A 57671-nucleotide genomic window follows, 5' to 3' on the forward strand; every position below is an offset into this window, starting at 1 on the left:
TGTAGGGAAGCAGGCCCGGATTGCCCTGGCTGCCCGTGCCGCCGCCGATACGGAACAACTGGTCGACGGTCTGCCCGCCCTGCATCGAGGCATAATCGGGGCGGGTAATGGTGTGGCTGTAGCTCGCGCGCAGTTTCACATTGTCGATCGGCTCAAAGTCGAAGTCGATCGCCGGCAACCAGTTTTCATACTCGCCGTTGAACGTGGTGAAGTCGCTGCCGGTGCCGTAAACAAGGTTGAACTCGTTGGCGGATACCCACTGCGTGCCCGTGGGAATGGGCACCAGTGCCGAAGATTTGATTTTCGTTTTTTCGTAGCGGATGCCCGCCCGGAAATGCGCGTCGCGGTTCATCAGGTCGAACTTGAAATTGCCCTGCAGGTAGGGCGCAACGGTTCGCTCGCGAATGCGCCGGTCGACTGTGAAGTCGGACAGGCAGTTGCCGTCGCCACCGCAAATGCCGTTCAGATCGTCGAGGAAGCCGACCATCCGCTCGAAATTGAAGGTGTAGAATTGCTGGATCATGGACGGGTCGTTGGCACCGGACACGCCCTTGAACTTGTCAGGGATGGTTTGCAGCGTGAAAAAGTCGTCCGGCAGTTGTTCTTTCGTCGTCGATCCGCCCCAGGTATCATTCTGGATGAAGCCATAGGCCGAACGCACCTTGTTCTCGATGTAGGTGACTCCGAAATCGAGGCTGTCGAGGAACGGCGTGTCGAAGTCGTAGCTGCCGCGCAGCTTCGCCTCGTTGATCCGGTCCCTGAAAAAGGCGTTGCGGAAGGCGTTGCCTGTCGCCTGGATGTTCGACGCATTGAGGGCGTCGATGCCAGGCTGCATCTGCACAGAAATGACCGGCAGATCCTTGGTGTAATCCACCCGCTGGTTCAGCACGCCGAACACGGCCGTACCGACCGATGTGCTGGTGCCATAGGGGTTGTTGGCACCGGACTGCGCGGTCGAGTGATGCGCGTCCACTTCCAGCCGCAGGCCGCCCGGACCGTCCCACGCGATGTTGCCGCCGAGTGATTTGTTGACCGAACGGTTTTCAGTCAGCGACCCGGAGTAGGAGAGATCCTTGCCTTCGCTGGCCAGGAAGCGTTCGGAATAAAATTCCGGCCCAGCGACAGGACCATCCGTCCATGCGCTCGACACGTCGTTGAAGTTGAACCAGATGCCGACGTTTGAATTGCGGATTTGTACCGTATTGCTGGAATAAGTGTAGTCGAACGTGGCCGTGAGATTGTCGGCCGGGCGAACCTGCAGGACGACCTGCCCGTTCAGGCGCTCACGCTCGATGTCATTGAGGTCGTAGCTGGCGTTCTGCTGCACCTGATAGACGTCGGTCGGGCCGGGGCGGTTCTGGATATTGGCGAACCGGGGGTCACCGGCCTGGGGCAGCGAGCCCCAGTTGTTTTCCGATCCCAGATATCCGTCGCGCCAGCCCACATTCGCCTGGTTGTTGCTCGCTCTGCGCTTCTGCCATGATCCGCTGACGGCGATGCCGAACAGCCCGTCGGCAAAGGTTTCCGAAACGATGCCGGATACTTCCGGGGTTACGGCATTGTTTTCATTGCGCGAACTGTCGTATACCCCCTTCACGGCGAAACTGCCGCGCAGACCGGGGCGATCGAGCGGACGCGGTGTCTTGATGTTGATGGTCGATCCGATCCCGCCCGTGGGCAGGGACGCACGACCGGACTTGTAGACTTCAACCCCGGCAATGCCTTCGGACGCCAGATTGGCGAAGTCGAAGGAGCGGCCGGACGGGGCGCTGGCGCCGTCGCCCAGCGAGGATGTCGGCATCTGGCGGCCGTTCAGCAGTACGAGATTGAACTCCGGGCCGAACCCGCGGACCGTGACAGTCGATCCTTCACCGTTCGAACGGTCGATCGACACGCCGGTAATGCGCTGAAGCGACTCGGCGAGGTTTGTGTCGGGAAACTTGCCGATGTCTTCGGCGGATATGGCATCGACGACGCCCTGTGCGTCGCGCTTGATGTCCATTGCGGCGCCAAGGCTGGCGCGGATGCCGGTTACGATGATGTCGTTTTCGGCAACGTCGCTTTCGGCGGTCTCGACAGGGGCGTCCTGCGCCATCGCGGGCTGAATGCTGACCGCAAGCGCCAGCAGGGAGGCGCCGGAAACAGAGGCCGCCAAGCTCCGCCTGATCGAAATCGTCATGATATCCTCCCCTTGCCCCATGGCTTCTGATGTACCGTTGTGAACGTTCTCTTAAATGGGAACGTTCACTCCATCAAGTGCTATTTTTGGCGGAAGCGTCGATCCGCCAGCCAATGGCGTGTGTATTGTCTTCGTTCAACCACGATAGGTTCTGCCGTATGTCGCGCAGCCCACCCGTTTTCGCGATGCTGCTGGGCGGGATGCGATCACGGCCGATCAGAAGCGCATCTATATCCTGATATATGCCGCCATGAGTAGCCCAGATTGTTCGATCATTCCCCTCGCTGCGCTCCCTGCGCCGGTCAGCGCCATCGCAACGTGCATTGCGGCCTCTGCAAGGCGCAGCAGATGCGCGATGCCTGCTTCCCCGCCGCCCGCGTGCTGGTCTTTAATGAAAGTCGCGTGATTTGGGCAATATCCGCACATCGCGCGGATGGCGGGCCTGGACGGGGCGGATCACTTCATCAGCGCGTGACTGCGGCACAAGCGCATCGCCCAGCCTCTCGCATTCCGCCATGCCGTCATCACCCAGCCGGTCCAGCAAATCCGTGCGGTCATGGATATGCGTCGCCATCAGATGCACGACCCCTTCGGGACTGCGCTGTATATGGCCTTCGACCAGCATCAGGCGGGCCGTCATCACCTGGCGACGGAAGGTTTCGAACAGCCTGGCCCACAGGACGACATTGGTAATGCCGGTTTCATCCTCCAGCGTCACGAAAATGGCATTGCCCTTTCCGGGGCGCTGACGGACGAGAACGATGCCGGCCGTGCGCACTTTCCTGCCCGCGGGCGATGCCAGTGTCTCCGCGCAGCTTTTCACGCCTTCGGCGCGCAGAACATCGCGCAGGAATGTGATCGGATGGTCCTTCAAAGACAGACGGAGCGTCTGATAATCTATCGTCACCTCTTCCGCCGCCGCCATTCTGGGCAGTGCCATGTCGGGTTCCGTGCCCAGTTCGCGCGCACGGGCGGCGGCAAACAGTGGCAATGCGTCATCGGGCGTTCGCCGCACTTCCCACAAGGCGGCCCGGCGGTCGAGCGCCAGCGATCCGAAGGCATCGGCATTGGCAAGAATACGCAGGGCATGCTGTGGCAATGCGGCGCGACGGGCCAGCGCCTCGACCGTCGCGAAAGGGCCGTCCATTCGCGCCGAGACCAGCGTTTGCGCCCATGTCGTTCGGAACCCGTCCAGTTGCCGGAAACCCAGGCGCAGCGCCACGGCGCCGGTGGTGTCGCGTTCCAGGCTGTTGTCCCAATGGCTGGCGTTGATGTCGACAGGGCGGACTGCGACATCATGGTCGCGGGCATCCCGAACGATCTGGGCCGGGGCATAAAAGCCCATTGGCTGCGCATTGAGCAGCGCGCAGGCGAATATCGCCGGATGATGGCATTTGATCCATGACGACACATAGACCAGCCGGGCAAAGGACAGCGCATGGCTTTCGGGAAAGCCATAGCTGCCGAAGCCTTCGATCTGCTTGAAACAGCGTTCGGCGAATGCCTTGTCATAGCCGCGCGCCGTCATGCCCTCGACCAGCTTGTCGCGAAAGGCGTGGATGGTGCCGACATTGCGGAACGTCGCCATCGCGCGGCGCAACTGGTTCGCCTCCGACGGGGTGAACCCGGCGGCGGTAATGGCAAGTTTCATCGCCTGTTCCTGAAACAGCGGCACCCCATAAGTCGCGCCGAGCAATGCCCGCAATTCATCGGGATCATGAGGCGGCGCGGGCGAGGGATAGTCGATTGTCTCGATACCCGAACGCCGGCGCAGATAGGGATGCACCATGTCGCCTTCGATCGGGCCGGGCCGCACGATTGCCACCTGCACGGTCAGATCGTACAGCGACCGGGGCTTGAGGCGGGGCAGCATGTTGATCTGCGCACGGCTTTCGACCTGAAACACACCGATGCTGTCGCCTTTGCACAGCATGTCATAGACCGCCTTGTCGTCGGCTTTAAGATCGACATCGAGACCATGATCGCCCAGCCCCTGATCGCGCATCAGATCGAAGGCCTTGCGGATGCAGGTCAGCATGCCCAGCGCCAGCACGTCGACCTTCATCAGGCCCAGCGCATCGATGTCATCCTTGTCCCATTCGATGAAGGTGCGGTCCTGCATCGCGGCATTATGGATCGGCACGGTCTCGTCGAGCCGGTCCTGCGTCAGCACGAACCCGCCGACATGCTGCGACAGGTGCCGGGGAAAGTGCAAAAGCTGATCGATCAGGTCTTTCATCATGGCAATTCTGGGATTGTCAGGATCAAAGCCCGCCTCGTTGTATCGCCGTGCTTCCATCGCACTGGAAAAGCTGCCCCAGACGGTACTGCCCAGTCGCGCCGTCACATCTTCGGAAAAACCCAGCACCTTGCCTACTTCGCGCACGGCGCTGCGCGGGCGATAATGGATCACGGTCGCGGCAATCCCCGCGCGATCCCGCCCGTATCGCCGGTAGACATATTGCATCACTTCCTCGCGCCGCTCATGCTCGAAATCCACATCGATATCGGGTGGCTCACGGCGTTCTTCGGAAACGAAGCGGGAAAACAGCAGGTCATGCTCGACCGGATCGACGGACGTGACGCCCAGCAGAAAGCAGACGATCGAATTGGCCGCAGAACCCCGGCCCTGGCAAAGGATCGGCGGGTCCTGCTTGCGGGCGAAATCCACCAGATCGTGGACAGTGAGGAAATAGCATGCGTAGTTCTGCTTCGCGATCAGCGTAAACTCTTCATCCAGCAGGGCGCGAACCCTGGCGGGCAGAACGGCGCCGTAACGGGCATGCGCCGCGGTCGTGACCAGATGCTCCAGCCAGCCTTGCGGCTGCCAGCCCGGCGGCACCGGCTCATGCGGATATTCGTACCGCAGATCATCGAGGGTGAAGCCAATCTGATCCAGGAAAGCCACCGTTTCGGATACCGCCTCGGGGCAATCGCGAAACAGGCGGGTCATCTCGGCCGGAGGCTTCAGATGCCGTTCCCCATTCGCCTCCAGCCTGCGTCCTGCCGCAAGCAGAGTCGTCTTTTCGCTTATGCAGGTGATGACATCGTGAAGCGGGCGCTGATCCGCGGTGGCGTAAAGGGCGTCATTCGTCGCCAGCAGGGGAAGATCGGTCGATCGTGCGAGTGTCATCATCCGGGCCAGGCGACGGCGATCGTCACCCTTGCGGGGCATACGCACACCGATCCAGACCTTGCCGGGCGCAACGGCGCGCAGATCGTGGAGCAGCGCCGCGTCGCCTTCTCCCGCCATCACGATCAGCAGCATATCCTCCAGATGCTCCAGCAGATCATCCCGCCACAGGGTGCATTCCCCTTTGCGGCTGCGCAGATTGCCGACGGTCAGCAATCGCGTGAGCCGCCCCCAGCCATGACGGGTGGCGGGATAGGCGATGATGTCCGCTGTGCCGTCGGCAAAGACCAACCGCGCGCCGACGATCAGCCGGAAGGCAGGCGTTGGCAAGCCTTCCTCCACGCATCGTTCCCGCGCCGCACGCAGCGCCACATGCGCGCGCACCACGCCTGACACCGTATTGCGATCGGCAATGCCGATGCCTGCCATGCCCGTTGCCATGGCCTGCCCGACCATCTCGGCGGGATGGGATGCGCCGCGCAGAAAGGAATAATTGGTCGCGGCAACCAGTTCGGCGAACCGATGGGCGCCATCGGAAGCAGGCAAAGTCTCCCCGCTCATGCAAACAGTCCATGGATATACCAGCGCGGATCAGGCTTTTCGCGATCGTAAAGGCCGTGGCGGAACAGCCAGAAACGCCGCCCGCGCGCATCCTCCACCCGATAATAATCGCGGGTCAGTCCCTGTTTGCCGGGCTGTCGCCACCATTGCGCGGCGATCCTTTCGGGCCCTTCGAAACGGATGATGTCATGCTGGGCGCGCCGCCAGCGGAAACGGCGTGGCGGGCCGTCGGGCACCTCGGCCATCACATGGATCGGCTGCGGCGGATCGAACAGGTGAATGGGCCGCAACGGGGGCTGGCCAGGTTCCGGAGCTATCCAGGGTTCAGGCGCGGGGACATCGATCGCCGGCAGCGCCAGAACGCCCTGTTCGGGTATGTGCGTATCCTGCCATACAAGTCGGCGGATGCGCCCGCGCCCCAGCCTCGTGCTGAGCCGGTCGATCAGCGCCGCCATGGCCTCCTCATGAATTGCGCCGCCTTCAAGCTCCAATTGGGTTGCGCCAAGCGGCTCCGTATGCGGCACCGACAGGCGGATCATGTCGAATCCGAAGCCGGGATCGACAGGATCGGCCAGGGCGGACATCCGTTCCCGGAACAGACGGATCAGCAGATCGGCGTCGCGCACCGGCAATCCGCATTCGATGGCGATGTCATAGACACGGCCATCGGTGCGGAACAGCCGGGCGGTAAAATGGCGTCCGCCCTTGCGCCGTTCCTCAAGCGCCGCAGCCGCCTGCTGTGCCAGTTCTCCGATGATCCCCAACGCATGTTCGGTCTGTGTCACCGGGTCGGCAAAGCGCCGCTCGAAGAGCAGGGCAGGGGGCGGGCGCCGCGGGGTGATGCGGCGGTCCGTCCGCCCCAATATGGCCGCCAGCGTGTCGACCGCTTCCGCACCGAAGCGCGCGGCAAGCGGAGCCACCGGTCGTGCAGCCAGATCCCCAATCGTCTTCAGCCCCGCGCGACGCAGCGCAATTTCGGTTTCGCTTTCGAGACGCAGAGCGGCAATCGGCAGGCGGCGCAGCGCCTCCGCTTCGCTGGGCGCGGGGACGGTCTGGAAACGGGCCAGTGCCTGCGCGCCAAGCGCCGTATCCGCGCAGGCATGGCGCATGTGGCTGACCCATGGCCGCATATGCTGTTCCACATCGCGCACCAGTTGCCGTTCGCCGCCGAAGAGATGCGTGCAACCGGTGATGTCGAACGTCAGGCCATCGGGCGGGTCGAGCGCAACCATGGGCGTGAAACGATCGCCCCTGTCCGCGATCCGTTCCAGCCAGCGCAGATCGGCCTGCGGATCGGCATCGAACACCGCAAGTTCGGGGATGCGCGCGCGCGCATCGGCCAGCGCCAGACCCGGCGTCAGCCCCAGCGCATGGGCACGGGGATCCAGCGCGGCAAGACGCATCGCACCGCGCACCTTTTCGACCAGAGCAAAGGGCGCATCATCCGGTACGGCGCAGCGGGACGACGCTTCCCGCATCAGCCGGTCCGTTGGCAGAAAAGGGAACCACAGCGCCAGGTAGCGCCGCTGGCCGTGCCCCGTCGCCTCTGAACATTGTTCGGTCACGATCCCACTCCACATGCCAGATACCGCCCGCTGGCCGCCCACGTTGTCGCAAAAGCTCTACCTCCCATGCCGGATGGCCCGGCGCATTGGCCTCCAATGGTGTCGAAGCCGCCGCGGCGACGCGCCAGCGCGTCTGCGCGGCACTGGGGGCAGGCTGGGCCGCAATCCGCAACAGGATTGCCGTAACTCCCGACGTTTCCGCTGCCAGCGCCAGCCGTCGGCTGGCGGTCAGGTCGAGCAGGCGGGGTTGCCGCCACAGTTCGATCACCGCCACGCCGATTTCCGGGCAGCGCACGACATCGCCAGCGGCTTGCAGCACGGACAGGGGATCAGACAGCACGCCCAGAATCAGGCGGGCGGGGTCCAGACCAGCCTCGACAAGGCCTGCGCCATGCAGAACGCCTTCATGACGCTGCGCTGCCTCTTCGCGCAACCAGACGATGTTGCCTTTCAGCCGTCCTGCCAAGGCCGCCACGAAGCCCGACGCACTGCCTGCATCCGCACTTTCGATCGCAAACACTTCGTGGACATGGCCACGGGCGAGGCCACCGCCCAATGCGCTGTCGATAGCATCGTGACCAAGGCTGGCCGGCGCACATATACCTGACGGCCTCGGCCGCTCCAGCCTGGCGATCTTGTGCTTCAAAAAGCTTACGGGGCGGCGAGACTCATGCATATGTTCACTCTATGTTCTAATCCTCCCAGATCGCGAATGAGTCAAGCGGGTACAAAGTTCCTTCCTTGTTACGGCGAGCCGCTACTGCTGCGGGACCCAACGCCGCAAAGGACGCCGATGCCGCCATGTCAGTGCCCATCGGTCGTCACGATGCCACGATCGACGATGATCCGTCTCCATTATTGACAATGGGGATGACAGTGGCGATCAGTCGATAGGCCGGGTCGCATATGCTACGTCGCAACGGTCGCCCACCAATGACTGGAACCGCATCAGTGTTGCTGCACATGTCCCGCCGCTGTTCGAAGACAGCCAATGCGACTGGACGCCCCCTTTCGGACGTGGCGCGATGAGCTATGTGCTGCACGGCTATTTCCGATCGTCTGCGGCCTTTCGCGTCCGCATCGCGCTCGCGCTGAAAGGGATCGATGCCCAACAGATCTATCATCATCTGCGGCATGGCGAGCAGCGAAGCCCCGATTATCTGGCGCTCAATCCGCAAGGCCTTGTTCCGGCGCTAGAGGCGGACGGCACAGTGTTGACACAGTCGCTCGCGATCATCGAATATCTCGACGAAACGGTGCCGGGTGCCGCGCTGTTGCCGCCCGATCCGACGGCACGGGCGCGCGTCCGTGCGATCGCCCAGATCGTGGCCTGCGATATCCACCCCATCGACAATCTGCGGGTGCTGAATTATCTGCGGCACGACCTTGCACAGGATGAAGCCACTGTCGCCCGCTGGTACAATCACTGGATCGCTTCCGGCTTTGAAGCCATCGAACAGCGGCTGGCAGAACCGCAGACGGGGCGGTTCGTTCATGGCGACAGTCCGACACTCGCGGACATTTGCCTGGTGCCGCAAGTGTTCAACGCGGCCAATTTCAAGCTGGACCTGTCCCCATTCCCCCGCATCCGCGCGATATTCGACCATGCGATGGCCTTGCCTGCCTTCGCCAATTCCGCGCCGCAGCAACAGCCGGATGCCGAATGATCCAATGCGTCCATTGCCGCTGATGCGTTGTCCGAAAAGGTCATGCGGCGATTGCACGACGCATGCCGCCGCAGCCCGTTCGCTTCGCCTCTGAAGCAAACAGGCCCGATTTCGCCTGATCGGAAAAGCAGCCCGCCGACTGCCAAGCCAGGTGCGGCAAAATACTGTTTGCGACCCGACAAAAAACCTATCTTGGCGCTTCCTCACTATTCTCTATTGCAATAGTAGATAATATTGGACGCAGTGAGGCTCAGGTGACGGCATATTGGAATACGGACAAGCTCGTGCTGCAACTCAGCGCCCAGCGGCAGGCATGGCGGTCGGCGCAGCGGCATCACATGGAATATGGCGCTGTGGGCTTCCCGTCCCGTCCGAAGCTCGCAAAGATCACCGACGCATTGTGCGGCGCGCTGTTTCCGATGCGCCTTGGGCCGGATTTCGTGCGGGCGCACAATGAGAATGCGTTCGTGGCGGAGACACTCGATACCGTGTTGAGCCGTCTTTATGGCCAGATACGGATCGAACTGGCCTATTCGCGCGATGGTGCGACGCCCGAGGATGTCGATGCGGAAGCGGGGCAAATCATCGGGCGATTTGCTGCGGAGCTGCCGCAACTGAGGGCGACACTCGATACCGATGTGGAGGCCGCCTTCGCCGCCGACCCCGCCGCACGCAGCGTGGACGAAATACTGATCTGCTATCCCAGCATGCAGGCGATCATCCACCATCGCATCGCACATCATCTTTATCGGCTGGGCGTACCGGTTGTGGCGCGGATCATTTCCGAAGTGGCGCACAGTCGGACCGGCATCGACATCCATCCCGGTGCCGTGATCGGCGAGCGTTTCTTTATTGATCACGGCAATGGCGTGGTGATCGGTGAAACCGCGATAATCGGCAAAGGCGTGCGGCTCTATCAGGGGGTCACGCTGGGCGCTCGTTCAATCCCCTATACCGAGCAGGGCGTTGTCGAACGAGGCGTACCCCGCCATCCGATCATAGAGGATGATGTGGTGATCTATGCCGGTGCGACGGTGCTGGGGCGGATTATCGTGGGCCGAGGATCGGTGATCGCGGGCAATGTGTGGCTGACGAAAAGCGTACCGGCGACCAGCCATGTGCAACAGGCCAACATCGTGCACGATGTGAAGGAACGCGCCGCCGTGAGCGCGCCGCACCGGCTGGGGGAAACGGTATGACGACAGGTGCGCGACCGCCAATCGTTCGCAAATTGGGCCTTCAGGTCGCGCTGGCGATGCTCGCAGGGCTGCTGCTGGGGCTGGCCGCGCGGCAGATCGGTCCGATCGGACAAAATGGCGATCCCAACATATTGACGCAGATCCTTGGCATCCTCGGCAATATTTTCGTCCAGTTGCTCAAGCTGATCGTGCCGTCGCTGGTGGTCACGGCGATTATCGCCAGCATCGCGAACATTCGGGCTCTCGCCAATCCGGGACGGCTGGTGGGGCAGACGCTGCTGTGGTTCGCGATCACGGCGGCGCTTTCTGTGGCGATCGGGCTGGCGCTGGGGCTGCTGCTTCAGCCGGGACTGCACAGCGGCGTGACGGCGGAGGTCGCTTCCGCGCCCAAATCGGTAGGCGGCTGGTTGGACTTCCTGAAAGGCCTGGTGCCGGGCAACACACTTGGTCTGACCGCCAGCACAAAGATCGGTGAGGACGGGGCGACGACCAGCCTGTCGTTCAACGTGCTGCAACTGGTAGTGCTGGCGATCCTGATCGGCGCGGCTGCGGTGCGGACGGGCGAGAAGGCGGAGCCGTTCCTGGCGTGGAATGCCGCATTCCTGGCGATCGTACGGACGCTGCTGCGCTGGATCATCCGTCTCACGCCGCTAGGCACGATCGGGCTGTTCGGCACGGCGGTGGCGACATATGGCTGGAGTGCGCTGGCAAGTCTCGGCTGGTTCGCAGGCGCTGTCTATCTGGGTCTCGCCCTCGTGCTGTTGGGCCTCTATCCTGTGCTGCTTGCGCTCAACGGGCTTGATCCGCGCGTATTCTTTCGCAAGGCGTGGCCTGCGATCCAGTTGGGTTTTGTCACCCGTTCGTCGATCGGGACTCTGCCGGTGACGGAACTGGCGACCGAAACACTCGGCGTGAAGCGCGAATATGCCGCATTTGTGGCGCCGCTTGCCGCGACCACGAAGATGGATGGGTGCGCGTCCATCTATCCTGCCATTGCTGCGCTATTCATCGCCCAATTCTACGGGCTGCCGCTTGGCATCGGCGATTATGCGCTGATTGCATTTGTGTCCGTGCTGGGATCGGCAGCGACCGCTGGACTGACAGGTGCGATCGTGATGCTGACGTTGACGCTCACGACGCTGGGCCTGCCGCTTGAAGGCGTAGGTCTGCTGCTGGCGATAGACCCCATTCTCGACATGGGGCGGACAGCTACCAATGTCGCGGGGCAGGTGCTGGTCGGCACGATCGTCGCCAAGCGCGAAGGGTTGCTGGATGCAGACCGCTACGCCGCCGACGTCGCGCCGACCGCCCTGGCGCTATAGGGACAGGTCGACGCGCACCGGCGTCACCGAACGGAGGGGAGCAATTCCGAACGGCGTATCGGTCGGCGCAACCTGTCCCGCGCCAGGGATCGCATGAGCAAGGAGGCGGTCCAGCAGGGCAGCGCCTTCGCTCCATCGACCCAGATCGGCTAGGCCGCTGGCAGAACCGATAGCCCCGCCGTCCGCACAGTCGCTGCCCCAGAAACGGGCAAGGGCCTGCGCCCCGGCAAAGTCCATTCGCGGATCGTTGCGACTGGCAACGACAATCGAGGGAAATGGCAGCAAGGCTTTTGGCGTCGGGCCGAAGCCGACAAGGCGCAGGTCGTCACTGGCCGTATCGACATTGGGCGGCGCGACCAGCAGCGCACCGGCGACCGGATGGCCGTATGAGGGCTTCTCGAAACTCGCCCACCAGGCGACGGCATGGCAGGCTAGGCCGCGGGCTACAAGAATGACCGGGCGGTCCGCCTGCTTGACGGCATGATCGATGGCCGTGATCCAGCTGTTGCGATGGGGCCGGTCCCAAACGCCAAGATGCACCCGCTGGCAATCAGGCCGTTCCTCTTCCCAGCGGCTGAGCCAATGGCTCGAGTCGGGTTGCTCCATACCCGCAAGGGTCAGGATCAATCGGGGGGCTTCGGTCGAAAGAGACATGGGCATTCTCCTGTCAGCTTTGAATTATGCCTCCCATATATTTCTATGGATATGATAGACAATGCTTTGGCGTTCAGATGTGCCGGATATGCGCCCAATCATGACGATGGAGCCACGGCCGCCAGCCTTGTGGAAGGCTATCGTCTACTTGCCCGGATTGCCCGCAACATCCTTCCAGACGGGACGATCCATCTGAAACGTATCCCCTGATCGCAGGTAGACGCCCGCACCATGTACGCGCGCGATCAGGTGCATCGCGCCCGTGTCGATATGGCAGCGTTGTTCATCAAGCACATAGGCATCGGCGACATGCGCCATCACCACTTCGGCAACCATAAGGGTCTGTGCGGCGCTCAGGGTCAGCCGGTGCAGGAGGCGGCATTCGAAGCTGGCGGGTGCCGTGACAATGCGGGGCGGGGCAACACGGTCGGACGCCACCACCTCAAGCTTTGCCAGCGTGATTTCATCGACGTCCGGCGGTGCGTCGATGCAGGTCAGGTTCATGGCCTGCGCGTCGGCTTCGCAGACCAGATTGACGACGAACTCGCCGGTTTCCAGTATGTTGGCGTCGCTGTCCTTCAATGTGCCGTCGGGTCGCGCCATCAGCCCCAGCACGATCGTCGCCGGATCAGGCCCGAAGAAGTTGAAGAAGCTGTACGGCGCGGCGTTGCGCCCGCCCGCTGCCGACTGGCTCGTCACCCAGGCTATGGGACGCGGCGTGATGGCGCTCGCCAGTATCTTGTAGCGATCGGCCGGTTTCATGGCTGGAATGTCGAATCGCATCGCGTCATTGCCCCCGGACAGGCGGGCGGGGCGCTTCATCCACCGCGAGCGAGAAGATGTCGGGTCGGGCATAATGGCCGACCACATCGAAATCATATTTGCCCCGCAGCACGGCGTCGGGATCGAGATCGGCATAGAGGATCGTTTCACCGCTGAAATCCGGTCCGGCCAGCACCTGGCCCAATGGATCGACGATGCAACTGCCGCCCCGCATCAGGACCAGATCGGGGTCGTTGCCCAGCGCGCAGTCATAATCGGGCGGATAGGCGCCGCGTGTGATATGCTGGCAAGCCGACAATACGAAACAGCGCCCTTCCAGCGCGATATGCTGCATCGACGGTAGCCAGGTATCGCGGTCGTCGGCGGTCGGCGCGCAATAGAGCGTGACGCCTTTGGCATACATCGCCATCCGCAGCATCGGCATATAGTTTTCCCAGCAGATGACCGCGCCGATCCGGCCGATTTCCGTGTCGATGACCGATAATGTCGATCCATCGCCAAAGCCCCAGATGAGCCGCTCGGCGCCGGTCGGCATCAGCTTGCGATGTTTGGCGACCAGCCCCTTCGCGCCATCGAAGAACAGCGCCGTGCAGTAGAGCGTGCCGCCATCCCGTTCGATACAGCCGATCACAACTAAGATGTCCGACTCCGCTACAGCCTCCGCGACCGTCGCGACCTCAGGGCCGTCGAGCGTAATCGCGGCACGATGATAGGCGGCGAAGTCAGCGCGTCCTTGCGGTTTGCGCATTCCGACCGGCGCACCGAATGATGCGCCTTTGGGATAGAAGCCCAGAAATGCCTCGGGAAATACCGCCAGTCGCGCCCCCCCCGATGCGGCCTCCCGTATCAGCTTTGCGGCCTTGTCCGCGCAGCCCTGCGGATCGAAGGGAAGCGACGCTGCCTGCACCACGGCCACTCTGCAATGTTCCATCATCTGTCGCCTCACGTTGACACTTATCGCAATTTACTTTAAGTCTATAATAATTGGAAGTCGAGGAACGAATATGGCCGCTCGCAGCTATGATGCCTATCGGGAAGATCGGGTCGGGCGTGCCAATGTTGGTGATACCGCGCCATTGCGCGCTTATTACGCCGATCTCGAGCGCATGCACGCCGGAGCACTCTGGACCGTCGCAAACAAGATCGAGCCTTGGGAACCGAAAACCGAATCCGTGCCGGTCGTGTGGCGCTATGCGGACTTGCGGGAACCGGTGCTGCGCTCGCTCGATCTCGTGACGCCGGAGCAAGCCGGGCGTCGGGTTGTGTTTCTGGAAAATCCTGGCCGTACCGAAATGTCGGCGGCGGTCGGCTGGCTCTACTCGGGCTTGCAGGTGATGAACCCGGGGGAACTTGCCTCCAGCCACCGTCATTCCGCCTCCGCCCTGCGTTTCATCATGGAGGGGGAGGGCGCCTTCACAAATGTCGATGGGCACCGGATGACGTTGGGTGCGAATGATTTCGTGCTGACGCCCAACGGGACCTGGCATGAGCATGGCGTAGCCGATGACGGCACGGCGTGCATCTGGCAGGACGGTCTCGACATTCCGCTGATGAATGCCCTGGAGGCAGGCTTTTACGAAGTGCATCCCGACCTTCAGCAGGCGGTGACCTATCCTGTCGATGATATGACGAAGGCATGGGGTAATCCTGGTCTGCGTCCGGCAGGCGCAGCATGGGACAAGCGATATTCGCCGCTGTTCAAATATGAATGGGCACCGACTTATGAGGCGCTGCATCGCTTCGCCAGCGTGACGGACGGCTCGCCGTTCGACGGGATTCATATGGACTATGTGAACCCCGCGACAGGTGGCCCGGTGATGCCGACCATCGGTGCCAGCATGCAGATGCTGCGCCCCGGGGAACATACGAGGGCGCATCGCCAGGTTGGCAGCTTCCTCTACCAGTGCGCCAAGGGCCATGGATATTCGATTATCAACGGACGCCGCTACGACTGGCGCGAACGCGACATCTTCTGTGTTCCCAACTGGATGTGGCACGAACATGTCAACGGATCGGCGGGCGACGATGCCTGCCTGTTCGCCTTTCACGATCTGCCGGTGATGAAGGCGCTCGGCCTGTATCGGGAACAGGCCTTCGGTGACAACGGCGGATATCAGCCCCTTCTCGAACAATAAGGAATAGTCGGCTTATGCGTCTTGTAACCTATCGCGCCCATGGCGAAAGCGCCGCCCGCCTCGGAGCGATCCAGGGTGATCTGGTGGTCGATCTGGAGCATCTGGGTGCGGCTTCGGGTGTCGCGTTGCCGTCCAGCATGCTGGCGTTCATCGACCTGGGGCCAACGGCTGTGACGGCGGCGGTGGCGCTGCTGACATCGATGGGCAACGATTGGCCGGTCGGCGTGGCGACCCCGCTCGCCAATGTGCGGTTGCTCGCGCCGATCCCGCGCCCGCGCAAGAATATCTTCGGGATCGGCCTCAACTATATCGATCATGTGGCTGAATCCGCTGCTGCGCTGGACACGTCGCCCGACCTGCCCAAACAGCCGGTCATCTTTTCAAAGCCGCCGACGAGCATATGCGGACCGGGCGATCCGGTCCTGCACGATGCGACGATCACACAGCAACTCGACTGGGAAGTCGAATTGGCAGCTATCATCGGTACGACGGCGAAGCGGGTGTCGCGCGCGGACGCGCTGAAGCATGTTTTCGGTTACAGCGTCCTGATCGATATGAGCGCGCGCGATTGCCGCCGCGCGGGTCAGTGGATCTACTCCAAGGGGCAGGACAGCTACGCGCCCATGGGTCCGTGCATCGTCACCACCGACGAAATCCCCGATCCGCAGACGCTGGACCTGTGGCTGACGGTCAACGGGGTGGAAAAGCAGCGCAGCAACACCAGCCATATGCTGTTCAAGGTCGATGAACTGATTGCCGACATCAGCCGCGGGATCACGTTGGAACCGGGTGACATCATCGCCACCGGCACCCCCGAAGGCGTCGGCGCGGGGCGCACACCACAGGAGTTTCTGTGGCCGGGCGATGTCATCGCATGTGGCGTGGAAGGTATCGGCGAGCTGCGCCACCCCATCGTGGCGGTGTAAATTACCTCAGGCGACGGACTGGATCGCGATCATGTCGGTCGCGGCCAGTCGGTCACGGATGGCGGCGGGCCAGGGCGTCGATTTGCCTGTGTCCAGATTCATGCACACCAGCACGGCGGAGGCGCGCACCCGATCCTCGCCGTTGCACTCTATGGCGTAGCGCAGAGCGCAGGAGCTTTCCCCGAGCCGCTCGACCGTGATCGTGATTGTCAGCATGTCGCCCAATCGACTCGGTGCGACGAACTGGCTGTCGATCTTGACCGTTGGTACGCCCAGTCCCCGTTCAAGATGCAATTCCGCAAAGCCTATGCCCGTTCGGGCGGCAAACCAATCCTCGACCGCGGCGTTCAGCATTTCAAAATAGCGCGGATAGAACACTATGCCTGCGGCATCGACATGCGCAAAACGCACCGGCAAGCGCAGCGAGAAGCTCATCGGTCCCTGCTTTCTGCGGCGATGGATGTCTTGACGACCGAAAGAAGATCATAGAGCGCCCGCTGCTGATCGCCGGAGACGCCCTTGAACATGTCCGCTATCCAGCCGTGATGTGCCGCTGCCAGCTCCGCGAAATGCGCAGCACCTGTGGTCGTCAGCTGCACGATCAGGGACCGGCGATCGTCGGGGTCCTGTTGCAGGGTGACATGACCGTCTCCCTGCAATTGCCGCACGAGTGCCGTGACATTGCCGTTCGACACCAGCAGCATCTGTGAGAGTTCGCCCATGGTGATGCCGTCGGGTCGGCGGTCCAGCGCCGCCAGTACATCGAAACGCGGCAAAGTGGTGCCATAATGCTCGATGAAACGGCGGCGGAGACGCTTTTCGACGATCATCGAACAGCTGAGCATCCGCAACCAGGTACGCACGCTCATGGGGCCGGATTCGCCGCCGCCATATTTCTCGGTCAGGGGCACATGTGCTTCCCCGGCGTCCGCAATGTCGTTCATCGGAAATCCCGTTTCCCTCATCCGTGCAGGATGTCGCTGGCCCGTCGCAGCATCCGTGTCAATTGCGCCTGTCCCGTTGCATAGGCGGAAGGCACGCTGATTCCGCCATGGCCGCTCTGCGCCGCAGCGCGCAATACCCACATCGGATCGACCAGATGCGGACGGCCAATCGCGACCAGATCTGCGCGGCCCGCCGCCAATATGCTGTTCGCCTGATCGGCGTCGGTGATATTGCCGACTGCGATCGTCGGGCATCCCGCTTCGTTACGAATGCGATCGGACAACGGCGTCTGGAACATGCGCCCATAGACCGGCCGGGCGTCGGGCGACGTTTCCCCCGCCGAAACGTCGATGATATCCACGCCTTCGGCTTTCAGCGCACGTGCGATGTCCACTGCATCGGCGGGGGTGACGCCGGTGTCTCCGGCCCAGTCGGTGGCGGAGATACGGACCGCCATGGGCTTGCCTTCGGGCCATGCAGCCCGAACCGCGCGGATTACCTCCAGCGGCCATTGCAGGCGGCAGGTCAACGAGCCGCCGTAGCCATCCGTTCTGTCATTCATCAGCGGCGTGATGAACGATGACAGCAGGAAACCATGTCCCGCCTGGATTTCGATCATGTCGAACCCGGCAGCATCGGCGCGCAAGGCCGCAGCGACAAAATCGTCACGCACCCTGTTCATTTCCGCCTCCGTCATGGCGCGCGGTATAGCCCCGCCGCTACGCCAGGGCCTTGCGGACGCAGACAGGAGCGACCATCCTTCGTCTTTCAGCGGCACGTCATAGCCTTGCCCGTCCACCGGCACTCGGGTGCTGCCCCGTGCGCCGGCATGGCCGATCTGGGCACAGATGCGCGCGTCGCTATGCCGATGGACAAAGTCGATCACGCGCCGCCAGGCCATTGTCTGATGGTCGTTCCATAGGCCGGGACAGGCCGGTGTCGCCCGCCCTTCCGGCGCGACCGCCACCATTTCCGTGATGATCAGGCCTGCGCCGCCCAGCGCACGGGTGCCATAATGTACCAGATGGAAATCGGTCGGAATTCCTGCGTGATCCGCCGCATAAGTCAGAACCGGTGACAACACTATGCGGTTGGGCATCGTCAGGCTGCGTAGCCGGTATGGCGTGAACATCGGCGGCGGCGCACTATCGTTCGCCGCGACACCGGGCAGCGCTCGCGCCTCGAACCAGCGTTCGACCTGGGCCAGCCATTTGGGGTCGCGCAGTCGCAGGTTTTCGTGGCTCACCCGCTGCGAGCGGGTCAGCAAAGCATAAGCGAACTGCATCGGCTCGAAAGCCAGATAACGATCGAGCGTTTCGAACCATTCGGTTGAATTGCGCGCGGCATTCTGAATCTTCAGTACGGCGACCTGCCGCTCCGCCTGATAATCCGCCAGGGCGACGGACAGCGCACCGGGGGCATCAATGTCCGGCCGGTCCAGCACCCTCGCCAACGTCATTGCGTCTTCCAGCGCCAGTTTGGTCCCCGAACCGATCGAGAAATGCGCAGTGTGGGCCGCATCGCCCAGCAGCACGACATTGTCGAACGACCACTGGTGGCAGAGCACCCGGCGGAAATTGATCCATGCCGCCGATCCGCGCAGATGCGCAGCGTTTGTGATGAGCGGATGGCCGTCCAGATGGCGCGCGAAGATGCGTTCGCATGTCGCGATTGCCTCGTCCTGGCCCATGCTGTCGAAACCAAGACCGCGCCAGGTCGCTTCGGAACATTCGACGATGAAGGTGGAATGCGTCGCGTCGAAGCGATAGGCATGCGCCCATATCCATCCTGCGTCGGTCTTTTCGAAGATGAAGGCGAATGCGTCGAACAGGCGCGTCGTGCCGAGCCACATGAACTTGTTGGCCCGCGTCTGAATATCCACATCGAAGCGCGCCTCGTTACATGTTCGGATGCGGCTGTTCACGCCATCGGCCGCGATAATCAGGTCATAATCGGCATAATGTGTTACATCGTCCGAAAACTCTGTCTCGAACAGCAGCTCGACGCCCAGATCGCGGGCACGATCCTGAAGGATATTGAGCAGCCGTTTGCGCCCGATGCCGATGAAGCCGTGTCCGCTCGATCGAACATGATTGTCGCCGACCACGACGTCGATATCATCCCAATGTGCAAAGCTGTCGGTTATGGTCGTGGCGCTGACCGGATCGTTCATGGCTAGATTGGCGAGCGTCTGGTCGGAAAAGACAACACCCCAGCCGAAGGTGTCGCCCGCCCGGTTGCGTTCCACCACCCGTACCTGCCAGTCCGGCCGCCGCAGCTTGACCGAAATCGCGAAGTACAGACCAGCCGGCCCGCCACCCAGGCTTATGATACGCATGATCGATCCCTCTTCATCGAATATATTTTAAACTTAAAGCAAAAAGATGAAGATCGCAACCTGTGAAAGGCGCGTCAGAAGGGACGATGCTTACGCCATGTCCTTCTTGTCCAGCGATGCGCCTACCTCAATCAGGCGGTTGATGAAGCGCCGCACGGGCGCGAGCATCACACCGCGCCGGCGATAGGTGACGCCGACCATCACCTTGTCCCAGATCGGCTGGTCCAGCGGCAGCGGCTGGAGATGCGCATATTCGTGATCGAGACGGATCAGGGCGCGCGGGAGATAGCTTAGATATTCGCCTTCCTGCAACATGGTCGCCATGAACGTGGACGATGGTGTGCGGATAACGCAGGACGGCGGGGGCAGGCCCGCGTCGCGCATGACGCGGGTCAGGCGATTGCGCTCGCCTTCGGTCCCGTCGGGCAGCACCCACCGATAGCGGCCCAATTCGGCGATTTCCACCCGGTCGCGGTTTGCCAGCGGATGGTTGCCGTTGGCAACGACGACGATTTCGTCCAGCAGAACGTTTTCCTGCCGAAAATCCTCGTCCCCGCGAAGGCCGTCGGTTGATCCTACCACGATGTCGATTTCGCCACGGCGCAGGCTGGCCAGCAATTCGTCGCGCAGCCCCTGCCGAAAGACCACACTTGCCGATTCATCGGACTGGACGAAGGCGCGCACGGCCTGGGGCAGGAGATATTGCATCATGGTCGCGCCCGCGCCTACGCGGACGATCCCCCGGCCGCTGCCTTTCAGTTCGTTGAGTTCCTCGATCGCACGGTCGATCTCGCTGGTGATCAGCATGGCATATTCCATGAACACCTTGCCAAACTGCGTCGGCACGACGCCACCGGGATGCCGTTCGAGCAGCATGACGCCCAGCGACTGTTCAAGATTGCGGATGCTCTTTGACAAAGCCGGCTGCGTGATATGCATTTTCTCGGCCGCCTGACCAAAGCTGGCGCACCGGACGATCTCGAGAAAATGCTTGATCTGACGTAATTCCATTCCCCGCTCTCCCGCTGCGGCATCCTATACTGCGGCTGGACTATCGCCAAGCAGCGCGGATTTGAGGAACGCACCGGCCTGCGCGATCGCCCATTGCCCTTCATCGACCGAAGCGGCGAAGAGCGGCCAGACGTGGATCATCCCGACCCATTCCTGGAACAGGGCATTGCCGCCTTCCGTCCATATACGTTGCGCCAGCCGCCATGCGTCGTCGAACAGCACCTCGTCCGCGCCGACCTGGATCAGAACCCGCGGAAGGCCTTTCACTGCGCCGAACAAAGGCGAGACGCGCGCATCCTCAACAGGCGCTTCCCCGGCATAAGTAGCAGCAGTAGCAGCCATGCCCGCCGGATCGACGAACGGATCGCGGTCGGCACGCATGGCAATCGACTTTCCGCTGTGGGTAAGGTCGAGATAGGGCGAAACGAAGTGGCAGGCGACAGGAACCGGGCGTCCCTCGAACAGACGGACCTGCACGGCCGCAAGCGCCAGATTGGCCCCTGCGCTGTCCCCGCCGATCGCAACCTGTGACATCGGCAGGCCGTTACCCTCCAGCCAGTCGAGCGCGGCCAGCACGTCGTCGCGCGCCGCAGGGAATATGTGCTCAGGCGCCAGCCTGTAATCGGGCAGCAGCACGGGACAGCCGCTTGCACGACACAGGCGTATGGCGAAGTCGCGATAGCTTGCCGGAGATCCCAGTACGAAGGCGCCGCCATGGACCCACAGGATCATCCGGTCTGCCGCGCTCTCCGGCAAGCGGACGATCAGCCCGTCCTGCGTCGGCGATAATGCAACAGTCCGCGCCTGCATCTCCGCAGGCAAAGATAGTGCGGCCATTTGCGCTTCGAACCCGGCGCGCCGAGCGGCCAGCGGAGGCGGCAGGGCAGCGCGACGCGCCAGAAGCGCCGCCCGGATCGGCGCAAGCTGTTCAAGCGCCATCGGCATCCTGCCTGTCGAGTGCGATCGCGAGCGCACGCAGTGCAACCTTGTCGATCTTGCCGACGGGGGTGAGTGGCATTTCAGGGAGCATGCGATAGCGCGCGGGATGCTTGTAACGCACCAGATGCCGGGTGCAATGGTCGGCCAGTTCCGCGCTGTCGGCCAGCCGGTCGGCACGGGGCGTGACGAACGCGACGATGGCCTCGCCGCGATAGCTGTCCGGCACGCCGACACAGGCGGCGGCGGCGACCGAGGGATGCTGCATCAGCACTTCGTCGATTTCGCGCGGAAAGACATTGTAGCCGCCGACCAGCGCCATGTCCTTCTTGCGATCCTCGATGAAGAGATGCCCGTCCGCGTCGATACGGCCGATGTCGCCGGTGTGCAGCCAGCCGTCGCGCAGCGTGGCAGCAGTCTCCTCGGCCAGCCCGCGATAGCCGCGCATGATTTGTGGTCCCTGCGCCGTAATCTCGCCCACCTCATCGGTATCGCATATCCGTGACGGGTCCGCCGGGTCTACGATCCGCAGGTGCGTCAGCGGCAGAGCGGGGCCGACCGATCCCGGCTTTGCTATCATGCCTGGTCCGAAATAGGTCAGGATCGGCCCTGCCTCGCTTTGGCCATAGCCTTCGAACACCGGGACACCGGTGCGTGCTTCCCAGCGTTCGCGCGTTTCACGGGCGAGCGGCGCGGAACCCGACCACGCCGAACGCAGGCTTTGCGTGCCCTCGCGTGTCAGCGCGTCTTGCGCGATCAGCCCGTTGAAAACCGTGGGACCGGCGGGCAGCCGCGTGATGCGATGATGGGCAATTGCCTCGATCACCCAGTCCGGGCGATAGCGGGGCAAGATGACCAGCGTTCCCGACGCATAAGCCGACAGGTTGATACACATGGCGGCGGCGAAGCTGTGGAACATTGGCATGAAGCAAAGAATGCGCTCATCCCCGAAATCGGTCGGCAGCACGGCTTCGCGCTGGGCGATGTTCGTCGCGATGGCGCGATGCGTCAGTTCGACACCCTTGGCGCGCCCGGTGGTGCCGCCGGTGAATTGCAGTACGGCGAGGGTATTGGGGGCGATGGTGGGGAAAGCGGGCAACGACGCCATGTCGCGGGCGAACAGGTTCGCCAGAAACGTCCTGTCCTCCGGGATGGGCATGACTTGCGCATGAGCAGGCGCAACGGCCATCATTTCGGTCAGGCGGTCGGCATGACACAGCACCAGTTGCGGCGCGGCATCGGCGAGCATGGGTGTGAGCTCATGCAAGGTATAGTCGGGATTGAGCGTCGCGCAGGCGGCCCCCGCACGTTGCGCCGCGAAGATGGCGACAGCGAGCGCGATGCTGTTGCGCAGGATGATGGCAACTGTGCCGCCCGCCGCGCCCCGCATTACCAGATCGGCGGCAAGCATAGCGACGGCATGGCCATAATCAGCGTAATTCAGCGCGATGTCGCCCATCCGCACCGCCACAGCCTCCGGCCGTTCGGCAATGGCCCGGTCCAGCGGGGCGAGGGTGGTGTCGGGCATCCAGACCGGGCGTCCGTTGACATCATGCAGTAGCGGTCCGGTCATCCGCTTACCTCGATTACCACGGCCATGGCGCTGTCCCCGGCGGCGCAACCCTGATAGAGGCCGCGCCCGCCGCCGCGCATCGCCAGTTCCTCGATGAGTTCGATGATGGCGCGCAGGCCGGTCGGTCCCTGCGGATGGCCCCAGACAAGCGAGCAGCCGAAGTTGTTCATTTTTTCCAGCGGAAAACCTGTCTCGCGGGCAAAGACGATATCGTTGACCGCGAAAGGGTTATGCGATTTTACGGCATCGATCTGCGCCATTGTCACGCCGGCTCGGTCCAGCGCCCGCTGCGTGGCGGGAACAGGGGCAGCGGGCATGAACGCCGGTTCGACGCGGGCCTGGCCAACGCCGAGGATGGCGACCTCTATGTCCGGTGTCCGTGCCAGCGCGCGGGCGCGATCGCGGGTGGCGACGATAATCCCGGCATTGCCGTCGGCGGGATGCGTCTGTCCGCCATACGTCACCGTCCCGCCTTCGCGGACCGGATGCAGGGCGCGCAGCTTGCCGGGATCGGCGGGCTGTACGCCGATATCGCCGTCGATATGCCGCATGACCTTGCGGAATGCCGGATCGGGCACGGCAAACGGCAGATCCATGAAGCGGCGGTGGAATGCGTGGTCGTCGGCAAGGGCGTCGGCATATTGCGCGGCGCGCATCAGCACGACGTCGTCCTGTTCTGCCCGATCGATGCCCCAGCGTGCGGCGACATTCTCCGCCGTTTCGACCATAGCGACTTGCGCGAAGGGATCGCGCGCGAAATTATCGAGAATCCAGTTTTCCGAACGACCGGTGCCGCCGGGTGCAGACGGAGCGGGATAGTAGATATGCGGCCCGTTCGACACCCGGTCGCACGTGATGACCAGTGCCGCGCGGGCGCTGCCGTCTGCCACTTCCTGCGCGGCGAGCGTCACGGCCCGAGCGGACGTCGCACAGGCCTGCATCACGGATGGTCCCGCTACATGTGGCGCGCCAAGCTCTCCCATCACCCAAGGCAATCCGTAGAAACTGCCTTGTTGCGGCACGGTGAAGCCCAGCACGCCAAAATCTATCGCCGACAGATCGACATTGCGCTTCTCCAGCGCCTGTCGCCCCGTCCAGGTTGCGAAGCGCAGGCTGTGTAGCTCAGCAAACGCCCCCTGCCAGCGCACGAACGGCGTCGACCAGTAGCTGCCATAGGCAATCCAGGCGATTGCGTTGCCGATCATATCGGCGCGGCCATGGCGTTGAACGGCCCTTCGGCATTGATGAGGTCCACGCGCTTGCGGGCGATCCGCAGCCCCTCGGGCATCCGGCGGAGAAGATGCGTCACGCGCCCGCCGAACATGCGCTGATCTGCTTCGAAACCGCCTCGATTGCGATATTCCAGCATGATCTGAGTCGAGGAAACGACCAGCGCGCCATCATCCATCGTCCGATCGACACGCACCCCAGACACGATGTGCGCGGTGCGCGGGCTGGGTTCCGCACCGAAAGCCCGCGGGTTGGCAAGACGGTGGGTGCGGGCCTTGAGCACCTGAATATCGTCATGGAAATGACTGGGGCCATCCATCGGATCGCGCTGTTCGATGCTGACCGGCACCCAGTAACGCGCATCCGGCAGAAACAGGTCGACCCATTCAGCGTAGCGGCACTCGTCAAGCAATCGTGCCTCGTGATGCACGAAAGCGTCTACCTCCTGCGACAGCGGATCGCTCATGCCTGTGCCATGTAGCTGGACCATGCCGCAAACTGATTGCGGATGAAGGCTTCCGACGTCGCCGGGCTGCGGGTGAAGGCGTTGGTGACTTCGCGCGTTTCCTTGAGGCCGCGGCTCATCGGTATCCACTGCTGGTCGCCAAAGCCGTTGCCCAGAAGGCAGCGTTCGTAGATTTCCAGATCGTCGGCGATGACCGGCGAGGCCGCACTGTTGGCGCCCGTGCAATATTCGACGGCATTGGCATAGGTTTCGTCGGGCGCACCGACCAGACGGAATACGAAGCCGATCATTTCGGTCAGATCATGGCGTACGGGGCGCAATATCCGCACAGTCTGGTAGCGGGCATGCCAGAAGGACGACGGATAGAGCAGCATCAGATGCCGGTCGATCGACAATATCTCACGCGTGCGCTCCGCACCGTGAAACGCGGTCATCGCCTGCACATAGCCGTTTTGCGCATCGGGGGTGTAGCTTGCCCCCATGTGCCCGCCGATATAGCTGTGACCGCCCGGCGCCGTCACCATGTCGATATCCTGGAAGAACTGGATCGGCTTGCCGTTCGCCAGCATCATGCCGAGTGTCGCCACTGGCTGTTCCGAGGCTGGCAAGGCGCTTGCTACATTGCGTGCCGACACTACCGATGCGGCATGAGCGAAACCGGGATGGATGGTGTCGTTCAGATTTTCGAACGTCATCTTCCAGTTGGCCCGATAATAATGGCGCAGCACATATGGGCCGCACTCCACCTTTCCGGTCGGCGAGCGATCGACCAGATCGTCTATGCTGGTCTTCATATGCCCCATGAAATCGAGCAGCGGCGGAGCCGCGTCCGCGGCCAGATTGCCGAACAGGAAGCCGCGATAGGACTCTATCCGTACGCTCTGGATCGCCTGATCGGCAGGATCGAGTACGCCGTCATAGTTGCGGGGATGCGATACGAAGCGCACCGATCCGTCCGCGTTGAAGGTCCAGCCGTGATAAGGGCATTGATGCCCATGCGGGGCAGAGCCGCGGTCGAAGGCGCATAAAGTCGCGCCCCGATGCGAACAGCGGTTGAAGATGCCGTGTATCGCCCCCTGCTTGTCGCGGGTCAGGATTACCGCCTGCGTCCCGAGATGGCGCACGACATAATCGCCTGCTGCCTTGAACTCGCTTTCATGCGCCAGATACAGCCATGCTCGTCCGTGGATGCGCTCCATTTCCAGCGCGAAGATGGCAGGATCGGTATAGACCGAGCGATGCACCTTGTCCTCCCTCACGAGAGCCGTGGGATCCGGCACTTCGATCTGCGGCGCACTGGCCATGGCAATCCTTCCTGTTGGCGTTGTCCCCTGCCTAGGCCGCGCGCGGGGTGGCGGATAATGGCCGCCACGCGCCTGCGCATGAAATGTGGTTATGGGTAAGGGCGCGATTGCGCCTGTGCGGCGGGCCATGCGCGCGGCATAAGACAGGCCTCTGGGAGATACCGATGGCCGCCGACTTTGCCCAATTGCCTCTGTTGCCGGACGATGTGTATGTGATCGATCCGGTGGTTCATGCGCTGAACCTGGACCACGCCAATGTCGCCTCGCGCTACGGTGAGCAGCTTTATGCCATGTCGCACGGGCTGCACGCGATGCTCAGCCCGCGCGACAGGACCGTACCGCAAAACATCTACATGACCGATATGCGACCCGAGACTCTGGCGCGCACGATGCTGGAGGAAAGCCAGACCGCCCTGATGGCGACGCACACGCTGACGCTGGATAGCTGGTTTCATGACGGTTTTGCGGCCGAATGGAAAACGGTCGCGATGGCACGAGATTTTCCGACCCGGGTATTGAGCTATGTCGGGGTGGACCCGACCGGTGACAAAGGCTTTGTGCTGGAGGAATTGGCACGGCAGGTGGAGCAGACGCCCAATGCCATCGGCGTGAAGCTCTATCCGCACCAGATGAACCCGTATCGCCGCTGGCTGACGAACGATGACACGGTGATGGCGCTTATCGATCGGGCGCAGACGCTTGGGCTGCGCAGCATTGCCATCCACAAGGCGTTGCCCAATGGATCGGTGCCGCTGTCGCCCTACCGCATCGGCGAGGATTTCGAGGAGGCGGCGGACAGCTTTCCGCAAATGACGTTCGAGATCATCCACGCAGGCATGGCCTTCATCGAGGAAACCGCGATGGCGATCGGCCGCTTCCCCAATGTCTATGCCAATCTGGAGACGACGACGGCAATGCTGTGGCAGGCACCGGGCCGTTTTGCCGCTGCGCTGGCGCTGTTGATGCAATGGGGTGGGCCAGAGAAGACCCTGTGGTCTACAGGATGCACGGTCGTCCATCCCCAGCATCTGCTGCAACTGTTCTGGGCTTTCGCGTTCGATGAAGAGACAATGGCCCGGCATGGCATCCCCCAACTCGATGACGGAATAAAGCGCATGATCCTGGGCGGAAACTATGCGCGGGCCGCCGGCATCGACATCGGCGATTGGCAGGCCCGGCAGGCAGAAGATGGCTGGCGTATCGCGCCACTCAGGACACCATGGTCGGTATGGACCGGTAATGCTGGCTGAGGCGATCGCAGCCGCGCTCGACCGCGTAAACGATCCGTGCAGCATTGCGGCGGGACGACCCCTTTCGGTACGGCGAATGGGGCTGGTGCGCGCATGGCGGATCGAGGCCGGTGTGCTGTACGTTACCTTCGCCGTCACCTTCCCGGGTTGCACCATGGCACCGCATTTCATGGAAGCCGCGCGAACGGAGTTGTTGAAAATCGACGGGATAAGCGCGGTCGAAACGCGCTTGGATACCGATTACGTCTGGACGCCTGACGTCATGGTGGCGCCACCGGTCGTCATGCGCGGGACGCCGCAGGCCTGGCGCATGACCCGCGCAGACTAAATCCTGCGGCGCGCGCCTTCAGGTCTCGAACGGCGCGAAGAAATCGTCCCATGCCTTGTGGTCCAGCGCCATGTGCCAGACTTCGCATAGCTTGCCCGCGTCATCGACGCGCCACAGCAGACATTCCTTCGTCTCGAGCGCGCGATCACGCCGACGTGCGCGTACCAGCGCCACCAGGACGACATGGTCGTCGCTGCCGAAATAATCGAGCGGAAAGGCCCAGTAGGCATCGACATTGGCCTGCAACGCACCGAAACTCTGCATGATCTGATCGCGGCCGACAAAGGTGCCCGCGAGCACATTGTCGCCGGGCATATGCCATGTGCAATCGGGTGCCATCAGGCCGAATAGCGCATCCAGATCACCTTTCTGAAACGCTTCATGCGCATTCTTGAGCATGATGGCGTTGGGATGATCGGCAGAGGTGAAGGCGCGCAGCGGCGGTGCGTCGCCTTCGCGCGCCAGAGCTTCGGTATAGGTCATGCCAGGCCTCCCTTCACGTCGAATTGGACTGCGATATTGCCGCGCGTTGCATTGGAATAGGGGCAGACCGCATGCGCGTCGGCAACCAATTTTTCCGCCGTTGCCTGATCGAGATGGGGCAAGGTGACCTCATGACGGACGGTCAGGGCGAAGCCGGGGCCATCCTCGCGCATCCCGATCGCCACATGGCCGGTAACGGTGCAATCGGTGGCGTCGATCTTTTGTTGCCCGGCAATGAACAGCATGGCGCTTTGAAAGCATGCCGCATAGCCTGCCGCGAAAAGCTGTTCGGGGTTGGTTCCCTGACCGCCCGGGCCACCCATTTCCGCAGGGGTTGAAAGCGTCACGTTCAATCGCCCGTCGTCACTTGCGGCATGGCCTTCGCGGCCCCCGGTTGCGGTGGCGCTGGTCGAGTATAAGGCTTGCATGAGTCAGTCTCCTGTAGCGGAATGAGCGGCATTTTGTACGGCTTCGCGCGCGAAGGCGGTATGGCTGCGGGGTGCCCGACCCACGATGGAGCGCGTGGCTGCGCAGTCGGCATCGCTTGCCGGACAGCCGAGCATCTGCGTCACCTGCATCATCCGCTCGAAATCATGGGCAAACCAAGCCTCGAAACCGGGCACCTTGGCCTTCATCGCGTCGATGAACGGAGCGATTGCGTCGCCACCATAAGCGACCGGCCTGCCGAGCGCTTGCGCCCAGTTGGCGGCAAGATCGTTCCCCGTGAGACGATCAGGTCCGCATAATGGCACCACCTGACCATCCCAGCGGGATTGCGTCAGTGCACGCGCGGCTGCGACCGCAATGTCCTCGACATCAATGCTCCACACACCGGCAAACCCGACAGGCAGCGGATAGACCCCGCCTCGGACGATCGCGTCGCGCACGAGGAGATCATTCTGGAAGAAGAAATTGGGTGCCAGCACCACGCCGGACGCAGTCGCGCATATCGCATCGCGGATGGGGATTTTCGTGGCGAAATGCGGGATGGCGGCCATCGCATCGAGCTGATGCGCAGCGAGGTAGACGATCTTGCCTACCCCCGCTGCGACCAATGCATCGACTGCGCCAAGGCCGATACGCGTTTCCTGTGGACCGAGCGGTGTCGTCAGATACGCCGCATCAAAGCCGCGTGCCGCTTTGGCAAGACTGACGGTGTCCGCAAGATCAAGGGCCACCCCGCCTGCACCAGGGTGACGTGCCGCAACGACAACATCCGCCCCTGTCGCGCGCAGACGCCGCACCAGCGGTCGGCCGACCTGCCCGGTGCCGCCAATTACCATGATACGCTGGGACGCCACCCCTGCCGCCGCCTAGAAGCTGTAGCCGAGGGTGATGCCAAACTCGCGCGGGCGGCCGAGATAGGTATAGGCCACGCCCTGCGACGTCAGGGCATCCTGGCCGAAGGTATAATATTCCTTGTCGGTGAGGTTCAGGCCATAGACGGAGGCGGAGAAGCGGCGGTCGGCATCCTTCCACGTCAGACGGCCATTGAGGATGCCATAGCCGGCCTGCTGTTCCAGGGGCAGGTTGAACGCGGTAAAATATGTCCGCGCCTGATAGCGGAAATCAACGCGCGGGGTGAGCGTGCCCAAGCTACCCAGATCCGCCTGATATTCCGCACCAAGCCCCACGGTCCATTCCGGGCTGAACGGCAATTGGTTGCCGTTGATCGGTCCGACGAGCGCGGGAACGTCCTGAAACTCGCTGTGCGTATAGCCCAGCGCGATATCAAAACGCAGACCCTCGGTAGGCACCGCCGTCACTTCCAGTTCGAAACCGTACAGCTCGGCGTTGCCCGCGTTGGCGACGCGGAACTGAACGGCGGGATCGGAAATCGTCTGCTGGATATCCTTGTACTTGGAATAAAAGAGCGTGCCGTTTACGCGCAGTGCACGATCCAGAAGGTCGGTCTTGAACCCCAGCTCATAGGCGTCATTTGTGTCCGGGGCGTAGGAAGGCACAGTTGCCTGAGGCGCAATCAGGCGCCCGTTGAAGCCCCCCGACCTGAAACCTTTGGAATAGGACGCGAAGATCAGAAGATCGCTGTTCGGTGTAAACTCGACGCCCAGCTTGGGTGTGAACTTCTCGAACTTCTGCGCAGCGGGGAGGTCGGTCACAATCGGAATGGCAACCCGTTGACCGAGCAGGGTAGCGGGCAGGCCAAAGCCTGCTATCGCACCAAAGCCGACACCGGCGGGCCGGAAATCGAAGAACTGGTTGGAAACAATGGTCTTGTCATCCCACGTATAGCGCCCGCCGACCGTCACCGAAACGGTATCAACCAGCTTGTAACGCGCCTGGCCGAAAACGGCATAGCTCTTGGTGAGCTGGTTATTCTGCTGCGTCCAAGTGTTGCAATTGTTGAACGGCGCTGTGGGCGTGTCGGTGATCGGCGCGAAGCACAGGCCTAGCGACTGTTCGGCGCGTTCACGGAAGAAATAGCCACCAACCAGATAGTTCAGACGATCGTTCAATGCGTCGCCGGAAACCTGTATTTCCTGGCTGAACTGTTCCTGCTGCGTCGTGACGGCCTGATCGTAGAGCCGGAAGCGGGTGCCATCCGGGTCCGACGTGGAAAAGCCGTCAAGGTTCCGGTAAGCCGTGATCGACTTCAGCGTCGCGCTCCCCAGCTCAGCCGTGATCGTGCCGGAAAAACCATAGACTTCGTTGCGCGCGCGCGGACTGTTGGATGCGTAGACGGTGTAGAAATCGTTGCGGTTCTGTATGTCGTTGGCGGCCGTTGCGGGGAAGAAGGGCGCCGCTGTTATCGCGCGCAGCACCGATGGCGCGGGATTGGACTTGTCCAATGAATAATCTGCGGAAAGATCGACAGTCACGGTCTCGCTCGGCGCAAGACGCAATTGGAGTTTGCCGCCGTGCCGATCGGTCGCGCCGAAGCGATCACCGGTCAGCGCGTTGCGCGCAAAGCCGTCTTGCTCTCGGTAGAAGCCATAGGCCCGCAACGCATTTTCGCCGCCAAGAGGCACATTGACGCTGCCATCGACTTCGATGCGATCGCGACTGCCGTAAGTCGCGCGAACATCTGCCCCGAACGCGCCAGCTTCCGGTGTCTTTGACGTGATGCTGATCGCGCCGCCCAGAGTATTGCGCCCGAACAGCGTACCTTGCGGCCCGCGCAGCACCTCAACTCGGCCAATGTCGCCGGAATCGAGCATCGCGCCAACGGTGCGACCCAGATAGACGCCATCGACATAGACGCCGACGCCCGGATCGTTGGTGATGATGAAATCGAACTGACCCACGCCGCGGATGAAGAAGTTGGCGTCCGCCGACCCCTGCGCGCCGGTCGTCGATGTCAGGTTGGGGACAGTCGCTGCCAGATCGTTGATGACCGCTACCCCTTGCGAAGCCAGCGCCTCCGCCGAAAGGGCGGTTATAGCAATGGGGGTATCCTGCAAATTGGTCGCGCGGCGTTCGGCCGTAACCACAATGTCCTCTATGCCACCGGGTTGCGGAGTGTCTGCCAGGCTCTCCTGCGCAAGGGCTGGCAAGCAGACCCCCGCCAGCATGCCCGCCACGATCCCTGTTTTCGCCGCCCTGACCATCGTTTTCCCCATCTCTCACCCCTTCATTATCATGGCTGGCGGAATGCAACCTGATATTGACTTCCGCGACGGGCAATCCTTTCAAGCCTGAAACGTCTTCGATAATGACTTTCGCGCATGATGGGATGAAATGCAGTTACACCCGTCAGAGCCGACGCCGCCAATTGCCTGGCGATCCTCCAAGCGGTCGCACCGATATTTTATCGCCGCGCGTCTTGTTTTCATGAGGCGCCGCGCCGCGTCACGCTGCACCATATCATCATGGTCATGTTGCTTACTGATGCTGCGCGTCGCGCGCTCCTGCCTGGCGAGCGTCTACCTCCTCTGCCGGTGCCATCCCGAATTGTATCCAATGGCGAATACACCCCGCCACCACAGAGCGTCAGGCTACAGGGCTATGAGCGCCGGTTCATGGACGCGGCAGCATTCCGCGCGCGCGCATCGGGGCAGTCGCTCGCGCAATGGTTGCGCTCGCCGGCCGCAATGGCGGGTGCCTTCGCGGCCCTCAACGAAAGTTTCGGCCCCCATTTTGCGGTAGGGAATGGCGAAGCTGACGACGCGCAGGACGCGCAGGCGCGCCGGGACGCCCTGGCGCAGCAATTCATATTCGACGATCAGGTCCATTTTCTGAAGGACGATGCCGATCCGGCGCTCTTCGGGGCGCTGACCGGGTTGATTGAAATTACCGCCGATCTTCTGAAACTGCCGCACGCGGGCCGGTTCACCATTGAGCATATCAAGTTCACGCAGTTCTTGAAGGACATCTATCTCGACAGCGACACGAAGATCGCCTTGCTGTCCGGTGCGCCTTCGGACGATCCGGCAGGCTGGATGCTGACGAACGACATGATGGCGGCGGCACGCGATGCAGTTAATGAAGTCGCCGGCGGCACCAGGCTGCTGACGCATGCGATCCTGGCACCGGGGCATGACGGCTGGCTGGACGAAATCGATCGGGTACATGCGACGATCCGGCCAAGTGGCTGGAAAGGCTATAGCGTCGGCGAGCCCTTTTCCCCGTCGCAACATCGCTGGCGGCTGGATGACGAGGCGCTTATGTATCCTGCATACGACCGGCTGGTGCGGGCGGGCGTCACCAATCTGTGCATTCACAAGGGGCTGTTGCCGGACAACGCCGAGGATATCCTGCCAGGTGCGGAACCTTATGCACGGGTCGATGACCTTCCCCGCGCTGCGCGGGACTGGCCGCAGCTCAACTTCATCATCTACCACGCCGCCTATCGCACCATACCTGGACCGACGGCGGCTGAACTCGCGCGGTTCGAGGCGACGGGCCGCATAGACTGGGTGAGCGATCTCGCCGAAATGCCGACAAAGCATGGTGTATCGAACATCTATGCGGATATCGGCGCTAGTTTCGCGTTCACTGTATTGACTCATCCGCGCCTCGCGGCCGCGATGATCGGCATGCTGGTGAAGGGCCTGGGACCGGACAAGGTTCTTTGGGGTACCGATTCGGTCTGGTATGGCAGCCCGCAGTGGCAGATCGAGGCATTTCGCCGCCTCCAGATGCCGCCGGACCTGATCGCGCGGTTCGGCTATCCCGATCTGGGCGAGGCTGACAGTCCGCTACGACGTGCGATATTGGGTGAAAACGCCGCCCGGCTCTATGGTATCGATCCGTCGAGCTACACAGGGCAGGGTGTCGAGACGCACCATCTGGAGAGTATCGTCGCGGAATATCGCGCGCGCGGCGGTGGTCCCTCCAATATGGTCCATGGATATGCCAGCCATGCTTGAGGGGCGGCACATTCTTGTCACGGGCGCCGCCAGTGGCATTGGCCGGGCGGCCGCTCATCTGTTTGCGGCCTATGGTGCGCGTCTGATGCTGCTTGATCGTGATGAAAAGGTGCGCGAGATCGCGGACGCTCTCCCCGACGCCGACAGCGCCGTTGCGGACATAACCGATGCCGCGGCCATGGCAGAGGCGATTACCCGTTTCCCGCGAATGGATGGTGCGTTCAATAATGCCGGCATCGAAGGGATGGACGGACGGATGGTCCCGATCATGGATTATCCGGATGCTGCCTTCGCGCAGGTGATGCATGTGAACGCCACGGGCCTGTGGCAGTGTATGAAAGCCCAGATTCCGGCGATACAGGCCAATGGCGGTGGGGCGGTCGTAAATACGGCCAGCGTCATGGGCTGGTTGGGCGCGGCAGGCATGGCCGCCTATGTCGCCTCCAAGCATGCCGTTGTCGGACTGACGCGTGCTGCGGCATTGGATTGTGCCCCGCTCAACATCCGCGTCAACGCGCTTTTGCCCGGTGCGGTCGAAACACCGATGCTGACGGAGCGAGGCTTCGTCGTGAACCCCGGCTTTGAGCAGCATGCCGCACAGGCACATCCGCTGGGCCGCTGGGCGCAACCGACCGAAATTGCGGAAGCGGCCGCATGGCTTTTGTCGTCCAAATCGTCATTCGTGACCGGCCATGCGCTGGCGGTCGATGGCGGCTTTTCCGCACGATGACCGGCAGCGCGATCATCCATCGCCTGCTGCGTGACCAGATAGAGCGCCTGTGGGGGCAGGGCGAGGTAGATCTCGTCGATGCCAATTATGCGCACGATGTTGTCGATCACATGCCGGTGCCCGGCCAGCCCGGTGGCCTGGCCGGTCTGAAGGATGTTGTGCGCGCTTTTCGGGCCGGACTTCCGGATATGCGGTTGCGGTTGCATGCGACGCTGGCGGCAGGGGATATGGGCGTGGACGTGTGGACGCTGAACGGTACGCACACGGGCACATTGTTCGGGCGTCCTGCAACCGAGCGATCGGTCTCCTTTTCTGGTATCGATATGGTGCAGGTACGCGATGGCCGCATCACGGCATTGTGGCATGTCGAAGAAATGCTGCATTTCGAACAGCAATTGGGCATCGTGCAGGAGAGCTTCGGCACCCCGCTCAAAGCGGTGCCAGTCGCTGCGACGGACGACAGCGCCTATGAACCCGGGGCCGATGCCTACGTGCCCGGTCTATCGGATTTCAACGCGCAGGAGCATCGCAATCTGGCGATTGCACGAACACATATTGAGGAATTGTGGGCCAAGGGTCGGCATGATCTCGCCTGGCAGCTTTATGCGCCCGATGTCGTCGATCACAATCCCGCACCGGGGCAAAGGCCGGGTATTGCAGGCATTGTGGATGTTCTTGGCTGGTTGCGTGAAGCGGTACCCGACCTGCGCATGCGCATCGGCTGTTACGTCATTGATGGAAATATGGTGGCTGACCGCTGGACGATGACCGGAACACATAATGGGGCGCCGTTGATGGGCATAACGCCGCGAGGACGACGCTTTACGATCGCCGGGATGGACGTGTGCCGTATAGGCGCGGATGGCCTTATAACCGATGTCTGGCATTGCGAGGAGTTTCTGAAACTCCGTACACAGATCGCGTGACAGGTCGCTATCGGTTCGCGCACGAGGCCCGACGTAGAGTGTGGGAGACGGTTATGCGCGATCGTAGGGCGGTTCGCTTATCTGCGTTTGCGCGATTGCCGCAGCTTCCATGAGGCTTTTGCCAGTCTCCAAGGCGGCATAGGGTGTCATCGTGATGGCAATGCCGTGCGGCCCGTCGAGTAGGACAACGCCCGCCTCGGCATTGGCCTTGCCCGGCTGGTTGTGGGTGGAACCCAGAGCATAGCGTTGTGTCATCACATCAGCCTTTCGCGGTCCGGATCGTCAGAATCGAAACGGATATAGAGGTAATCTGGATCGAACTGCCCGCGCCGTGCCAGGCCCTCGACATTCAGGATGTCGACCAGCGACGATCGGAACACGCACAGCCCCTCTTCACGCAACTGGCGCAGCACGCGGTTGGTGTGGACATTGGTAATGCCGCAAATCTCCGACAGATCGGATTGCGTGATGCCAAGTGCGAAGCGCGCACCGTCGCTCAAATCCACCGCTTTCAGGCGTAGATGCGTTTCACTCAAAAAATGGGCGACGCGACCGACGGCATCCAGGCGGCCGAGGCGGAATACCCACGCGCGATGCATCGCCGCATCCAACAATGTCGAAAACCACAGCTTTCGGGTCAGTTCCGGCATCGTGGAATTGATATGATTCAGTGAATCGTGCGGCAGAATAGCGACAGTGACTGCGGTCAGCGTTGCGACATCATGATCGAGAACTTTCAGCGGATAGGCGTGCAGATCGACGAAATCGCCCGGCACCTGTACTGCTACCAGTTGCCGCAGTCCCTGACGGTCATCGACGTAGCGACACATGAACCCTTCGAGCAGCAAGGTGCTGTTGGAAAGCGGTTCTCCGGCCCGCGCGATGGTCGTCCGCGCATCGAGGGTACGGACTTCGGAAATGGCATTCTCCAGCACGGCGCGTTCCTCGCGCGTGAGAGACGTGCCGCTTCGTTGCCTTAGAAACTTGTCGGTAAACACGCGCCATTCCTTCGAAGAGTGTGACGGGCATATCTGGCTTCAAATACATGAACCATTGAATGCCAGCCGGTATCCGGTGCCGGAAACAATTCGTCATAATGCAGATCAGTATCGAACAAGGCATAGCAACTTGTGCGTGCGTGGATGGTTCTCTCATTACAATTTCTGACTTTTTAGCGGGACAGCGCGATCCTGCCTGCCCGTCAGCCTTATACCGTCTGCCAGTTTCGCGTGCGAAACTGCGGTCTTTGCGCGCGTCGCCACATGAGGAACAGCCATGGTGAGAACTATCGGAATAACGTCAATACAGGCCAATGGTGCTGATTGCTCGGCGTTATCTTCGCTCGTTCATCCTTTTCCCGCACAGGCTATGGCCCCGGCGACCGGCTGGGCAAGAGAATCGCATCAACGCGGCGACACAATGCGGATTGGCATCATTGCCCATCTCAAACATCCGATTGCGGAGCCTTTTGCCGGCGGACTGGAGATGCACACGCATCTGCTGGCGCGCGCGCTGCGGCAGCGGGGGCATGCGGTGACGATATTCGCATCGTCGCGATCGGAAACGTCGCTGGGGCTGGAAGCGATTTGTTCTGAAACGGCCATTGCGTCGGTCGGCACCGCAGAAGCCACCGACATCGCCTTCTTTCAGGAGCATCATGCCTATCTCAGCCTGATGAACGGGCTGCGCCATCGCCCCTTCGACATCATTCACAACAACTCGCTTCATTATTTGCCCGTTACGATGGCCGATAGCCTGCCGATGCCCATGGTCACGACATTGCACACCCCGCCCTTCTGCTGGCTGGAAAGCGGCATTCGGCTTTGCAGCGCCAACAACAACGCTTTGGTGGGCGTATCCCAATCGGTCGCTAACTTATGGGCGCATGTCCAACCGGTGGATGCCGTGATCTTGAACGGCATCGATCTGGAGAAATTTGCTTTCCATGCCGATCCTGATCCCGACGACTATCTCGTCTGGTATGGCCGTATCGTCGCCGAAAAGGGTCTGCATCTGGCGATCGCGGCGGCGCGGCAGATCGGCCTGCCGCTTCGTATTGCCGGGCCTATTTTGGACGAAGCCTATTTTCGGGATGTGGTGGCGCCGATGCTGGGCAAGGATGCAATCCATGTTGGGCACCTGGCGCACAATGAACTTGCACGACTGGTCGGTGGAGCGCGCGCTTTTCTGTGTACGCCGCTATGGGATGAACCTTATGGACTGGTTGTTGCCGAGGCGCTGGCCTGTGGCGTTCCGGTCGCCGCCTTTGCCCGCGGGGCCATTCCCGAAATAGTCAATGATAGCTGCGGTGTCCTCGCAAAGCCTGACGATGTGCGCTCTCTTGCGGAGGCAGGTCGTGCTGCGTTGTCACTGGATCGGCATGCGTGTCGTACACGGGCCGAGGAAATTTGCGACGCCAGGCGAATGGTCGACAGCTACGAGAACCTGTATCGGCGCATGATCCGATCAGCGGCGCATAACGATAGCTCGGGGCATGACGTTCCGTCCCGCTTTGCATCGCCAAACCCCCCAATCCCATTTGTGCAGGCCGAAAGATCACGCGCTCATGGGTGAAATGCGATATGATTTCGGGTCTGCCGCCGTCGGTTCGACAATGCCGCGCCTGTGCGTCTGCGTACCTGCGCGGAACGAGGCAGACAGGTTGCCGACCCTGCTTGATGCGTTGGCTGCGCAGCACTGGCCCGAGCGCATCTCGATATCGCTCGGCATCAACAACACAACGGACGACAGTCTCGCAGTGATTGAGGCGGCGCGCCGGCGCCATTCCCGACGCCTTGATCTGCATGTCGTGAAAGCAAATTTTGCGCCTGCGCTGGCCCATGCCGGTTCCGCCCGACGCTTGGCGATGGATGCCGGTCTGGCGATTCTGGGGGACGCAGAAGATGCGATACTGGTCAGCACCGATGCTGATGCGCGGCCACCGTGCGACTGGCTGGCCGCGATCGCTGCGGCTTTTGCAAAAGGCGCCGATATCGTCGGCGGCAGGATCGAGATCGACCCGGCGGAACCGCTGCCCGCGTTCGTTCATCAGTTACGTGCGGCATGGGACCGCTATTGGACAGTAGTTCGAAGTATCGAGGATTCGATAGACCCCCGGTCATGGGACCCCGCACCGCGTCACGGCGATCACACTGGCGCGTCGCTCGCCGTCCGCGCTGAGGTTTATCGCGCCTGCGGTGGCGTGCCTTTATTGGCGACGGGTGAGGATCGCGCGTTGGTCGATGCTGCGTTGGTAATAGGCGCGCGGCTCGTCCATCCGGACACCGTCCGCACCTTTGTATCGCCGCGCCTTCGTGGCCGCGCGGACGGCGGAATGGCAGTTGCGATGCAGGATATGTTTGCGCTTGCCCAGGATGGTGGCGCGCCTATGGCGCCTTCGTTCGAACAGTGGCGCAAACGGGCGCTGTGGCGTCGGGCGTTACGCGCGGGGCCGGATGGCGATAGGCTTGTCGCACAACAGGAACGGGTGTTGCCGCCTATGCCCTGCGACATGCCGCTGGAGATAGGCGCGTGACTCGCCGTCCGATCGGCTATTATGTCCATCACCATGGCGCGGGTCATCGTACCCGTGCCAATGCGATCGTCGCCGCGATGGATTGGCCGGTAACTTTACTGGGTACAGGAATCGGCGATGCCGGTATCGATCTGTGCGACGATCGGCCGTGCGACAATGGCTTTGACGGCATCGATAATGCAGCGACACGGCCGGATTGCCTGCATTATGCGCCAATCGATCATGAAGGCGTGCGCCGCCGGATAGCGCGGATGGCGCAATGGATTGCCGACCATCGGCCTGCTTTGCTGGTCGTCGATGTTTCCGTCGAGATTGCGATGCTCGCGCGCCTGGCGTCGGTGCCGACCATCTATGTCCGGCTCAACGGCGATCGTGGCGACGCTGCACATTGCGATGCCTTCCGTGGTGCAGACGCTCTGCTGGCACCTTTTCATCAGGCCCTTGAATTGCCGTCTACGCCGATGTGGGTTCGAGAGAAGACATGCTATTTCCCCGGTATAGCTTCCGTGCTTTCCCTAGATGTGCCGAATACCAGCCGGGTGCTCGTGGTGATGGGCCGGGGTGGGCCGCCAGGCGATGGCGACCGGATCGCGCTGGCCGCGCGCGCCTGTCCGGATTTGCAGTGGCGTGTGATCGGGCCTGTGACGCCGCCGTCGAACAGGCCGAGCAATCTTGACTTAGCTGGCTGGGTCGAGGACCCGATGCGGGAAATCGCGCAGGCAGCGATCATCATCGGCGCGGCTGGCGATGGTCTGGTGGGTGCCGTAATCGCGGCCGACAAGCCATTTATCTGTCTGCCGGAGGATCGCCCTTACGATGAACAGAGGGCGACGGCGCAGCGTCTGGATGCGTTGGGTGCGGCAGTCGTGCTGCGCAATTGGCCATCGGTGGATCAGTGGCCGACGCTGATCCGCAAGGCGCAGGCGATCCCCTCTTCGGTGCGCATGGCGCTAAACGATCACAATGGCGCGCAGCGGGCGGGTCAATGGCTCACGCGCCGTGCGGCCAATGCCACCGGCACTTTGGAGAAAGTCGCATGACAGCCGTTCGCAAAACCACGACGCCGATGGATGATCCGGTGGTTCGTGCCAAAGCCATCACGGAGCAACTCGCGACGCTTGGTGCCCGCTATGACGCTGCCCCGGTATTCCCGGTTGAGAGCATGAAGCTGCTGTCCGGGGCTGGGTTGCACAGGGCTTTTGCGCCAGTTGAGAGCGGCGGCATGGCCTTCGGCGATCCGTTGGCGCGCAACCAATGCCTGATGACGGTGCTTCGCCTTGTCGGTCGTGCCGATTTGAGCGTCGGACGGCTCTATGAAGGGCATGTCAATGCGCTGGCGTTGTTCGACTGGTACGGGTCTGTGGCGCAACGGGCCGATCTGCGGCAGGCACTTGCGCAAGGGGCATTCTATGGTGTGTGGGCGACCGAGCCGCAGCCCGGCGTGAAATTGCACAACAGCGACAACGGTACCGTCATTCTGCAGGGCAGCAAATGCTTTGCGACAGGGGCAGGCGGCCTCGCCTATGCCATCATAACGGCCCAACCGGCAGAGCGCGAACGGCAACTGGTCATTGTACCGGCCAATGATGCGAAACGGGCCGACCTGTCGCAATGGCGGGTAAGGGGTATGCGCGCCACCGGCAGTGGTCTTTATGACCTGACCGGCATGAACGTCGCCCCTGATCGACTGCTCGGTTTGCCCGGCGATTATGACCGGGAGCCATGGTTCACGACGGGGGCGTGGCGGTTTACTGCGGTTCAGCTTGGCGGGATCGAGGCGTTGTTGGCCGAAACACGGCTTGCCATGTCCGAGGCGGCGCGCGGTGATCCCCTGCAACGCGGAAAGTTTGCCGATGCCGTCGTCGCAACGCGGACCGCCTATCTGTGGGTGCGCGAATGTGCGATCCGCGCAGCGAAGGACGATCCTGACGGCCCGGCCTTTGCGCGAATGACGCGCGGGGTCGTGGAACGGGCGGGGCTGAACGTCATGGAACTGGCTGCTCGGATCGTAGGTACGCGCAGCGCGATGGATGGCCAGAGGATTGACAAGATCATTCGCGATCTCAGCCTCTATCTCCGGCAGGGCGGGCCGGATTATGCGCGCGATCAGGCGGCGATTGCCTGGCTCAATCATGATGTCTGGGGCGTGGAGGATGCATTATGGTGATGCCACTATCGGCACGGCCGTGGCGCGACTTGCGCTGGCTGATCCTTGCGCCGCATCCCGATGACGAAACCTTGGGTGCGGGGGCGCTGATCGCGCAAGCCGCACGGACCGGACATCTGGCAGGAGTCGTCTACCTTACTGACGGGTCCGGCTCCCACCTTGTGTCGGATGGGCGATCAGGCGCGATCAAAGCCGTGCGCAGGCGAGAGGCCGCGACGGCTGTGCGCCGATTGACGGGAAGCCGACAGCAGCCGCCTGTCCATCTTGACTGGAAGGATGCCGCGCCACTCAACGAAGGGGAGGCCGGATTCGATCGCGCCTGTCGCCGATTGGTCTCGCTGTGTCGCCAACGGGCAGTGGATGCGGTGGCAGTGACGGCACTGCATGAACCGCATTGCGACCATGTCGCTGCTGCCCGGCTGGCCTACGCCGTGCAGAAGAATGTCAGGCATCGGCTTGTCGTCGCGGAATATAGGGTGTGGGCCAGCTCTGTTGATCGCGCTACGCATCGCGCGTTAGTGACTGCACCTATGCCTCCGGGGAAGCGGCGGCATGCGTTGCACGCACACCGCAGCCAGCTTACGGCCGCTTACGGGCCAGGCTTTCGGTTACCGGTCGAGCGTCAGCATATGGCTGCGCGTGACACCCTTCACCTGCGGCGGCGCGCATGACACGGCATAGCGGAACCATGCCGCCCGGTTATTTCGAACGCATGTTCTTGGGGACGGCCGACCCATGGGATCTGGACAGCAGTCCCTATGAAAAGGCGAAATATGACCATAGCACAGCAACGCTCGCAGGCCGAACCTATGCGCAAGGCTTCGAGGTAGGATGCGCGCGAGGTGCATTGACCCAGCGGCTCGCCTTGCATTGTTGTGCGCTGCTGGCGGTCGATGTGAGCGAAACCGCATTGCAGGCCGCGCGAATGCGCTGCGCCGAGCATGATGGTGTCAGCTTCGGTCAGATGGCTTTCCCTGAACAGGTGCCATCGATCGATAACATCAATCTCCTGATTTTATCCGAAGTCGTCTATTATTGGGATGATGCCGACATCTGGCGGGCGGCGGACTGGATTGCCAAGCATCTGGCGCCGGGCGGCGATATATTGCTGGTCCACTGGACAGACGAAACGGATTATCCACAATCGGGCGATGGGGCGGTATCGAAACTGCATGCGGCGCTCGGTCCGGCGATTGCAGTGCGGACGGCGGAGCGATGCCCGCACTATCGTCTCGATCTCTGGCGCTGGCCGTCATGACGCTGAGCGTCCTTACAATCGTCAAGAACCGGTCATCCCATCTGGCGCAGCTTGTCGAAGGGCTGCGCCGGTCACACAGGCCGCCTTCGGAACTGGTTATCGTCGATATGGCCAGTACCTCGCCCGTCGATATCGCGCCTGCTCCGTTTCCGACCCGGATAGTGCGTATCGACCTACCCGGATTGCCGCTCGCCGCGGCGCGGAACGCTGCCGCGCGCGCTGCACATGGCGAAATGCTGTTGTTTCTCGACGTCGATTGCATCGCGATGGCCGCTCTGACCGGGGTGATGGCGGACAATCTTGCGTGTCACGACGCTCTGATCTGCGCTGAGGTTTTGTATCTGGGCCCGAACGATGCCGATGGCCCATGGCAGGAAAGCGATCTGCTTGAGCGAGGCGCGCGGCATCCCGTTCGGGCATTTCCGAGGCATGGCGTTCGAAGGGAAGACAATGCCGGGCTATTCTGGTCGCTCGTGTTCGGCATCCGGCGTCGCCGTTTCTTCGATCTCGGCGGCTTTGACGAACAGTTCACGGGCTATGGCGCGGAGGATACGGATTTCGGGTTCCGCGCACGCGCACACGACCTGCCCCTTTTATTCATGGGTGAGGCGGGCGCATTTCATCAGTATCATGACAGCTTCGACCCGCCGCTCCAGCACTTCGATGATATCGTGCGCAATGCTGGGTTGTTCCGAAACCGCTGGCAGTTCTGGCCGATGGATGGGTGGCTGGCAGCTTTCGAGGATATGGGCTTGATAGTCCGCCACGATACGGCAATCGAGGTGCTGCGTAGTCCCTCGTCGGCCGAACTGGCGCTAACAGGGCTGTCAGGTCGATCCGAGAAACTGTCCTAGATGTTGCCTTGCTCTTCGGAAGGGACATCATCGCCAGGGCGATAGTAAAGCCGGGCACAGTCCTCCGCCAAGCAGTCGCCCTCGATCACCAGATCTTCACGCCATGCGTCGCGGATGAAATCCATGCTGTCGAGGTGCCGGTCTTCGAAATACATGCTGTGGACGTCATGGCGACCCGCACCGAACACGATGCGCCCGATCTTGGCCCAGATCGACGCCATGGTGCACATGCCGCACGGCTGCAGCGTCGAATATAGCGTGGCACCGCGAAGATCCATATCGCCATATTCCGGCCCCGCGGACCGGATCGCCATGACTTCCGCATGTGCCGTCGCGTCTTTCAGTTCCTCGGTCTGGTTGACGCTGGCGGCAAGCCGTCGCCCGTCCAGTACGATGATCGCCGCTATTGGCGTATCGGCGGGATCTGTCCCTTTCTGTCTCGCGAGGGCAATGGCCTCCCGCATCCAGGCACAGTCGTCTTCGGTTATCATGATCTGCCTCGGCTGCAGGATTGTCTGCGGGCGACGCCTGCCAGACCCATAAGTTCCCCATCATCCGCGACAGCTGTGCATCTCCCAAGCAGGATGCCATAAATCACCGCTTGATTGTCCCCGCAAAGATGTTAAAAGTTGTCATACACTTTGTGAGGGCATGATGAAAATCCGGTCGGTAACGCCTTATGTGATGCAGGCCGGCGCGCCGACGGAAACGAGCTGGTCGGCCAAGGGGATGAGCATGAGCGGCAGTCGCTGCTGGTGCTTTGTTCAGGTCGAGACCGACGACGGTCTTTGCGGCATCGGTGAGGGAAGCGGATGGCCGCTGGTCGTCGGTGCAGCTATTGCCGATCTGGGTCAGGTGCTGGTGGGTGAGGATGCCCGGAACATAGACCGCCTGTGGCACCGGATGTTCGTTGCACAGATGGGGCATGGACGGACGGGCGTGGTAGGCTCCGGCGCTATCGGGGCCATCGATATGGCGTTGTGGGATCTCAACGCCAAGGCGCTCGGCGTTCCGCTATGGCGCATGCTGGGTGGAAAATTCCGTGACCGCGTGCGCGCATATGTGCACGCCAGTTCGCTCGAAACCGCGCAAATCGCGGTTGCACAGGGCTTCACCGCCCTGAAGACTGGCAACATTGTCGATTGCGTCGAAAAAGTCGCGATGCTGCGTGGTGCTGTCGGCCCCGCAATCGATATCGCCGTCGACTTGCACGGCCCGCCCTGGCTGACCGCTGCGGATGCCATAGCGGCGGCGAAGGCGTTGGAGCCCTATGCGCTGATGTTTCTGGAAGAACCGGTGCCGCCGGAGGATGTCGATGGGTTGGCGCGTGTGCGGGCGGCTACGCACCTTCCACTGGCCGCAGGGGAGCGTCTTTCGCTGCTGTGGGGCTATCGCGATCTGATCGACCGGCAACTCGTCGACATCATACAGCCCGACATGGGGCGTGTCGGCGGCATAACGCAACTTCGCAAGATAGCGGCTTTGGCAGAGGCGCATTTCATTCAGGTGGCCCCGCATGCGGGGACATTGGGGCCCGTGGCCGAATATGCCGCGATCCACATGCTGGCCAGCATACCAAACGGGATGATCCATGAGCGTTTTCTGACGGACTGGCCAGGCCGGGAACAGGCGATCAGCCAGCCGTTGCTGTTGGAGGATGGCCATGTAGTGGTGCCGGATCGTCCAGGCTTGGGCGTCGAGTTGAACCATGATTTCATCGAGGCCCACCCGCCGCAGCGCAATGTCCAGGCAGGTGGCGGGCATTATCTCGGCTCCTATGCGCCGGGCACCGCAGAGGAGCGCCTATACGTCCAGCCGCGCCGGGCGCGCGCCGCACAATTTCAGATCGACAAGGGGAACAAGGCGTGAGGGACGATCCACTATCAGTGCCGGAGGCGACCATCGAAACGCTGCGAAACGCGGCCACATCGTCGCTTGCGACGCTTCTGCTGAAGCGCGGCCTGCGGAACCAGTATGTTCAGGGTGTCTCGCTGGTGGGGGACCGCACCAAGCGGATGGCCGGCCCCGCCTTTACCTTGCGCCACATCCCTGCGCGCGAAGATATCGACGTGGTCGAGGCTTTCCGCGATCCCAAGCATGCGCAGCGTGTGGCGGTGGAAACCGTCCCGCCGGGGCATATCCTGGTGATGGATTGTCGGCAGGATGCAAGCGCGGCATCGGGAGGCTCCATCTTGTTTACCCGACTGGAAGTCCGCGGCTGTGGCGGTGTAGTGACTGATGCGGGCCTGCGTGATTACGATACGATTGCGACGCTGAACCTGCCCTGCTTCGCCGCCAAGCCGAGCGCGCCGACCAACTTGTCCCGGCATCATGCGCTCGACATCAACGTGCCGATCGGTTGTGGCGGTGCCCCCGTTTATCCTGGCGACATCATAGTCGGCGACAGCGACGGCGTCGTCGTCATACCGGCGCATCTCGCGTCAGACATCGCTGCGGAGGTCGGCCCGATGGAGGCGTTCGAGCAGTTTGCGTTGGCGGAGGTGCGCGCTGGTGCATCTGTAATTGGAACTTATCCCCCCAACCCGGATACCGAGGCGCGCTATGTCGCCTATTGCGCGGGCAGCTACACGCCGGGCGGCTGACCATGCCACGGGTGCTGGCGGTGATGGCGATCTGGCCGTTGGCGACGATGGCCCATGCCAGCCCGGTATTGCCGCCCATCTGGTCCGATGGCGCAGTCGTGCAGGCGGATCGACCTATATTGCTCTGGGGGAAAGCCGCGCCGGGCGAGGCGCTGACGGTAACACTTGGTGAACGACGGGGCAGGGGTGTCGCCGATAAAGATGGTCGCTGGAAAATTGCCCTGGCACCATTGCCTGCACAAGCGACTGCCATGACACTCACGGTGACGAGTGCCGACGGCGTGCGGGCGGTGGCCAACGACATCGTGGTTGGCGAAGTATGGCTGGCTGCGGGGCAATCCAATATGGAGTTCCCGATCGAATATGCCGACGAGGGTTATGACGCCTTCATCGAGATCAACGCGCCGCAGATCCGTTTCTTCGTTGTGGAGAAGCATCAGTCGCTGACACCGCAAGAAGAAGCGCGGGGTGTCTGGGTGAAGCTGACGCCACGATCTGCGCCGAAGGTCAGCGCCGTCGGGTTCTTTTTCGCGCGTGAGTTGATGATGCGGACCGGACGGCCGGTTGGCGTAGTCCAGGCAAGCTACGGCGGAACCCCGATCGAAGCATGGACGCCCAGAGAGACAATTGAAGCGGGGGATTACGACTCCGATGCCAGATCGGCATGGCAGGATGCGCTTGATCGGGAGATCAAAGAGCGCCGCGACGCGGCGGCCCTGCTCAAGGCGCGATGGGAGGCCGCACTGCCGGGAATGCGCGGTGAGGAACTGATGGCCTTTTCGCCGGGTGAATGGCCAGCGCAGACCAGTACCGCGCGTATGGCGACGGTGCTCTACAACGGCATGCTTCATCCCCTATTGCCTTATGCGATGCGCGGCATGCTATGGTATCAAGGCGAGACGAACCGGCCTGATGGTGCGCGCTATCGCAGCAAACTTGCTGCTTTTCTCAATGCGCTGGACCAGCGATGGGGCGGGCATCGCCCCGTCGGGATCGTCCAGACTGCGCCTTATGCCTGGCCGGTTGGGGGCGATCCGCAGGATGTGCCGCTGCAATGGCAAGGGCAGGCGGAGGTAGCCGCCAGCCGCCCCAACACCGGGCTGATCCCTACGCTGGATATCGCCGACCGGCGGGATATCCATCCCCGCCGAAAGCGGTTCGTGGGGGAACGTCTGGCCTGGTGGGCGACAAATAGGGTGTATGGCCTTGACGCGCCTGCCTATACCGGCCCGATGCTGCGCAGTATATCCAGAGTGGATGTCGGCTATCGCATAACGTTCGATCATGCCAGTGGCCTGCGCAATCGTGCGGGCGGCGCGGCGGTAGCAATCGAACTCCAGGGCGTGGACGGCATCTGGCAGCCAGCGGAAGCGGCAGTCGATGGCGATGGCCTGATCGTCGATGATCGGACGGCACCCGGTGCGATCCGATATCAGTGGCGCCGCGATGCCCAGCCGGATCTGGTGAATGCGGCGGGCGTTCCGGCGTGGCCATTTCAGTCGAAGCTGCCCTAGCAGGTTTCATCAGCCGCTGATAACGAGAAGCCCGTTTTTAGCAGCGGCAACTTATGGCCCGCACAAGGCGCCGTCAGGGCAAAGGTCGCGCCAGCCAGTCCACCTGGATCGGGATTTGTCTGACGCTCTGCCATTGTCGTGACGAACAATGTTGCCAGCCCGGGTCCGCCAAAAGCGGGGCGTGTGGGGTTGTCGACGGGCAGAATGACCGTTCGCTCGCGCGTGCCGTCAGGCCGGAAGCGGTGCAGGCAGCCGCCGCCGACCGCCGCGCTCCAATAGCAACCCTCTGCATCGGTCGCTCCGCCATCGGGCCGTCCTGCCAGATCCGTGAAATCCACAAACACATGCGGGGCGCCAATCTGTCCTTCGGCATAAGCCGCTGTCCAGACGGTCTGCACTGATGTGTGGGAATCGGAGAAGTACAAGATTTTGCCATCGGGAGAAAAGGCCAGGCCGTTGACCGTCCAGAACCCCTCGGCAAGCCGTGTCCATGATCCGGCTGCCCATCGATAAAGGACGCCCGTGGGTTCTGCTCCCAGTGCGCTTTTCCGCATTGTCCCGATAATCAACGATCCGTCTGGCGCCACGGTCGCGTCGTTAAAACGATGCGTTTCGGGATGATCGCCAGGCGGCGCGATCTTCCGCCAATTCGCTAACCGAGGGTCACCCAGCAGCATGTGCGATTCAAGCGCAACCACGATCCCGCTGTCGGCGATGACGACCGCTGCGGCCATCTCCGGCATTTCGAAACGCTCTGCCCCGCCGCCGTCCGTATGACGCCAAAGCAGTCGGCCCCAAATGTCAACCGTAAACAGGCAATTGTCGCGGATTGACCACGCGGCAGACTCGCCCACGATCGAGCGAACATGGCTGATTGGGAGGGGGTGGGGGATGACGAATCTCCGACAGAAAACAGGTTGATTACCAAGCAGTAAATGATAGGCTGTATTACAAATATTATCAACTTGGGAGATTGTCATGAATATCAAAGCGGGCATGCTGTTGGCACTGGCGATGACGATATCCCATGCGGCCGATGCGCAGACAGCCGAGCAAAAGTTGACTCTGATAGGAGAGTTGGCCCCCAAGGACGCCAAGGATATCGCCGACAGCACATTCTCGATTGGTACGGAGACGATCGACCGGGATTTCAGTCGATATGATGCGTTCAAGGCCTATCTGGCGCCGCTGGGTGCCAAGCATGCCAGGCTGCAATCCGGCTGGGCACGGACGGACAAGGGAAGCGGTCGCTATGATTTCAAATGGCTCGATCCGATTGTTGATGACATGAATGCCAAAGGCGTCCGGCCATGGATCAGCCTTGGTTATGGCAATCCCGCCTATGAAGGCGGCGGGTCCGCCCAGCGCGATACCGATTTGCCAAAAGGCGTGGGGCGTGCCGCCTGGCTCAACTATGTCCGCGCGATCGTGACGCGCTACCGGGGCAAGGTCGACTATTGGGAGCTTTGGAACGAACCCGACCTGATCGCCTACAAATTCACGGCCGACGAATTCGCGGCATTTGCCGCCGAAACCGCCAAAGTGGTGCGCGCCGTTCAGCCCGACGCCACGATCAGCATCGCAGGCTTTGCGGGTAGCGGGTCACGCAAGGAGGGAGATTTCGTTCGCCAGGCGACGCGCAAATTTGTCGAACTGGGGGGGCGCGGCCTCGCCAATGTCGTCGGAATACACATCTACAATGCCCGGCCCGAAGGCGCCAACGCCGCCATGGACGCGTTGATCCCAGATGTGCGTGCGATCGACCCCGGGTTGACCTTGCGCCAGGGAGAGAGCGGTGCGCCATCCATAAACGCGCCGTTTTTTGCGCTGTCGAACATGTGGTGGACGGAGGAGGCGCAGGCCAAATGGGTATTGCGTCGAATGCTGAACGACGTTTCGCGCGGCATGTGGACATCGGTGTTCACGATCACCGACCTGCATTACTCCACGCAGGCCGAGCAGCAGGCAGGGTTCAACAGTTCAGCGGCGCGGAAGGCCTCCGCAATGGCATTCAATACGAAAGGCTTGCTTGAGACACGGCGTTATGACGGTACAGGCAAGAATGACGACAAGACAGTGGTGCGCCCCAAACAAGGCTATCGTGCGATGCAGGCGGTGACCTCTATCTTCGATGCGCGCCTGAAGCCTGCGACGGATGCAGTGTGCGCCGCATCGAACCCGGCGATTACCGTGGCACCCTTCCGCCGCGATGACGGTCAGGTGGCGATCGCCGCATGGCGCAGCACCGATCGGCCCGGAGAAAAGCCGTTGCACGAGGATGTCGATGTGCGCTGCACCGGCATCACTTTTACCGGGGAACCGGTCTATGCCGATCTGCTGACCAATATGGTATATCGGACAAAAGACATGGTCGGTGCGGACTCAGGTGCGCTGACGATAAAGGGGCTGCCCGTCTATGATGCGCCAGTACTGATAAGCGACACGGCATTGATCGATATGTGGTGACGGGGGCAAAGCGGCACGGTGCGGAAATGCAAGGGGCGCGTCTCGGCGCTTTCCTTGCCCGCACATATGGCGTTACGGCTCCCCCGCTTCGGCAGACGCGTAAAATGGCCGCTTCGATGCCTGACCGATACCTGGATTGAGCCGATTGCCAGGATCGAGACTGCGGTAGAAATCCGCCAGCGCCGGTTTGGCGGGATAGAGATGTCCGACATTATGTTCGGCGGGATATTCCGCACCGCGCGCGTCAAGCTGTTTCCACATGGCATGTTCGACAGCGACGGGATCATATTCCTTGCCGATCAGATAATCCTGATGAAAGACGTGGCAGAAGAAATGCCCGTAATAAAGGCGGTCAATGATCGTCTTTTCGATTTCCGGCGGCAGGGTTTCGAACCAGTTGCGATCGTCACGGCGCAGCGCGATGTCGAGGGCAACGATGTCCGCCACCGTATCGCTGTGTACGGCGCGATATCGAATGGCGGCGCCCGCTGCCACGAAGCGATGGAGAAACGCCGCCTCGGCTTCGGCCGCATCGCATGCGAACCAGTCACCCGTTGCCGTCGGAAAGATGCTTTCGAGCAACCGCCGTGCCTCATCGACGGTCGTGCCGGCACAGCGAATCATCAAATGATGGGCATAGGCGTCGCGCCATTGGCGCAGCCTTTTTGGCAGGTGGTCAGGGAGCCACCGCCCGATTCCCTGAAGCAGCCTTTCCTCGAAACCGGGTGACAGGCCCAATCGCTCGCCGAAGCGTGCCAGCCGGTCTTTGGCCCGGAACAACGCAGGCAAACGCTTGGTACCGAGCATGCGGATGGCCAAAAAACTGTCCTTGCCATAGCGATCGGCGATATCGAACGCGCCCCGGTGCATATACTCCGCCGAGACCGGCAAGTCTGTCAGTTCGGTCAGCATGACCCGGCGCAGTTCGGTCAGCTCCGCTGGCGCATTGGTCCCGACATAGAAGACGCGGCTGTCCTGCGCTTTGGGAAAGGTGTCGAGCCGGACTGCAAACACGACGACCTTGCCTGCGCAGCCTGAGGCTTCATGCAGTCGGCGGGGGTCGGCATTGTAGCGCGCAGGCGAAGGCGCATCGACGTCGCGCACCCAGCGGGCGTAATGGGGGTCGGAAGCGGCGCGGCCCGGCTCCGGCAGGCAATCGTCCGAAAAGGCGCCGCGTTCGAGCCTTTCGAGTATCTCTTCCGGCGTATCGCCCAGATCGATGCCCAGATGATTGACCAGCCGAACGGTCCCGTCTGCATCTATGCGTGCGTAAAGCGCATATTGCGTGAAGGCAGGGCCACGCTGGATCAACGACCCGCCTGAATTGTTGCACACGCCGCCCACGATGGATGCGCCGATACAGGATGATCCAATGACCGAATGCGGATCGCGGCCAAGCGGTGCGAGTTTGGCTTCAAGCCGATAGAGTGTTGCACCCGCGTGGCATACGACCTGCGCGCCGCCGCCCAGCAGATGGATCATATCCAGTTTCAAGGTGCTGATTACGACGACCGGGCGACCATAATCTTCGCCATGCGGTGTCGATCCGCCAGTCAACCCGGTATTGGCGGCTTGGACGATCATGGCGACATCATGCCGCACACAGGCGTTGACGACGCGCCACAACTCCACAAGGCGCGATGGAATGGCGACGGCCAAGGCAGGCCCTTCGCCAAAGCGATATCCCTTCACATAAGGCCGCATCGCTTGAGGCTTTGTCACCAGCCCCGCGCCAGACAGGATATCGGACAATTCGCGAATCAGTTCACGCCGATCCGAGTTAGTATCCAGACCATGTGCGGCGGACCTGTGCGGCATCAATTTATTCCTGAAACAATGCTGATAGCGCGCGGGAGCACGATAGGGACGGATTGTGCCTGAGGGTCTGTTCTGCGATCTGGACCGGGGAAGCGGCGCGTCGACCGTCCCCCTCCGCTATGTCACCCTCCAGCAAAACCAAGACGTTTCATGGTGTTGAAACTGAACTCCACGCTCGCGAAGGCATCGGGCTGATAGGGCAGCGCGGCAAAGTCGTTCTCTACGAACAGATGCCTGACGCCCGCTGCCGCGTTACGCGCAAAGATCGCCGCAAAGTCGACGACCCCCGCCCCTACACTGACCATCACGCCATCCCGTGTCCTGTCCTTGACATGATAGGCGACGATATCGCCCGCCAGCCGATCGATGATCGCGTCCGGATTTTCTCCGGCAGCGATGGTCCAGAACAGATCCAGTTCGATCTTGACCAGTTCCGGCTCCCGCTCGGCCACGAGAAGGTCGAACAGGCTGCGTCCGTCGTGCTTTTCCGTAAACTCGAAAGCGTGATTGTGATAGGCCAATTGAATACCCGCACGCTTTGCCTGAGCGCCGAAGCGATTCAGTCCGGCAACCAACATGCGCCAGCCATCCCGCGTGCGCATCGGCACATCGGCATAGGGGATGACGATCAGCGATACGCCCAGCGCACGCCCCCGTGCGATCACCTCAGTTGGCTGATCGATGATCTGCTGATAGGGGACATGCATCGACGATGCGATGATGCCGAGCCGGTCCTGAGTCTTGCGAAGCATCACGGGATCGAGGCGGTCATAGCCTGCACCGCCATATTCCACTTCGCCATATCCGATTTTTGCGACCCGTTCGAGCGTTGCCACCGGGTCTTTCTGAAAAGCGTCGCGGACGGTGTAGAGTTGCAGGCCGGCCGCTTTGATGGCGCCGCCGGACTGCGCCTGCGCGGGCGGCAGGATCGCCGCGGCTGTACCTAGCATGGCGGCACCAGTGATTGCCTGACGACGTGTCATATTCATCTCATCTCTCCCAGGATTTTTGCGTCATGGCGCACGACGTTGTGTATCGCGTTCAGCAAGCTGCTGACGCGCCCGTTGCTCTACTTCGGCGAGTTGTGTCCATTTTTCAGTGCTTCTGTGATTGGCAACAGCCGCCTGAACGAATGTCATCGTCCGGATGCCGTCGGCGATACCGGGAAACCATTCCGGCGTATCGATGGGCGGCGGTGTCGTGCCGCCGGATCGAACCGTCTGTGCAAAGCGACGATAGAGATTGGCGAACGCTTCGAGATAGCCCTCCGGATGTCCGGCGGGTACACGCTGGCGAGCGGTACTTGAAGGTCCAACCCCGGCCCCGCCGGTCCGCACAATTTCAAAAGGTCGATCAGGCCATCGAACGATCAGGCTGTTCGGTTCCATCTGGTGCCATTCCATGCCGCCACGGTCTCCGAATATACGGATGGTAAGATCATTCTCGACGCCGGTGGCGACCTGACTGGCGCGCAGCACGCCGGTCGCGCCGCCTTGCAGGCGCAACAGCGCGGATACGTCGTCATCCAGCCTACGCCCCGGGACATGAATGTTGAGGTCCGCGCTGACCGCTTCGACCGTGAGGCCCGAGATATGTTCCGCCAGTTGAAAGGCATGGGTGCCGATATCGCCCAGGCAACCCCCTAAACCCGCGCGGGCCGGGTCGGTACGCCAGTCGGCCTGTTTGTGCCCGTCAGCGTCGATCGCCTCACTCAGCCACCCTTGAATATAGGCAACCTCCACCAGGCGAATGCGGCCCAGTTCTCCGCTGGCAATGCGCGCGCGGGCTTCGGCCACCATGGGATAGCCGCTGTAGGTGAAGGCGAGGCCATAGAGCCTGTTCGTTCGGACGACGGCGGCCTCGATCTCCAGTGCCTCGGTCAGGTCGAGCGCCATCGGCTTCTCCGACAGCACGTGAAATCCGGCATCAAGAGCGGCCACGGCGGTCGGCTTGTGCAAATGGTTGGGCGTGACGATGACTACGGCTTCCATCCGCTCGTCGGGTGGAAGCTGATTTTCGCCCGCCAGCATCGCTTCGACGGAGGCATAGGCCCGGCCAGCGCCGATGCGCAGCGAATCGGCACTGCGCCGGTTGCGGTCACCATCGCTGCTGAACGCGCCGCAAACCAGTTCCCAGTCGCCGTCCATCGCCGCCGCGATACGATGCACCGCACCGATGAATGCGCCTTCGCCGCCGCCCGCCATGCCGTAGCGAAGTTTTGCCGGGCGAGACGTCATTCGGCTTCCTCCAGTGCAAGCGGGCGCACCCAGATGTTGCGGAACGATACGGGTGAGTCATGATCCTGCAACTGGATGGGTGCCGCATCGCCATGCGGAACATAGGTCGCGACCTTTCGCCAAACGGTAGCGCCGAGCATGCGCTGGCGATTTTGGACCAGCACACCGTTGAGAAAAACGGTCACATAGGCGGGGCGAACCAGCGTGCCATCGGCCCCGAAACGTGGCCGCTCGAACACTATGTCATAGCTTTGCCATTCGCCGGGTGGCCGCGCTGCGTTCACCAGAGGCGGCTTCCACCCGTAAATCGCGCCGACCGTGCCATCGGCATAAGTCGGATTGCGATAGCCATCCAGAATCTGCACTTCATAACGCTGCATGAACCAGATCCCGCTGTTGCCCCGGTCCTGCGAGCTTTTTTCCGGCGGGTTCGGCGACCGGAACTCAAGATGCAACTGCACGTCGCCAAATGCCTGTTTGCTGACGAGGGTGCTTTCTCGTCCCCCGGCCGTCCGTGCCGGAACGGAAAATGCGCCATCGGCAATGGGCCAGGGCGCACCCGTCGCCGTCCAGGCATCAAGCGATCGGCCGTCGAACAATATCGTGGCGTCCGATGGCGCAGCGGCGACTGTTCCCGGCGTCACTACCGGCGGCGCGGGGCGATCGGCATCATGGACACGCCATTTGCCGTCGGGCAGGATCGGCGTGTCGCAAAAACCTGGCTTTTCCTGCGCGGCGACGGCGCTGCTGATTACGGTCAGCGTTACCATTGCAATTGTCCAGCGCGCCACCCTTGTCTCCTTCATCGGCCTGCTGTTCCGGTCGTCAGACATCATATCGGGTTTATCGCGCGATAGGCGGCGATCAGCCTGTCCTCACCCGCGCGACCGCCCGCCGAGTTGCCATGCTCCATCCCGATCACTCCGGCAAAGCCCTTTTCTTTCAGCCATTTGCAGATGATCGCATAGTTGATTTCGCCGGTGCCGGGTTCCTTGCGACCGGGATTGTCGCCGAATTGCAGATAGGCAATCTCGTCCCAGCATTGATCGAGCGTCGGGATCAGGTTCCCGGACTGGATCTGCTCGTGATACAGGTCCGCCAGTATCTTGACCGACGGGTCGTTGACCGCGACAGCCAGCGCATAGCCCTGGGCAATGGTCTGCAGGAATACGCGGGGGTGATTGGTACGGGTATTGAGTGGTTCCATAACCATGACGATACCATGCGGCGCCATGATATCGGCGGCACGGCGCAGCACGTCGATGATGCGGGCTTGCTGGATATCGACAGGCAGGCGGGGATCGAGGAAACCCGGCACCACCGTCGTCCATCTGGCGTTCAATCGCTTCGCGACATCGACAGCCGCGCGTATATCGGTGAGAAAGGCGTCACGTGCGCTATCGTCATCGCCGCCCAGAACGGGCTGGAACTCCTTCCAGCGTGGCATTGAAGCGACGAAAACACCCATGGTCATCCCATGCTGCGAAAGCGCACGGGCCATGGCCTCCTGCTCGGCGACAGAGCGGCGCGCCGCCTCATTGTCCTCCCATGCCCTGAACCCCTGCTCAGCCGCATAGGCAATCTGCTCGAGGACTGTGCCGCGGCTGGCAAAGCTGCCCTGATGGGGCGCGAAGTCTAGCGCAAAACCGTCGGCTGGAGACGCCGCGGCGGATTCCGATATCGCCATTCCGGCGATAGCGCCCACGCCCGCAGCCAGAATAGTACGTCTGCCGACTCTCATCCCGCTTCGCCTGCCAGTTGCGCGCGGGTCTTGCCGCGTTCACGCAGCACGATCAGCCCGAACACCGCCAGCAGCACCGCAGGCAACACGGCCAATCGTACGAAGGAGAGCGACGCGGCTGCATCTTCCACGGCCAGCCTTGCCGCACCGGTTAACCGGGCGAACGCCTCCGGACCACCGGCAAATTCGATTTTCGCCTCATCATACATTGTCCCCAGATAGGGCAGGACAATGTAACTTGAGAGAGCGCCCGCCGACCCGAGCAGACCCATCGCCCAACCGCCGCCGCGCGGATAGCGTTCCGCAACCGAGGCGATCATCGTCGGCCACATCACGCAGACGCCAAGACCCCAGACTGTCGAAGCGGCGATCGCCGCGGCAGGAGACTGGGCGCGAGACAGCATGAAGAGACCGGCCATGGCGAGCAGGCTGGACAACCAGAGTAGGCCAGGATTGGAAATGCGGTTGGCCAGTCGTCCGGCGAAGTGGCGAAACACGAACATCAGCGCATTGACGTAGACCAGCAGGAGTATTCCGCGCATGCCCACGCGATTGGTGAGGGCGACGTCGATCCATTGGCCCGGCGCCAGTTCCGACGCGGCGGTCAGGAACATTGCGGCAAACCATATGAAGAAACTGGGGCGACGAAACACCTCGCTCAGCATGGCGCCGAAGCTGACCCCGGTCGTCGCGTTCAGGGGAGGGGGGAAGCGGGTGGTTGCTGCGATCGCGATCACGGCGAGGGCGGGGGCAATCACAAGTGCCATGATCCCTTGCCAGGGCAGGATTTCAGAGAGAAAGAAACCGGTCAACCCTCCGATGATGATGCCGCCTGGGAACCAGGCATGCAGCACGTTGAGCCGATGCGTCGCATCCTGCGGATATAGTTGCGCCGTCAGCGGGTTGATCGACGCTTCCGCAAGACCCCAGCCGATGCCGCTGAGCAGCATGCCACCCCATACCACCGCATAGATGCCGGAGCCGCTGGTAACGGTGCCAGCCAGGACGATGGCAAGCGTTCCCGCCACGAAGCACGATCCGCTCCCCAGCAACATCCGCCGCATGCCGATCTGGTCCAGCAGGGCGCTGGTCACCAGCAACGTTATCGCAAAGCCGAGAAACGCCGCGCCCAATGCCCCCGCGATCAACTGGCCCGCCTGGAGAGGGGCCACGGGATCGATCCACTCTGCCTTCAGGCTGCTCGCAATAGCGCCGCGAAGCGCCAGGCTGGCCGCGGCGGTGAAAAGCGCGAGGACGCTCAACCAGAACAATCGCGCCCGGTCATAGGCTGGGGTGGCGTTGGTCATGTTCTTTTCTGCATTCCTTCTGACTGACGGCATATCCGGCCGGCTGACGGCCGGTTCAATCGAGACCGAGCAGCTTGCGGTTGACCGCCGGATCACTGCCGCTGGCGAAATCGTCGAACGCGCGTGCCGGTGGCCGGATCATATGCGCTGCTATGAAAGGCGCGCCTTCCCGTGCCCCATCCTCGGGATGTTTTAGGCAGCATTCCCATTCGAGCACTGCCCAGCCGGAATAGCCATATTGCGTCAGGCGCGAGAAAATGCCTTTGAAATCGACTTGACCGTCACCCAGCGACCGGAAGCGGCCGGGCCGGTCAACCCAGTTTTGAAATCCGCCATATACGCCCGATCGTCCCGTGGGGTTCAACTCGGCATCCTTGACGTGAAACATGCGAATGCGGTCATGATAGATGTCGATGAATTGCAGATAGTCCAAAGCCTGCAATACATAATGGCTGGGATCATAGAGGATGGTCGCGCGCGGATGGTTATCGACTCCGGCGAGGAATCTTTCGAACGTGACGCCGTCGTGCAAATCCTCGCCCGGATGAATTTCGTAAGCGAGGTCAACGCCCTGATCGTCGAACGCATCCAGGATCGGCCGCCAGCGGCGCGCCAGTTCGCCAAAGGCTTCCTCGACCAGTCCGGCAGGACGTTGCGGCCATGGATAGAGATAGGGCCAGGCTAGCGCACCGGAAAAGGTAGCATGCGCCTGAAGGCCAAGACGGCGGCTGGCACGCGCGGCAAGATGCAGCTGTTCCACCGCCCATTGCTGCCGCGCGGCCGGATTGCCGCGCACAGCCATCGGTGCAAAGCCGTCGAATGCCGTATCATAGGCCGGATGGACCGCGACCAGTTGCCCTTGCAGATGCGTGGACAATTCCGTCACCTCGACACCTGCCTCACGACAGACGCCGACTACTTCATCACAGTAATCTTGGCTGGCGGCCGCTGTCGCCAGGTCGAAGCAGCGGCTGTCCCATGTCGGTATCTGCACGCCCAGATAGCCTGCGTCGGCCATCCACTTCGCTGCGGAGGCCAGTGTGTCGAAGGGCGCTTCATCGGACATGAATTGCGCAAGGAAGATCGCAGGCCCCTTCATTTGCGCACTTCCGTCCGCGCCGTCGAGCGATCGAGCCGCATGGCCAGCGTCTCCAATTCCTCACGCAAAGTGTCGTCGGGCTTCCCCTTGGTCGGGAA

General features: G+C 62.1%; 53 protein-coding genes (2 of these 53 cut by a window edge). 21 read left to right on the forward strand and 32 right to left on the reverse strand.

Annotated features, from left to right (window positions below; all coding sequences use genetic code 11):
• The 4 genes from ENE74_RS08595 to ENE74_RS18490 all read right to left on the reverse strand — a co-directional run.
• Nucleotides 1-2179, reverse strand: partial view of a TonB-dependent receptor gene (locus ENE74_RS08595; RefSeq protein WP_127690430.1) — the 5' portion only. 803 nt of this gene lie to the left of the window's left edge; the window shows 2179 of its 2982 coding nt (coding positions 1-2179); it begins with the start codon at nt 2177-2179; the stop codon falls past the left edge of the window.
• A gap of 388 nt (nt 2180-2567) precedes the next feature.
• Nucleotides 2568-5873: an error-prone DNA polymerase gene (locus tag ENE74_RS08605; protein WP_127690432.1), complete on the reverse strand. Its 3306-nt coding sequence runs from the start codon at nt 5871-5873 to the stop codon at nt 2568-2570.
• A complete protein-coding gene (locus tag ENE74_RS08610; protein ID WP_241241924.1) occupies nt 5870-7351 on the reverse strand; it encodes a Y-family DNA polymerase in 1482 nt (493 codons plus the stop codon). The genes ENE74_RS08605 and ENE74_RS08610 overlap by 4 nt, the downstream gene beginning before the upstream one ends.
• Nucleotides 7314-8114, reverse strand: coding sequence for an ImuA family protein (locus ENE74_RS18490; protein ID WP_241241892.1), 801 nt, complete (start codon nt 8112-8114; stop codon nt 7314-7316). Before ENE74_RS18490 ends, ENE74_RS08610 begins: the two co-directional genes overlap by 38 nt.
• 349 nt (nt 8115-8463) lie before the next feature.
• On the opposite strand from ENE74_RS18490, the gene maiA reads away from it, so the two are divergent.
• From maiA to ENE74_RS08630, 3 genes are all read left to right on the forward strand, one after another.
• A complete protein-coding gene (gene maiA, locus ENE74_RS08620) occupies nt 8464-9105 on the forward strand; it encodes a maleylacetoacetate isomerase (protein ID WP_127690434.1) in 642 nt (213 codons plus the stop codon).
• Between the two features lie 254 nt (nt 9106-9359).
• On the forward strand, nt 9360-10304 hold the full coding sequence (gene epsC / locus ENE74_RS08625; protein WP_241241893.1) for a serine O-acetyltransferase EpsC: 945 nt from the start codon (nt 9360-9362) through the stop codon (nt 10302-10304).
• Nucleotides 10301-11626: a dicarboxylate/amino acid:cation symporter gene (locus ENE74_RS08630; RefSeq protein WP_127690435.1), complete on the forward strand. Its 1326-nt coding sequence runs from the start codon at nt 10301-10303 to the stop codon at nt 11624-11626. Before epsC ends, ENE74_RS08630 begins: the two co-directional genes overlap by 4 nt.
• Here the strand turns inward: ENE74_RS08630 and ENE74_RS08635 are convergent.
• From ENE74_RS08635 to ENE74_RS08645, 3 genes are all read right to left on the reverse strand, one after another.
• Entirely contained in the window at nt 11621-12280 is a 660-nt protein-coding gene (locus ENE74_RS08635) for an RBBP9/YdeN family alpha/beta hydrolase (RefSeq protein ID WP_241241894.1), read from the reverse strand. The genes ENE74_RS08630 and ENE74_RS08635 overlap by 6 nt on opposite strands.
• A gap of 144 nt (nt 12281-12424) precedes the next feature.
• Nucleotides 12425-13102, reverse strand: coding sequence for a flavin reductase family protein (locus tag ENE74_RS08640; protein ID WP_241241895.1), 678 nt, complete (start codon nt 13100-13102; stop codon nt 12425-12427).
• Entirely contained in the window at nt 13068-13997 is a 930-nt protein-coding gene (locus ENE74_RS08645) for a carbon-nitrogen hydrolase family protein (protein ID WP_206517670.1), read from the reverse strand. The genes ENE74_RS08640 and ENE74_RS08645 overlap by 35 nt, the downstream gene beginning before the upstream one ends.
• A gap of 70 nt (nt 13998-14067) precedes the next feature.
• Here ENE74_RS08645 and ENE74_RS08650 point away from each other — a divergent pair, with 70 nt between their 5' ends.
• Nucleotides 14068-15198: a cupin domain-containing protein gene (locus ENE74_RS08650; protein WP_127690437.1), complete on the forward strand. Its 1131-nt coding sequence runs from the start codon at nt 14068-14070 to the stop codon at nt 15196-15198.
• Between the two features lie 14 nt (nt 15199-15212).
• Entirely contained in the window at nt 15213-16124 is a 912-nt protein-coding gene (locus tag ENE74_RS08655) for a fumarylacetoacetate hydrolase family protein (protein ID WP_127690438.1), read from the forward strand.
• A 6-nt stretch (nt 16125-16130) separates the two neighbouring features.
• On the opposite strand, the gene ENE74_RS08660 is transcribed toward ENE74_RS08655, so the two are convergent.
• The 9 genes from ENE74_RS08660 to ENE74_RS08700 all read right to left on the reverse strand — a co-directional run bounded on the left by ENE74_RS08660 (nt 16131) and on the right by ENE74_RS08700 (nt 25927).
• Nucleotides 16131-16559 (reverse strand): acyl-CoA thioesterase, encoded by a 429-nt coding sequence (locus tag ENE74_RS08660; protein ID WP_127690439.1) that lies wholly within the window; start codon nt 16557-16559, stop codon nt 16131-16133.
• A complete protein-coding gene (locus ENE74_RS08665) occupies nt 16556-17068 on the reverse strand; it encodes a MarR family winged helix-turn-helix transcriptional regulator (RefSeq protein WP_127690440.1) in 513 nt (170 codons plus the stop codon). The genes ENE74_RS08660 and ENE74_RS08665 overlap by 4 nt, the downstream gene beginning before the upstream one ends.
• Before the next feature lie 17 nt (nt 17069-17085).
• Nucleotides 17086-19407: a bifunctional salicylyl-CoA 5-hydroxylase/oxidoreductase gene (locus ENE74_RS08670; protein ID WP_127690441.1), complete on the reverse strand. Its 2322-nt coding sequence runs from the start codon at nt 19405-19407 to the stop codon at nt 17086-17088.
• A 90-nt stretch (nt 19408-19497) separates the two neighbouring features.
• Nucleotides 19498-20418, reverse strand: a complete 921-nt coding sequence (locus ENE74_RS08675; RefSeq protein WP_127690442.1) for a LysR family transcriptional regulator — start codon at nt 20416-20418, stop codon at nt 19498-19500.
• A gap of 24 nt (nt 20419-20442) precedes the next feature.
• Nucleotides 20443-21357, reverse strand: coding sequence for an alpha/beta hydrolase (locus tag ENE74_RS08680; protein WP_164847413.1), 915 nt, complete (start codon nt 21355-21357; stop codon nt 20443-20445).
• Nucleotides 21347-22927, reverse strand: a complete 1581-nt coding sequence (locus tag ENE74_RS08685) for a class I adenylate-forming enzyme family protein (RefSeq protein ID WP_127690444.1) — start codon at nt 22925-22927, stop codon at nt 21347-21349. Before ENE74_RS08685 ends, ENE74_RS08680 begins: the two co-directional genes overlap by 11 nt.
• Complete coding sequence (locus ENE74_RS08690) at nt 22924-24132, reverse strand: thiolase family protein (RefSeq protein WP_127690445.1); 1209 nt, start codon at nt 24130-24132, stop codon at nt 22924-22926. The genes ENE74_RS08685 and ENE74_RS08690 overlap by 4 nt, the downstream gene beginning before the upstream one ends.
• A complete protein-coding gene (locus tag ENE74_RS08695; RefSeq protein WP_164847414.1) occupies nt 24129-24623 on the reverse strand; it encodes an aromatic-ring-hydroxylating dioxygenase subunit beta in 495 nt (164 codons plus the stop codon). Before ENE74_RS08695 ends, ENE74_RS08690 begins: the two co-directional genes overlap by 4 nt.
• Nucleotides 24620-25927, reverse strand: coding sequence for an aromatic ring-hydroxylating oxygenase subunit alpha (locus ENE74_RS08700; RefSeq protein ID WP_164847415.1), 1308 nt, complete (start codon nt 25925-25927; stop codon nt 24620-24622). The genes ENE74_RS08695 and ENE74_RS08700 overlap by 4 nt, the downstream gene beginning before the upstream one ends.
• A gap of 164 nt (nt 25928-26091) precedes the next feature.
• On the opposite strand from ENE74_RS08700, the gene ENE74_RS08705 reads away from it, so the two are divergent.
• On the forward strand, nt 26092-27177 hold the full coding sequence (locus ENE74_RS08705; protein ID WP_164847416.1) for an amidohydrolase family protein: 1086 nt from the start codon (nt 26092-26094) through the stop codon (nt 27175-27177).
• Nucleotides 27167-27505, forward strand: a complete 339-nt coding sequence (locus ENE74_RS08710) for a metal-sulfur cluster assembly factor (RefSeq protein ID WP_164847417.1) — start codon at nt 27167-27169, stop codon at nt 27503-27505. Before ENE74_RS08705 ends, ENE74_RS08710 begins: the two co-directional genes overlap by 11 nt.
• 18 nt (nt 27506-27523) lie before the next feature.
• On the opposite strand, the gene ENE74_RS08715 is transcribed toward ENE74_RS08710, so the two are convergent.
• The 4 genes from ENE74_RS08715 to ENE74_RS08730 are packed head-to-tail and all read right to left on the reverse strand — an operon-like array spanning nt 27524 to nt 31569.
• A complete protein-coding gene (locus ENE74_RS08715; protein ID WP_127690450.1) occupies nt 27524-27988 on the reverse strand; it encodes a nuclear transport factor 2 family protein in 465 nt (154 codons plus the stop codon).
• Nucleotides 27985-28416: an organic hydroperoxide resistance protein gene (locus ENE74_RS08720; protein WP_127690451.1), complete on the reverse strand. Its 432-nt coding sequence runs from the start codon at nt 28414-28416 to the stop codon at nt 27985-27987. Before ENE74_RS08720 ends, ENE74_RS08715 begins: the two co-directional genes overlap by 4 nt.
• Nucleotides 28417-28419: 3 nt before the next feature.
• A complete protein-coding gene (locus tag ENE74_RS08725) occupies nt 28420-29289 on the reverse strand; it encodes an SDR family oxidoreductase (RefSeq protein ID WP_127690452.1) in 870 nt (289 codons plus the stop codon).
• A gap of 12 nt (nt 29290-29301) precedes the next feature.
• Nucleotides 29302-31569 carry a TonB-dependent receptor gene (locus tag ENE74_RS08730; protein ID WP_127690453.1) on the reverse strand — a complete coding sequence of 756 codons (2268 nt, stop codon included), beginning with the start codon at nt 31567-31569 and terminating at the stop codon, nt 29302-29304.
• Between the two features lie 399 nt (nt 31570-31968).
• Here ENE74_RS08730 and ENE74_RS08735 point away from each other — a divergent pair, with 399 nt between their 5' ends.
• Genes ENE74_RS08735 through ENE74_RS08745 form a run of 3 tightly spaced genes read left to right on the forward strand, consistent with a single transcriptional unit; the run spans nt 31969 to nt 34974 of the window.
• A complete protein-coding gene (locus tag ENE74_RS08735; RefSeq protein ID WP_164847418.1) occupies nt 31969-33318 on the forward strand; it encodes an amidohydrolase family protein in 1350 nt (449 codons plus the stop codon).
• Entirely contained in the window at nt 33296-34048 is a 753-nt protein-coding gene (locus ENE74_RS08740) for an SDR family NAD(P)-dependent oxidoreductase (protein WP_206517671.1), read from the forward strand. The genes ENE74_RS08735 and ENE74_RS08740 overlap by 23 nt, the downstream gene beginning before the upstream one ends.
• Entirely contained in the window at nt 33973-34974 is a 1002-nt protein-coding gene (locus ENE74_RS08745) for an ester cyclase (protein ID WP_127690456.1), read from the forward strand. Before ENE74_RS08740 ends, ENE74_RS08745 begins: the two co-directional genes overlap by 76 nt.
• Before the next feature lie 51 nt (nt 34975-35025).
• Here ENE74_RS08745 and ENE74_RS08750 read toward each other — a convergent pair whose 3' ends face one another.
• The gene (locus ENE74_RS08750) at nt 35026-35229 is read right to left on the reverse strand and encodes a hypothetical protein (protein ID WP_127690457.1); all 204 of its coding nucleotides are present in this window, start codon (nt 35227-35229) and stop codon (nt 35026-35028) included.
• Complete coding sequence (locus ENE74_RS08755; protein ID WP_127690458.1) at nt 35229-35972, reverse strand: Crp/Fnr family transcriptional regulator; 744 nt, start codon at nt 35970-35972, stop codon at nt 35229-35231. Before ENE74_RS08755 ends, ENE74_RS08750 begins: the two co-directional genes overlap by 1 nt.
• 421 nt (nt 35973-36393) lie before the next feature.
• Between ENE74_RS08755 and ENE74_RS08760 the strand changes: the two genes are divergently transcribed.
• Genes ENE74_RS08760 through ENE74_RS08790 form a run of 7 tightly spaced genes read left to right on the forward strand, consistent with a single transcriptional unit; the run spans nt 36394 to nt 42788 of the window.
• Entirely contained in the window at nt 36394-37548 is a 1155-nt protein-coding gene (locus ENE74_RS08760) for a glycosyltransferase family 4 protein (RefSeq protein WP_127690459.1), read from the forward strand.
• Nucleotides 37541-38509: a glycosyltransferase gene (locus ENE74_RS08765; protein WP_241241896.1), complete on the forward strand. Its 969-nt coding sequence runs from the start codon at nt 37541-37543 to the stop codon at nt 38507-38509. The genes ENE74_RS08760 and ENE74_RS08765 overlap by 8 nt, the downstream gene beginning before the upstream one ends.
• Complete coding sequence (locus ENE74_RS08770; RefSeq protein WP_127690460.1) at nt 38506-39549, forward strand: glycosyltransferase; 1044 nt, start codon at nt 38506-38508, stop codon at nt 39547-39549. Before ENE74_RS08765 ends, ENE74_RS08770 begins: the two co-directional genes overlap by 4 nt.
• A complete protein-coding gene (locus ENE74_RS08775) occupies nt 39546-40676 on the forward strand; it encodes an acyl-CoA dehydrogenase family protein (protein ID WP_127690461.1) in 1131 nt (376 codons plus the stop codon). Before ENE74_RS08770 ends, ENE74_RS08775 begins: the two co-directional genes overlap by 4 nt.
• Nucleotides 40670-41347 carry a PIG-L deacetylase family protein gene (locus ENE74_RS08780; RefSeq protein ID WP_206517672.1) on the forward strand — a complete coding sequence of 226 codons (678 nt, stop codon included), beginning with the start codon at nt 40670-40672 and terminating at the stop codon, nt 41345-41347. Before ENE74_RS08775 ends, ENE74_RS08780 begins: the two co-directional genes overlap by 7 nt.
• Entirely contained in the window at nt 41344-41934 is a 591-nt protein-coding gene (locus ENE74_RS08785) for an SAM-dependent methyltransferase (protein WP_127690462.1), read from the forward strand. Before ENE74_RS08780 ends, ENE74_RS08785 begins: the two co-directional genes overlap by 4 nt.
• Complete coding sequence (locus ENE74_RS08790) at nt 41892-42788, forward strand: glycosyltransferase family 2 protein (protein ID WP_338142985.1); 897 nt, start codon at nt 41892-41894, stop codon at nt 42786-42788. Before ENE74_RS08785 ends, ENE74_RS08790 begins: the two co-directional genes overlap by 43 nt.
• Here ENE74_RS08790 and ENE74_RS08795 read toward each other — a convergent pair.
• Complete coding sequence (locus ENE74_RS08795; RefSeq protein ID WP_127690463.1) at nt 42785-43279, reverse strand: nucleoside deaminase; 495 nt, start codon at nt 43277-43279, stop codon at nt 42785-42787. The two genes, ENE74_RS08790 and ENE74_RS08795, sit on opposite strands and share 4 nt — an antisense overlap.
• A gap of 160 nt (nt 43280-43439) precedes the next feature.
• Here ENE74_RS08795 and ENE74_RS08800 point away from each other — a divergent pair, with 160 nt between their 5' ends.
• Genes ENE74_RS08800 through ENE74_RS08810 form a run of 3 tightly spaced genes read left to right on the forward strand, consistent with a single transcriptional unit; the run spans nt 43440 to nt 46905 of the window.
• The gene (locus tag ENE74_RS08800) at nt 43440-44657 is read left to right on the forward strand and encodes a mandelate racemase/muconate lactonizing enzyme family protein (protein ID WP_206517673.1); all 1218 of its coding nucleotides are present in this window, start codon (nt 43440-43442) and stop codon (nt 44655-44657) included.
• Nucleotides 44654-45391: a ribonuclease activity regulator RraA gene (locus ENE74_RS08805; RefSeq protein ID WP_127690465.1), complete on the forward strand. Its 738-nt coding sequence runs from the start codon at nt 44654-44656 to the stop codon at nt 45389-45391. Before ENE74_RS08800 ends, ENE74_RS08805 begins: the two co-directional genes overlap by 4 nt.
• A 2-nt stretch (nt 45392-45393) precedes the next feature.
• Entirely contained in the window at nt 45394-46905 is a 1512-nt protein-coding gene (locus tag ENE74_RS08810; RefSeq protein WP_127690466.1) for a sialate O-acetylesterase, read from the forward strand.
• Here the strand turns inward: ENE74_RS08810 and ENE74_RS08815 are convergent.
• Nucleotides 46902-47885, reverse strand: a complete 984-nt coding sequence (locus tag ENE74_RS08815) for an SMP-30/gluconolactonase/LRE family protein (protein WP_164847419.1) — start codon at nt 47883-47885, stop codon at nt 46902-46904. The genes ENE74_RS08810 and ENE74_RS08815 overlap by 4 nt on opposite strands.
• Between ENE74_RS08815 and ENE74_RS08820 the strand changes: the two genes are divergently transcribed.
• The gene (locus ENE74_RS08820; protein WP_127690468.1) at nt 47884-49371 is read left to right on the forward strand and encodes a GH39 family glycosyl hydrolase; all 1488 of its coding nucleotides are present in this window, start codon (nt 47884-47886) and stop codon (nt 49369-49371) included. The two genes, ENE74_RS08815 and ENE74_RS08820, sit on opposite strands and share 2 nt — an antisense overlap.
• A gap of 72 nt (nt 49372-49443) precedes the next feature.
• Here the strand turns inward: ENE74_RS08820 and dld are convergent, their stop codons facing one another.
• The 8 genes from dld to ENE74_RS08860 all read right to left on the reverse strand — a co-directional run.
• Nucleotides 49444-51189 (reverse strand): D-lactate dehydrogenase, encoded by a 1746-nt coding sequence (gene dld / locus ENE74_RS08825; protein WP_127690469.1) that lies wholly within the window; start codon nt 51187-51189, stop codon nt 49444-49446.
• A 122-nt stretch (nt 51190-51311) separates the two neighbouring features.
• Nucleotides 51312-52172 (reverse strand): sugar phosphate isomerase/epimerase family protein, encoded by an 861-nt coding sequence (locus tag ENE74_RS08830; RefSeq protein WP_241241897.1) that lies wholly within the window; start codon nt 52170-52172, stop codon nt 51312-51314.
• 30 nt (nt 52173-52202) lie between these two features.
• Nucleotides 52203-53426: a Gfo/Idh/MocA family protein gene (locus tag ENE74_RS08835; RefSeq protein WP_127690471.1), complete on the reverse strand. Its 1224-nt coding sequence runs from the start codon at nt 53424-53426 to the stop codon at nt 52203-52205.
• The gene (locus ENE74_RS08840; RefSeq protein ID WP_241241898.1) at nt 53423-54217 is read right to left on the reverse strand and encodes a 3-keto-disaccharide hydrolase; all 795 of its coding nucleotides are present in this window, start codon (nt 54215-54217) and stop codon (nt 53423-53425) included. The genes ENE74_RS08835 and ENE74_RS08840 overlap by 4 nt, the downstream gene beginning before the upstream one ends.
• A 41-nt stretch (nt 54218-54258) precedes the next feature.
• On the reverse strand, nt 54259-55167 hold the full coding sequence (locus ENE74_RS08845) for a hydroxypyruvate isomerase family protein (RefSeq protein ID WP_127690472.1): 909 nt from the start codon (nt 55165-55167) through the stop codon (nt 54259-54261).
• Nucleotides 55164-56474 (reverse strand): MFS transporter, encoded by a 1311-nt coding sequence (locus ENE74_RS08850; RefSeq protein ID WP_127690473.1) that lies wholly within the window; start codon nt 56472-56474, stop codon nt 55164-55166. Before ENE74_RS08850 ends, ENE74_RS08845 begins: the two co-directional genes overlap by 4 nt.
• A gap of 55 nt (nt 56475-56529) precedes the next feature.
• Complete coding sequence (locus tag ENE74_RS08855) at nt 56530-57573, reverse strand: sugar phosphate isomerase/epimerase family protein (protein ID WP_127690474.1); 1044 nt, start codon at nt 57571-57573, stop codon at nt 56530-56532.
• Nucleotides 57570-57671 carry the 3' portion of a TIM barrel protein gene (locus ENE74_RS08860; RefSeq protein WP_127690475.1) on the reverse strand. The gene runs 828 nt beyond the window's last position, so only the last 102 of its 930 coding nucleotides appear in the window; its start codon lies beyond the right edge, outside the window — the gene reads right to left on this strand; the stop codon is at nt 57570-57572. Before ENE74_RS08860 ends, ENE74_RS08855 begins: the two co-directional genes overlap by 4 nt.

It is taken from the genome of Sphingobium algorifonticola, assembly GCF_004005485.1.
GTDB lineage: Bacteria > Pseudomonadota > Alphaproteobacteria > Sphingomonadales > Sphingomonadaceae > Sphingobium > Sphingobium algorifonticola.

Bases quoted from the DNA above. Each gene is read 5' to 3' on its own strand.
- ENE74_RS08760 (WP_127690459.1), top strand. From the start codon at position 36,394: ATGCGGATTGGCATCATTGCCCATCTCAAACATCCGATTGCGGAGCCT.
- ENE74_RS08765 (WP_241241896.1), top strand. From the start codon at position 37,541: ATGGGTGAAATGCGATATGATTTCGGGTCTGCCGCCGTCGGTTCGACA.
- ENE74_RS08800 (WP_206517673.1), top strand. From the start codon at position 43,440: ATGATGAAAATCCGGTCGGTAACGCCTTATGTGATGCAGGCCGGCGCG.
- ENE74_RS08630 (WP_127690435.1), top strand. From the start codon at position 10,301: ATGACGACAGGTGCGCGACCGCCAATCGTTCGCAAATTGGGCCTTCAG.
- ENE74_RS08720 (WP_127690451.1), bottom strand. From the start codon at position 28,416: ATGCAAGCCTTATACTCGACCAGCGCCACCGCAACCGGGGGCCGCGAA.
- ENE74_RS08730 (WP_127690453.1), bottom strand. From the start codon at position 31,569: ATGGGGAAAACGATGGTCAGGGCGGCGAAAACAGGGATCGTGGCGGGC.
- ENE74_RS08850 (WP_127690473.1), bottom strand. From the start codon at position 56,474: ATGACCAACGCCACCCCAGCCTATGACCGGGCGCGATTGTTCTGGTTG.
- ENE74_RS08645 (WP_206517670.1), bottom strand. From the start codon at position 13,997: ATGATGGAACATTGCAGAGTGGCCGTGGTGCAGGCAGCGTCGCTTCCC.
- ENE74_RS08610 (WP_241241924.1), bottom strand. From the start codon at position 7,351: ATGCGGGAAGCGTCGTCCCGCTGCGCCGTACCGGATGATGCGCCCTTT.
- ENE74_RS08635 (WP_241241894.1), bottom strand. From the start codon at position 12,280: ATGTCTCTTTCGACCGAAGCCCCCCGATTGATCCTGACCCTTGCGGGT.
- ENE74_RS08640 (WP_241241895.1), bottom strand. From the start codon at position 13,102: ATGAAGCGCCCCGCCCGCCTGTCCGGGGGCAATGACGCGATGCGATTC.
- ENE74_RS08795 (WP_127690463.1), bottom strand. From the start codon at position 43,279: ATGATAACCGAAGACGACTGTGCCTGGATGCGGGAGGCCATTGCCCTC.
- ENE74_RS08820 (WP_127690468.1), top strand. From the start codon at position 47,884: ATGAATATCAAAGCGGGCATGCTGTTGGCACTGGCGATGACGATATCC.
- ENE74_RS08685 (WP_127690444.1), bottom strand. From the start codon at position 22,927: ATGACCGGACCGCTACTGCATGATGTCAACGGACGCCCGGTCTGGATG.
- ENE74_RS08710 (WP_164847417.1), top strand. From the start codon at position 27,167: ATGCTGGCTGAGGCGATCGCAGCCGCGCTCGACCGCGTAAACGATCCG.
- ENE74_RS08705 (WP_164847416.1), top strand. From the start codon at position 26,092: ATGGCCGCCGACTTTGCCCAATTGCCTCTGTTGCCGGACGATGTGTAT.
- ENE74_RS08715 (WP_127690450.1), bottom strand. From the start codon at position 27,988: ATGACCTATACCGAAGCTCTGGCGCGCGAAGGCGACGCACCGCCGCTG.
- ENE74_RS08815 (WP_164847419.1), bottom strand. From the start codon at position 47,885: ATGACAATCTCCCAAGTTGATAATATTTGTAATACAGCCTATCATTTA.
- ENE74_RS08810 (WP_127690466.1), top strand. From the start codon at position 45,394: ATGCCACGGGTGCTGGCGGTGATGGCGATCTGGCCGTTGGCGACGATG.
- ENE74_RS08775 (WP_127690461.1), top strand. From the start codon at position 39,546: ATGACAGCCGTTCGCAAAACCACGACGCCGATGGATGATCCGGTGGTT.
- ENE74_RS08700 (WP_164847415.1), bottom strand. From the start codon at position 25,927: ATGGCCAGTGCGCCGCAGATCGAAGTGCCGGATCCCACGGCTCTCGTG.
- ENE74_RS08680 (WP_164847413.1), bottom strand. From the start codon at position 21,357: ATGGCGCTTGAACAGCTTGCGCCGATCCGGGCGGCGCTTCTGGCGCGT.
- ENE74_RS08785 (WP_127690462.1), top strand. From the start codon at position 41,344: ATGACACGGCATAGCGGAACCATGCCGCCCGGTTATTTCGAACGCATG.
- dld (WP_127690469.1), bottom strand. From the start codon at position 51,189: ATGCCGCACAGGTCCGCCGCACATGGTCTGGATACTAACTCGGATCGG.
- ENE74_RS08830 (WP_241241897.1), bottom strand. From the start codon at position 52,172: ATGACACGTCGTCAGGCAATCACTGGTGCCGCCATGCTAGGTACAGCC.
- ENE74_RS18490 (WP_241241892.1), bottom strand. From the start codon at position 8,114: ATGCATGAGTCTCGCCGCCCCGTAAGCTTTTTGAAGCACAAGATCGCC.
- ENE74_RS08665 (WP_127690440.1), bottom strand. From the start codon at position 17,068: ATGAACGACATTGCGGACGCCGGGGAAGCACATGTGCCCCTGACCGAG.
- ENE74_RS08675 (WP_127690442.1), bottom strand. From the start codon at position 20,418: ATGGAATTACGTCAGATCAAGCATTTTCTCGAGATCGTCCGGTGCGCC.
- ENE74_RS08790 (WP_338142985.1), top strand. From the start codon at position 41,892: ATGCCCGCACTATCGTCTCGATCTCTGGCGCTGGCCGTCATGACGCTG.
- ENE74_RS08660 (WP_127690439.1), bottom strand. From the start codon at position 16,559: ATGAGCTTCTCGCTGCGCTTGCCGGTGCGTTTTGCGCATGTCGATGCC.
- ENE74_RS08695 (WP_164847414.1), bottom strand. From the start codon at position 24,623: ATGAGCGATCCGCTGTCGCAGGAGGTAGACGCTTTCGTGCATCACGAG.
- ENE74_RS08740 (WP_206517671.1), top strand. From the start codon at position 33,296: ATGGATATGCCAGCCATGCTTGAGGGGCGGCACATTCTTGTCACGGGC.
- ENE74_RS08655 (WP_127690438.1), top strand. From the start codon at position 15,213: ATGCGTCTTGTAACCTATCGCGCCCATGGCGAAAGCGCCGCCCGCCTC.
- maiA (WP_127690434.1), top strand. From the start codon at position 8,464: ATGAGCTATGTGCTGCACGGCTATTTCCGATCGTCTGCGGCCTTTCGC.
- ENE74_RS08735 (WP_164847418.1), top strand. From the start codon at position 31,969: ATGGACGCGGCAGCATTCCGCGCGCGCGCATCGGGGCAGTCGCTCGCG.
- ENE74_RS08650 (WP_127690437.1), top strand. From the start codon at position 14,068: ATGGCCGCTCGCAGCTATGATGCCTATCGGGAAGATCGGGTCGGGCGT.
- ENE74_RS08690 (WP_127690445.1), bottom strand. From the start codon at position 24,132: ATGATCGGCAACGCAATCGCCTGGATTGCCTATGGCAGCTACTGGTCG.
- ENE74_RS08750 (WP_127690457.1), bottom strand. From the start codon at position 35,229: ATGACACAACGCTATGCTCTGGGTTCCACCCACAACCAGCCGGGCAAG.
- ENE74_RS08855 (WP_127690474.1), bottom strand. From the start codon at position 57,573: ATGAAGGGGCCTGCGATCTTCCTTGCGCAATTCATGTCCGATGAAGCG.
- ENE74_RS08605 (WP_127690432.1), bottom strand. From the start codon at position 5,873: ATGAGCGGGGAGACTTTGCCTGCTTCCGATGGCGCCCATCGGTTCGCC.
- ENE74_RS08670 (WP_127690441.1), bottom strand. From the start codon at position 19,407: ATGCGTATCATAAGCCTGGGTGGCGGGCCGGCTGGTCTGTACTTCGCG.
- ENE74_RS08745 (WP_127690456.1), top strand. From the start codon at position 33,973: ATGGCTTTTGTCGTCCAAATCGTCATTCGTGACCGGCCATGCGCTGGC.
- ENE74_RS08845 (WP_127690472.1), bottom strand. From the start codon at position 55,167: ATGAGAGTCGGCAGACGTACTATTCTGGCTGCGGGCGTGGGCGCTATC.
- ENE74_RS08835 (WP_127690471.1), bottom strand. From the start codon at position 53,426: ATGACGTCTCGCCCGGCAAAACTTCGCTACGGCATGGCGGGCGGCGGC.
- ENE74_RS08780 (WP_206517672.1), top strand. From the start codon at position 40,670: ATGGTGATGCCACTATCGGCACGGCCGTGGCGCGACTTGCGCTGGCTG.